Consider the following 57,089-nt stretch of genomic DNA (forward strand, 5'->3'; position numbering starts at 1 on the left):
CACGGGTGGCCTCCTGTCAGGAGGCCTCACCCCAGTAGTGTGGAGGTCGTGCGCGGCCTCCTTACTCCCCAGCGTGTGCTGATCGCGCTCGCCTGTCTGGCGGCGCTGATCGTCTGCTGCGGGCTCGCGTACTGGCAGTGGCAGCGCTTCGAGTCCTCCAGCGGCACGTTCCAGAACCTCGGGTACGTGCTCCAGTGGCCGCTCTTCGGCCTCTTCCCCCTCTTCATGGTGTGGCGTTTCCGCCGCCTGGCACGCCAGCGCCGTGACGAGGCTCTCTCCGCACCGGAGCCGGTTGCGGCCGCCGCCGAGCCGGTGACTACCGTTGACGCCGTCAAACCCGCGCCCGTCGAGCACTTCGACGACGAAGAAGACGCGGAGCTCGCGGCCTACAACCGCATGCTCGCGAACCTCAACGCGCGGGACGGTCGTTGAGCGAAGGCGGGCAGATGAAGGGTGCGTTGACCCGGTTCAGGGTCATGGCTTACGTGGTCGGTGTCTTCCTGCTGCTCCTGGTCGTGGCGATGGTGCTCAAGTACGCCGCGGACATGGACGGCGCGATGAAGGTCGTCGGCCCGGTCCACGGCTTCCTCTACGCCATCTACCTGGTGCTTTCCGTAGACCTGGCGCTGAAGCTGCGCTGGTCGATCAAGGGCACGGCGCTCGTGCTGATCGCCGGCACGATCCCGTTCCTGTCGTTCTGGGCGGAGCGCAAGGTGGTCGAGAAGACGGCGCAGGGCGTGCCGCTGTGACGTTCGGCCTGCTAGCGTCTGGGGCAACCAACTGAACACGGCCGTCGATGTCGCGCGGGAGAGCTCCACCGCTGCCGGTTTCCGGCGTGGGGAGCGCCGAAGGAGCAACTCCTCCCCGGAATCTCTCAGGTCCCCGTACCGCGCGACGAAGGCAACTCTGGAAAGCAGGCTCGTCAGCAGCCTCGCCCACGGTGCAAGCCACTCCGGTGGTGAAGCTCTCAGGCTCATGACAGAGGGGGAGGCTCTCTCAGACGAGGAGTCTCTGATGGACCGTGTCATTCTTCTGTTGCCTCAGCCGGCCTGCTCCGGCTCTTCGGCGCACCCTCAAGGAGCGTTCTGATGTCCCGCCTCACGCCTCTGAACGCCGAGCACGAGCAGCTCGGCGCGATGTTCACCGACTTCGCGGGCTGGCGGATGCCGCTGCGCTACTCGTCCGAGCTCGCCGAGCACCACGCGGTGCGCACCTCGGCGGGCCTGTTCGACCTCACGCACATGGGTGAGATCGTCCTGACCGGACCGCAGGCGGGCGAGGCGCTCGACTACGCGCTCGTCGGCCACATCTCCGCGCTGGCCGTCGGCAAGGCGCGCTACACGATGATCACCCAGGCCGATGGCGGCGTGATCGACGACCTGATCGTGTACCGCTTGGGCGACGAGGAGTTCATGGTCGTCGCGAACGCCTCCAACGCCGCGGTCGTGGCCGACGCGCTGGTGGAGCGCGCCGCCGGGTTCGACACCGCCGTCGCGGACAGGTCGACCGACTACGCGCTGATCGCGGTCCAGGGCCCGAAGTCCGTCGAGATCCTCGCCGGCCTGACCGACACCGACCTCTCGACGGTGAAGTACTACGCCTCGTACCCGTCGACCGTCGCGGGCGTCCCGGCGCTGCTCGCGCGCACCGGCTACACCGGCGAGGAGGGCTTCGAGCTGTTCGTCGCCCCGGCCGACGCCTCGGCCGTGTGGGCCGCGCTGCTGGAGGCGGGCCAGCCGCACGAGCTCAAGCCGTGCGGACTCGGCTGCCGCGACACGCTGCGCCTCGAAGCCGGGATGCCGTTGTACGGCAACGAGCTCACCACGTCGCTGACGCCCTACAACGCGAACCTCGGCCGCGTCGTGAAGCTCGACAAGCCGGGTGACTTCGTGGGCCGCGACGCCCTCGCGAAGGTGGCGGAGTCCGGTGTGGACTCGGTCCTGGTCGGACTGAAGACCCCCGAGCGGCGCGCCCCGCGCCACGGCTACGCGGTGCTGAACGGCGACGAGGTCGTCGGCGAGGTCACCTCGGGCGCCCTGTCCCCGACCCTCGGCTACTCGGTCGCGATGGCCTACGTGACCCGTGCGAGCTCCGAGCCGGGCACCTCACTGCTGGTGGACGTCCGCGGCAAGAAGCAGCCGGTCGAGGTCGTCGCACTTCCGTTCTACAAGCGCGCCAAGTAGGGAGATCCTCCAGATGTCCGACCAGTTCAACGCCTCCCTCGCGGAGTACGACCCCGAGGTTGCCGAGGCCGTCGCGGCCGAGCTGGCGCGCCAGCAGGGCACCCTCGAGATGATCGCCTCGGAGAACTTCACCCCGGTCTCCGTGCTGCAGGCCCAGGGCTCCGTGCTCACCAACAAGTACGCCGAGGGCTACCCCGGCCGCCGCTACTACGGCGGCTGCGAGCACGTCGACGTCGTCGAGCGCCTCGCCATCGAGCGCATCAAGTCGCTCTTCGGCGCCGGCTTCGCGAACGTCCAGCCGCACTCGGGCGCCCAGGCCAACGCGGCCGCCATGTTCGCGCTCCTGCAGCCCGGCGACACGATCCTCGGCCTGGACCTCGCGCACGGCGGCCACCTGACGCACGGCATGCGCATCAACTTCTCCGGCAAGCTCTACAACGTCGTGCCGTACCACGTCTCCGACGAAGACGGCCGCGTCGACATGGCCGAGGTCGAGCGCCTCGCGACCGAGCACCGCCCGAAGCTGATCGTGGCCGGCTGGTCCGCCTACCCGCGCCAGCTGGACTTCGCCGAGTTCCGCCGCATCGCGGACTCGGTCGAGGCGTACCTGATGGTCGACATGGCGCACTTCGCGGGCCTCGTGGCCGCGGGCCTGCACCCGTCGCCCGTGCCGCACGCGCACGTGACCACGACGACCACGCACAAGACCCTCGGCGGCCCCCGCGGCGGCGTGATCCTGTCGAACGACGCCGACATCGCCAAGAAGATCAACTCGGCGGTGTTCCCCGGCCAGCAGGGCGGTCCGCTGGAACACGTGATCGCGGCCAAGGCCGTGGCGTTCAAGCACGCCGCCTCGCCGGAGTTCGCCGACCGGCAGCGCCGCACGCTCGAGGGCGCCCGGATCCTGGCCGACCGGCTGTCGCAGGCCGACGTCGCGGCCGCCGGCGTGAAGGTGCTCACCGGGGGGACCGACGTCCACCTGGTCCTCGTCGACCTGGTCTCGTCCGAGTTGGACGGCAAGCAGGCCGAGGACGTGCTGCACCGGATCGGCATCACGGTGAACCGCAACGCCGTCCCGAACGACCCGCGTCCGCCGATGGTGACGTCCGGCCTGCGGATCGGAACGCCGGCGCTGGCCACCCGCGGGTTCGGTGAGGTGGACTTCGCCGAGGTGGCCGATGTGATCGCCGAGGCCTTGAAGCCCGGGGCGGCTGTGGAGGAGCTGCGGGCCCGGGTCGAGGTCCTGGCGGCCAAGCACCCGCTGTACTCGTCGCTCTGATTTCCTGGTCTTGTCGGACCCCCTGAGTAGCCTTTGGGCTCAGGGGGTCCTTCTTTTGGGGGGACCCTTGCGGTCGCCTGCGGCTCTGGGGTTGGCGTGGGTTTGTTGGCCGCCTTCGGCGTGCGCGTGGGTTGTGGGGCGTCCCCCTGTGCGGTTGGCGGCTGCCTGGTGGTTGTCCGCAGGTGGGTGCGGGTGGCTGCGCCTGTGCCGGTTTCGATTGCCGCCTGTTCCGGGGGTGCTCGGGTTGCCGGTGGCGGGATCGGCTTGCTGTTGAGCAGGTGCTTGCGGTTGCGAGGCGCTTCTTGGCTGGCTCGGCTTCGCCATCGCCACTGCTCGCCGTCGGCCTCGCGTGGCGACTGCTTCCCCTGCGCCCCCGCGGTGTACGACGAAGGGCGCCGCCTCTGTGGCGACGCCCTTCGCGACCCGGAGCGAGAACGACGGGAACCCCGGCCCCTTCCCCAGGGCCGGGGTGTCACCGTGTCAGGGTGTTGTGTGTCTCAGATGGACCGTCCTAACGGGAGTGTGTGGGTTACGCGGCGGGGGCCGTGACGCCGGGGGGCAGGCACTCCACGTTGCGCTTGCCGTCGGGCTGGATCACGAACCAGGTTCCGCCGACGCCCTGACCCTTCCAGGCGCCCGGCTTCGGGTCCTGGGAGTAGGCGTAGAGCGCCCAGCCGTCGATCGCGACCTGCTTCTTGCCGTCGGCGCGGGTGATCAGCGAGACGAGCTTCGGGTCGATGCCCTCGACCTGGGGAACCGTGTCCGAGAGGAGCGGCGGCCAGGTCACCGCGCACTGGTTGTTGCAGTTGGACTTGCCTTCCGGCTTCGGGGTGTCCTTGTCGAAGCGGTACATCGTGCGGCCGTCGCCGTCCTGGACCACGAGGCCCATCTTGTCGACGGGCTTGCCGACCAGCTTCAGCGAGCTGACCGGGGCGGCTGCAGGGGGCTGCGCCGCGGGCTGTGCGGCCGGGGTTTCCGGGGCCTGCTGCTGGACAGGGGTCTCGGGCGCCGCAGCGGGCTCCTGGAGTACCGGGGGCTGACCCACGTCGCCGTAGTCACCGAGGACGCCCAGGTCGGTTTCGGTCTGTGCCACCGGCTTGGAGTTGTTCGAGCCACTGCCCGTGGCGCTCCAGACACCCAGACCCAGCACAACTGCCAGTCCCGCGGCGAGCCCGATGGCAATGCGGTTACGTCGGATCACACTCATGTCCTCCTTGTCCATCCGTTCGCTCTATCGAGGCCATACGGGCGGGGTTGCGTCTCGGTTCAGAAACGAACCGAACCTCCTCGTCTCCCGAACGCCTGGCGGAGCCGGGTCGTGCAGGAGGTGCAGGGTGGTCGTCGCTGGTCAGCTGGCGGGAATGGCCGAACGGGTGCTGGGTGCGCCGTTGCCGATCGGAATTCGCGCCCGGGACGGGAGCGTGGCCGGGCCGCGGGACGGCACGGTGCTCGTGATCCGGTCGCGGGACGCGTTGCGGAGGCTCGTGTGGAGTCCGAACGAGCTCGGGCTCGCTCGCGCGTACGTGAGCGGGGAGCTCGACGTCGAGGGGATCTCGCGACCGGGCTCTCGCAGATCTGGGGGCTCGTGCGCCGGGGTGTGACCCGGCGGCCGCGGATCTCAGAGGTCGTGCGGCTCGCGGTGCGGCTGAAGGTGCTCGGGCCGAACCCCGACGCGCAGGAGGAGGCGCGGCTGCGGGGTGCGCTGCACACCAAGAGCCGCGACCGGGACGCGATCTCGCACCACTACGACCTGGGCAACGCGTTCTACCAGCTCGTGCTCGACCCGAGCATGGCCTGCTCGTGCGGGTACTTCACGTCCGAGGACGAGTCGCTCGAGCAGGCGCAGCACAACAAGCTCGACCTCGTGTGCCGCAAGCTCGGCCTGCGGCCGGGCATGCGCCTGCTCGACGTCGGGTGCGGGTGGGGTTCGATGATCATCCACGCGGCGAAGCACTACGGCGTGCACGCGACGGGTGTGACGATCGCCGCCCAGCAGCGCGCGCACGTCCTCGGGCGGATCGAGGCCGAGGGGCTGCGGGACCGCGTCGAGGTGCGGCTGCAGGACTACCGGTAGGTGCGCGACGAGCCGTTCGACGCGATCTCCACGATCGAGATGGGGGAGCACGTCGGCGAGCGCAACTACCCCGAGTACGCCGCGACGGTGCACCGGCTGCTGAAGCCGGAGGGTCGCCTGCTGCTGCAGCAGATGTCGCGCGGCCGGAACGCGCCGGGTGGCGGTGCGTTCATCGAGTCGTACGTCGCACCGGACATGCACATGCGGCCCGTCAGCCAGACAACCGGCTTCCTCGAAGGCGCCGGCCTGGAGATCCGCGACGTGCACGCGCTGCGCGAGCATTACGTGTGGACGGTGCGCGCGTGGGCGGAGACGCTCGATGAGCGGTGGGACGAGGTTGTCGCGCTGGTCGGTGAGGGGCAGGCGCGGGTCTGGCGGTCGTACCTGGCGGGCGGCGCGCTGACGTTCGAGGAGGGACGGATGGGCGTCGACCAGGTCCTCGCGGTGCGCCGGAGCGAGAGCGGACGCAGCGGCATGCCTCGCGTCCGCCGCGAGCTGGTCGCCCGATGAGCTTCCTGATCACGTTCGTAGCGGTCGTCCTGCTGCTGAGCGCCCTGTTCTTCTACGCGGACTCGCGCAAGCGCTACGACCTGATCGACTCCGTGTGGGGTCCCGGCTTCGCCGTGATCGCGGTGCTGACGCTGGTGTTCGCGCAGGGCGAACCGACTCGGCAGTGGATCGTCACCGCGCTCACCGCGGTGTGGGGTCTGCGCCTGGGAGCGCACATCCACTCGCGGAACCGCGGGAAGGGCGAGGACCCGCGCTACCAGGACATCCTGAGGCGCGCCAAGGGAAATCCGCGCCTGAAGATGTACCGGGTCTACCTCTTGCAGGCCGTGCTCATGTGGATCGTGTCGCTGCCCGTCCAGGCCGCGCAGCACCTTTCGGCCCCTTTCGGGGTGCTAGATTGGGTGGGCACTGGCGTGTGGTTGGTCGGCTTCGTCTTCGAGGCCGTGGGTGACTGGCAGCTCTCCCGGTTCCGCGCGGACCCGGCGAACGAAGATGCCGTGATGGACCGCGGTTTGTGGCGCTACACAAGGCATCCGAACTACTTCGGCGACTCCGTGGTGTGGTGGGGCCTGTACCTGTTCGCGTTGCACTCGTGTGTCGCCACGCTCACGATCATCGGTCCGGTGGTCATGACGTGGCTGCTCGCGAAGGGCAGCGGCAAACCGTTGCTGGAGAAGGACATCGTGTCCCGCCGTCCTGGTTATGCCGAGTACGTCCGGCGTACCAGCGGCTTCGTTCCGCTGCTCCCGAAGAAGAGCCGGGCGGGGTAGCCGGACGGGCCTGGTGACGGGTGCGAGCGCCTGCGGCCGTGTGCCGCAACCCCTCGGGGGACCTGGATCGCGCCAGGCAGCGCACGTCACAGCGCCCGTGCCGACGGCGTGTGCGGGTTAGGGTGGGTCGTGGGCAACGACATCTCCTTCCCGCGCCAACAGGCGCGCACCCAGCGGTTCACCGTCGGCGCACCGAGGACCTTCGCGGTGTCGGCGGACGGCGCACGCGTCTTCTTCCTGCGCCCGGCCACGGCCACGAGCCGTGCGAACGGGCTCTGGGAGCTCAACACCTCCACCGGCGCCGAGCGGCTGCTCGCCGATCCGGCGGCGCTGCTGACCGACCCGGAGGACCTGCCGGCCGAGGAGAAGGCGCGCCGGGAGCGCACGCGTGAGTCCGGCGCGGGCATCGTCGGGTACGCGCTGTCCCGGGACGCCTCGGTGGCCTCGTTCGCGCTGTCCGGGCGGCTGTTCGTGGCCGACCTGGTCAACGGCGCCGTCCGGCAGCTGCCCACCGAGGGTGGCGTCATCGACCCGCGGGTCGACCCGACCGGGGAGCGCGTGGCCTACGTCACGCGCGGCACGTTGCGGGTCGTCGAGCTGGCGTCGGGCGAGGACTACGCCGTCGCCGTGCCGGACGGCGAGGACGTGACGTTCGGGCTGGCGGAGTTCATCGCGGCCGAGGAGATGTCGCGCTACCGCGGCTACTGGTGGGAACCGGGAGGCAAGCGCCTCATCGCGGCGCGGGTGAACAACGCGCCCGTGCAGCGCTGGTACATCGCCGACCCGGCGAACCCCGGCACCGCCGCCACCGAGATCGCCTACCCGGCGGCGGGCACGGCCAACGCCACCGTGTCGCTGCAGGTGGTGTCGCTGGACGGCACGTTCGTGCCGGTGCTGCTGGAGTTCGACTACCTCAACGACGTGCACTGGTCGTCCGGTGGTGCTCCGCTGATCACGACGCAGACCCGTGACCAGCGCACTCGCCGGATCCACGCGCTGACGCCCGACACCGGCGCCGTCACCGAGCTCGCTGTCGAGACCGACCCGGTGTGGCTCGAGGTCACCGACGGCGCTCCCGCCTGGACTCCGGACGGCCGCCTCGTGCGGATCGTGGGGGAGGGCGACGAGTACGCGCTGAAGGTCGGCCACGCGGTCCTCACCTCCGGGCTGCAGGTGCGCCGGGTGCTCGACATCGCCGACGACTCGGTCCTGGTCGCCGCGTCCGCCGACGACCCGACGCAGGTGCACGTCTACTCGGTCGGCGAGACAGTCGAGAAGATGTCCACTGAGGACGGTGTGCACTCCGCCATCCGCGGCGGGGACACGGTTGTGCTTGTTTCGGCCACTTTGGACAGTTTCGGCGCGCGCGTCCGGGTGGGCGACCACGAGATCGAGTCGTGGGCGGACACGCCGGTGATCAAGGCGTCCCCGCGGATGCTGACGCTGGGCGAACGCGGGATCAGGGCAGCGCTGCTGCTGCCGTCCGGCCACGTGCCGGGCACGAAGCTGCCGGTGCTGATGGACCCGTACGGCGGCCCGCACGCGCAGCGCGTGCTGTCGTCGCAGAACGCCTTCCTGGCCTCGCAGTGGCTGGCGGACCAGGGGTTCGCGGTCATCGTCGCGGACGGCCGCGGCACGCCGGGGCGTGGCCTCGCCTGGGAGCGCGAGATCGCGTTCGACTTCGCCGGCGTCACGCTCGACGACCAGGTGGACGCGCTGCACGCGGCCGCGGAGGTCGAACCCGACCTCGACCTCACCCGTGTGGCGATCCGGGGCTGGTCCTACGGCGGCTACCTGAGCGCGCTGGCCGTCCTGCGCCGCCCGGACGTCTTCCACGCGGGCATCGCGGGCGCCCCGGTCACCGACTGGCGCCTCTACGACACCCACTACACCGAGCGCTACCTGGGCCACCCGGACGAGAAGCCCGAGGTCTACGACTCCAACTCGCTCATCGCCGACGCGGACAAGCTCTCCCGCCCGCTGATGATCATCCACGGCCTGGCCGACGACAACGTGGTGGCGGCCCACACGCTGCGCCTCTCCAGCGCGCTGCTGGCCGCCGGTCGCCCGCACACCGTGCTGCCGCTCTCGGGCGTCACGCACATGACCCCGCAGGAACAGGTGGCGGAGAACCTGCTGCTCCTGCAGGTCGACTTCCTCAAGCAGTCCCTGGCCTGAGCAAGCGGAAGGGGCGCTTCCCGCGAACGGGAAGCGCCCCTTCCGAAGAACCTGAACCGTCAGGCCAGCGACTGCCGCACCCGGTAGGGCGGGATGCTGTTGCCCACCAGCGCCAGGTCGTCGATCGTCTCCGGCTCGTACCCGGCCGTCTTCAGGCGCTCGACCATGAGAGCGGTCGGGTCCTCGACGACGTCCGCGCGACCGAACAGGTACGCCCACTCGTGCTCGTCCGAGCCGTAGTACGCGACCGTGTCGAACACCTCGTTGAACCGCTGCCAGGAGCGGATCAGCGTGGTGTTGCGCCACATAGTCTGGCAACCGGACTGGTTGACGACGACGCCGCCGGGACGCAGCAGGGCCTTGCACATGCGCAGGAAGTCGGCGCCGTACAAGCGGTTGTGCTGCGCCTCCTCCTCACGCTCGTCGGGCAGGTCCACCAGCACGATGTCGTACTTCTCCGACGTCGTGCGGATGTACTCGAACCCGTCGATGTACTGCACGCGGATCGGGCCGTCGCCCTTCTCCGCGGCGGCCAGCTCCTCGACCGTGTAGCCGTACGGGAGGTGCTCCGCGCACAGTTTCACGGCCTGCTCGTCGATGTCGATGTGGTCGACCACCGAAGCACCGTGCTGAACGGCCATCTGGCACACGACGCCCTCGGAGGAGCCGATGACCAGCACGCGCTCGACGGTGTCGGCCAGCAGCAGCGCCGGCACCATCAGGGCCTCGTGGTAGGTCAGCTGGCTGAACTCCGTCGACTGGCGGTCGTCGTCGCAGAACAGCGACAACCCCTGGGCCGTGCGGGCGATCACGAGGTGCTGGAAGTCGGTTTTGGTGTCGACCACCACCTCGTCCACGCGCCAGTGGCGGGTCATGCCCTCGGCGAGTGGTTCGTTGATGACGTTCACGCGGCGTGCTCCTTGATGCCACGAGTGACGAGATCCGTGCTCACGTGAGCGGCGCCCAGTGCGTCAGCGAGTAGCTGCACGGCGAGCGCGGGTTTCGCACGAGTACCGCAGGTGAACACGTCGACGAACACCGAACCCACTTCCGGGTAGGTGTGGATCGAGGCATGGGATTCCGACAGCAAAGCCAGCACGGTGACTCCTTGGGGATCGAACTTCTTGGAGATCACCTCCAGCACAGTTGCGTCGGCCTGCGTGAGAACCTCACCGAGGGCGTGTCGCAAGAACTGCTCGTCGTCGAGCAGATCGGCACTCACACCCGAAAGCTCTGCAAGTACGTGCTGTCCCGCGAACAAACCGACGGTCTCCTCGGTCTGACAGGGCGCTTCGGACATCAATCACTCCAAACTATGTGAATTGCGACGGACTCAGATGCAGTACGTGGCCAGCGGCGGGAAGCCGTTGAAGCACACGGACGAGTAGGAGGAGGTGTAGGCGCCCGCGTGGAGGATGTCCACGTGGTCGCCCGCCTGCAGGTCGAGCGGCAGGTCGTAGCGGGTGTGCTGGTAGATCACGTCGTCCGCGTCGCACGTCGGACCCGCCAGCACGATCGGGCCGGTCTCGCCGCCGTCGCGCGAGGTCCGCAACCGGTACGCGATCGCCTCGCCCTCGGTCTCGGCGAGGCCCTGGTAGCGGCCGATGTCGAGGTAGACCCAGCGGCGCTCGTCCGAATAGGACTTCCGCGACACGAGCACGACCGACGACCGGATCATCCCGGCCTCGGCGGAGATCGCCCGGCCGGGCTCGATCATCACGCGGGGACGTTCGGCACCGAAGTGCCGGGCGAGCGAAGCCTCGATGGCGGAGGCGAAGGACTCGAGCGACGGCGTGGAGGCCTGGTACACGGCCGGGAGACCGCCGCCCAGGTTGACCGTCGTCGTCTCGATGCCCTCGGCGCGCAGCTTAGCGGCGATCAGGGCGGCGTCGGCGATGCCGGAGTCCCAGCCCTCCACGGAGAGCTGCTGCGAGCCCGCGTGGAACGCGACGCCGAGAGGAACGAGTCCCAACTCGTGCGCCAGCCGCAAGAGATCCGTCGCCATCTCCGGATCGCAACCGAACTTGTTGCCGAACGGGTACGTGGAACCCTTGCTGTGGACGAGAATCCGCACCAGCACGGCCGAGCCCGGCGCGTGAGCTGCTACGAACCGGACGTCCTGCTCGCTGTCCGACACGAACATCCGCACGCCGCGCGAGTGGGCGTACGCGATGTCAGCGGCCTTTTTGATGGGGTTGCTGTACGAGATCGACGACGGCGCGGCGCCGCGCGCCAGGCACAGGTCGATCTCCGCGGGCGACGCCACGTCGAAGTGCGCACCCTCGGCGACCAGCGTGCCGACCACGTCGGACTCGGGGTTCGACTTGACCGCGTAGTAGATGTCGACGGACGGCAGTGCGGTGCGGATCGCCTGGTAGCGGCCGCGAATCGTCTCGAGGTCGATCACCAGACACGGTGTCGACGGGTTCTCCTGGTCCAGGAAACGCCGAATACGAGCCTCTGCCTCGGTGCGCCGATGAACGGCGAAGCTCTCGGTCATTTCCCCAGGGTTCCCCCTTCATCCGCCCGCGTTCCGTACGCGGGCACGGCCGACCACTCTACGGCCTTGACACCGCAATCGCGCAATCCCGTCGAGCCGAGTGTGATTTAGCCAGCAGAACGAAGTTCGATCATCGTGATGTCCGGCGGGGCCCCGACGCGCACCGGCGGACCCCAGAAACCCGCGCCACGACTGGTGTAGAGCCACGTGTCGTCCACCTTCGACAGCCCCGCCGTGCTGGGCTGCTGCAACGGCACAAGGAAGTTGAACGGCACCATCTGTCCGCCGTGTGTATGGCCGGACAACTGGAGATCGACGCCGTGTGAAGAGGCGTCGCCGACCAGCACGGGCTGGTGCGACAAGAGGACTACCGGGTTGTTGCGGTCCCGTCCCGCCAGTGCCCGGTCGAAGTCCGGCCCGTCGTCGTACGACTTGCCGGTGACGTCGTTCACACCTACGACCTCGATGCCGCCGGCGACCGTCAACCCCTCGTTGCGCAACGGGTTCACGCCGAGCCTCTCGAGCTCCGCGATCCACTGCTCGTGACCGGAGAAGTACTCGTGGTTGCCCGTCACGAAGAAGCTGCCGTGCTTCGAGACGAGGTCCCGCAACGGTGCGGCGGCCTCGCCCAGCTCGGCGACGGACCCGTCGACCAGGTCACCGACGATCGCGACGAGGTCGGCCTCCTGCTCGTTGATCATCCGCACGATCCGTTCGGTGTGCGAACGCCCGAGCAGCGGCCCGAGGTGGATGTCGCTCACGACCGCGATGCGGAAACCCGACAGCGACGACTTGAGCTTGCCGAGTGACACGGGGACGTTCAGCATCCTCGGGTCGCCCAGCGCCTCGGTCATGCCGTAGCCGACGATGCCGCCCGCGGCGAGGCCGGAGCCGATCGCGACCGAGCGCGAGATGAACAGCCGCCGCGACGGGTCCGGCACGACCTCGACCGGTTCGACGGCCTCGGCGCCGGTGCCGACGGCGACCGGCGCGGCGGTCGCCCGCCTGAGCAGGACCCGGCGCGGCACCTCGGCGATCCCGAGCACGATCACCAGGTAGAACAGCACCGCGAGCCAGACGAACCCCGGCCAGGCGAAGAACTTCCCGTACTCCGGCGGCACCCTCCGCGTCACGACCAGGGCGCTCATCAGCAGCAGGAACGCGCCGACGATGGCCAGCGCGCCGACGCGGCGCCCGAGCGTGCGCGGGAGCGTTGTGTCCACGACCAGCCGACGCCACAGGTAGAGGTGACCGAGCGCGGTCGGAACTCCGAGGAGCAACAGGAAAATCACGACATCAGTATGCTTTTCCCTCTCGCGTGGGCGACCTTCGGTGCTCCCTTCGGGGAAGCGCGCTCACGTTCGGCACGCGCACCGTCACAACCGGTGCGACCCCCTTCCCCGCTCCGGCGAAAATCGCCGGCGAACCCGTGCAACCCGCCAGGCCCCAGGTGGCGTGACTAACCCGGCACCGCAGAAGGGGGAACCTGATGAGTGACCGGGACGCCGCGTTCCAGGAGTACTTCGCGGCCCGTTCCGACGTCATGCGCGGCACGGCATACCTGCTGTGCGGTGACTGGCATCGCGCGGAAGACCTCGTGCAACAGGCGTTCACGAAGCTGTACCTGGCGTGGCGCCGGATCGAGCGGCACGAGGCGCTGGACGCCTACACCAGGCAGGTCCTGGTGCGGACGTTCCTGTCCGAGCGGCGGCGCGGGTGGTTCCGGTTCGAGTCGGCGAGTGACGACCTGACCGACTCGGCCGCTCCACCGGGGACCTACCCCGAGGAACGGATGGTGCTGCTGGAGGCGCTGGCGAAGGTGCCTCCGAAGCAGCGTGCGTGCCTCGTCCTGCGGTACTGGGAGGACATGTCCGTCGAACAGACGGCCGTGGTCCTCAAGTGTTCGGAAGGAACCGTGAAGAGCCAGGCCGCGCGGGGGCTGCAGACGCTGCGCGGCCTGCTCTCGGAGCAGGAGAGGGTTCGATGAACGAACAGGACCTCAAGCGAGCTTTCCAGGACGTGGTGGTGGCGAGCAGCCCGCCGCCGTCGATGGATCCCGGCGTCGCGCTCGGCAGGGCGCACAAGGCCCGGTCGAAGCGGCGGGCGTCGATCACGGGAGCCGTGGTCGCCGTGCTGGTGGTGGGCGTCGGCCTCGGGTCGGCGTTCGCGCTGAACCCGCAGGGGGCGCAGGAGTACCTGACGGGGGCCGGGCCGAGCAGCTCCAGCTCGGGCATGCCCGACACGCAGTGGGGCGAGCAGTGGCCGGTCGGGCAGAGCGACCGGACGGCCACCAACGGACCGCAGGCGGACCGCGGCAGGCAGCTGCTGGAACTGGCGAAGGCGTCCGTGCCCGCCGGGTACGACACACCCGACCTGCAGTACCAGGACTCCGGGCCACGCGGCGACATGCTCCGCGGCCAGGCGCAGGTCTCGTCGAACAAGGGCGAGACGCCGGAGGTCTGGGAGTACACGGCGTACGTGCCGGTGCGCAAGGGCGACAAGGTCGGCCGGCTGACGGTGCGCGTGTCCACGCCGAACCCGAAGGACCAGGCCGATCCGTGCACGGTGCTCAGGCGGCCGGAAGGCGGCTCCGGAAGCTGCAAGACCTACGAGGTCGACGGGAAGCAGGTGGCGACCCTGCCCTCGACGAACCCCGCCATGCCCGCCGGCACCTGGGCGTCCTACCGGGCGGCCAACGGCTGGACGGTGACGGTCGGGCAGGAGGAGGAGTACGCCTACAGCGGCTATCCGAAGCTGGACGCGCAGCCGTTCTTCACGCCGGACCTGGCGGCGCTGGCGGCTGATCCGAAGTTCCTGCTCGGCAGCTGAGTTCGCGTTCGAGTCCGGAGGGCGGTCACGATCTGTGGCCGCCCTCTCTCGTTGCTCCTTTCGAGTGTTTTGGCAGGTAGAGTGCCGTCCGCAATGCGGACTCTGCTCATCGACAACTACGACTCGTTCACGTTCAACCTCTTCCAGCACCTGGCCGAGGTGAACGGCACCGAGCCCGTGGTCGTCCACAACGACGACCCGCGGTTCCGGCTGTCCTCGTTGAGGTCGTTCGACCACGTGGTGATCTCGCCCGGACCAGGCCGGCCCGGCAACCCCGCCGACTTCGGCCTGTGCCGCGCGGTGATCGACCACGCCGAGATCCCGTTGCTCGGCGTGTGCCTGGGACATCAGGGCCTGTGCCTGTCGTACGGCGCTGTTGTGGGGCCCGCACCCGTGCCGCGACATGGAATCGTTTCGCCGATAACACACACGGGCGTTGATGTTTTCGCTGGATTGCCGTCGCCGATGGAAGTCGTGCGGTACCACTCGTTGGCGGTCACGGACCTGCCTCCTTCCCTGGAAGCGATCGCTTGGAGCGACGACTCCGTTCTCATGGGCGTGCGCGCGCTCGACAGGCCCGCGTGGGGCGTGCAGTTCCACCCCGAGTCGATCTGCACGGAGCTCGGCCGCGAGATGCTCGCGAACTTCGCCGCGCTGACCCCGACGCGGACCGCCGCCGTCGCGGAGCCGCCGCCGGTTCGCGCGGAGGCCCAGAAGCGTCCTGTGCAGGTGCGGAGGCTCGACGTTGCCGTTGACGCGGAGGAAGCCTTCGCGGCGCTGCACGGGGCGTCTGAGGCCGCGTTCTGGCTGGACAGCGGCACCCGCGGTCGCTTCTCCTTCATGGGGGACGCGTCAGGGCCGCTCGCCCGCGTCGCGCAGTACTCCGTGCAGGACCACGTGCTCACGCTCGACGGCGAACGGCAGCACTGCCCGTCCTTCTTCTCGTGGCTGGACGACGACCTGTCGGAGTGGGGTGTCGAGCAGCCCGACGTGCCCTTCGACTTCGCCCTGGGCTGGGTCGGCTACCTCGGCTACGAGCTGAAGGCCGAGTGCGGCGGCGACTTCGCGCACCGCGCCGAACAGCCGGACGCGTCGTTCGTGTTCGCGGACCGCGCCGTCGTCATCGACCACGAAGAAGATCGCGTCTATTTGCTGTCGCTGACCGAGGACAACTGGTTCGACGAGGTTTCGGCGGTTCTGGCCGGTCTGTCGCCATTGGCCGAACCATCCCGTCCCGTCGTGTCCGACGTGACGTTGCGACATCCGCGCGCGCACTACTTGAAGCTGATCGGCGCCTGCCAGGAAGCGATCACCGCGGGTGAGACGTACGAGGCGTGCCTGACGAACATGATGTCGTGGCGTGCCCCGCTCGACCCGTGGGACACATATCGGCTGCTTCGAGCCGCAAATCCCGTTCCGTTCGGCGCACTGCTGCGTTTCGGTGACCTCTCCGTGCTCAGCACGTCACCCGAACGATTTATCCGTGTGCAGCGGGATGGCGTCGTCGAGTCGTCGCCGATCAAGGGCACGCGACCTCGCGGCGTTGATGCGGCGGACGACGAGATGTTGCGCACGACGTTGGCGCGATCGGTCAAGGACCGCGCCGAGAACCTCATGATCGTGGACCTCGTCCGCAACGATCTCGGCACCTGCGCGGAAGTCGGTTCCGTCCAGGTGACGCGGTTGTTCGACGTCGAAACCTACTCGACCGTGCACCAATTGGTGAGCACCGTGCGGGCACGGCTCCGGCCGGACAGTTCTGCCGTCCGATGTGTTCGGGCCGCGTTTCCCGGCGGTTCCATGACCGGTGCGCCGAAGATCCGGACCATGCAGATCCTCGACGGCTTGGAAGCCGGTCCACGCGGGGTGTACTCGGGAGCGCTCGGTTACTTCTCGCTCAACGGAGCAGCCGACTTCAGCATCGTCATCCGAACGCTGGTCGCGAACGGCGACCGGGTGACATTCGGTGTCGGGGGAGCGGTGATCTCGCTGTCCGACCCCGCCGAGGAATTCGAGGAGACAGCTGTCAAGGCCACTGCGGTGTCGCGCCTGTTCGGCGTGGACTTTCCAGGGCGTTGATCCCGCGTTCCGGGGATAGTGTGAACGAGCCGGAACGCGGTTTAACACGTCGGCCGGCGGTCCGGCCGACGTGTGGAAACCTCGCTGGTTTCAGCAGGTCAGGAGGCGTGAGCTTCCTGGAACTGCACGACCAGGTTCTGCGGAATGCGACCGCGGTCCGAGATCTGGTGCCCCTGTGCGCGAGCCCAGTCGCGAATGCGCTGTGCCTCTGCCTTGTCGCTGGCCTTCACCGTCGACTTGCCGGTGCCCTTGCGCTGCTTGCGGCCCCCCGCACGGCGAGCCTTGGCGACGAAGTCCGCCAGCGACTCACGAAGCCGCTCCGCATTTCCCTTCGACAGGTCGATGGCGTACTCGACACCGTCAAGTGCGAAGGTCACGGTCTCGTCGGCTTCTCCGCCGTCGAGGTCGTCGATGAGTTGGACGACGGTCTGCTGTGCCACTGTTCCTCCGTTGGGTACTCACATAGCACGCGGATCCTCGACGTAACCACGTGCTTCGACAACACCATAGTGCACATCGTGAAAAACGGCGAACCTTTCGCCGCTAAAATGTGACCCCAACCGCCCGGTCGGGGCATTTCCCCCGGTAAACCACACGGGTGTTATGGGTCCAAAATGTGCAGCTAGTCGTCTCACTTCGGCCCGTTGCTGGGCTTGCCGGACGCTTCCCCATTCCCGCTGACGGAGCAGCGTTGCGCATAACGCACCCGCGTCGGGTGCGGGTATCCTCCACATACCCGCACGGGTAGGGAAGGTCGGGAGCCGATGCACGGGTACACCGCGGACAAGGACGCATACCTCAAGCGACTGCGCCGCATCGAGGGACAGATCCGCGGTCTCCAGCGCATGGTCGAGAACGACGATTACTGCATCGACGTCCTCACCCAGATCTCCGCCGCCACGAAGGCCCTGCAAGCGGTCTCGCTCGGGTTGCTCGACGAGCACCTGAAGCATTGTGTGGCCCAGGCCGCGGCCGAAGGCGGAGCGGTGGCCGAGGAGAAGATCGCGGAGGCGTCGGCGGCGATCAGCCGCTTGGTCAAGTCGTAGGGACCCACGAGAAACCCGCTTGGGTGATCCGCTACAGTTCACCCTGCTACGCCCCCGTAGCCCAATCGGCAGAGGCAGCGGACTCAAAATCCGTCCAGTGTGCGTTCGAGTCGCACCGGGGGCACGATCTTCGGGCGAGGTGTGTCTGCGGAATGCGCAGACCATGCCTCGCTCGTGGTGTTTTCCGGGGGCCGAGCCCCCAGACCCCAGCCGGGGCGCTGCGCCCCGGACCCCAGCCGCGGTCGTCGCTTCGCTCGACCGATCACGCGATTCCACAGTGGAATCGGATCTTTCGATTCCTTGGTGATCAAGGCCGAACGGTGGATGTGGTGACCGGTGCGGGCCGCTACGGTCGTGCAGGATTCAACGATCGTGTGCGGGAGTCTTCGGTGGTCCGGAAGTCCTTGTCGCTTCTTCTCGTGCTGCTGGTGTGCGGGTGCACTGTGGAGGGTCAGTCGCGACCCGTGACGGCGCCGGTGCAGCTGCAGGTGCCCACGTTGGTCAACGACTCGCGTGGCGACGTGGCCGCCGTCGTTCGCGCGGTGGTGGACGGGCGGACCATCGAGCTCGACAGCGGGGAGCGGGTGCGGATCTCGCTGCTGGCGGCGCCGGCGGGGTGCTGGGCCGCGCAGGCCCGCGCGTTCGCCGAGAAGACGTTGGTGGGCAAGCCCGTTCGCGTCAGCGCTGTCACGCCGGGCGAGGTGAACGTCCGGCTGGAGGACGACACCGACTACGCGGCGCTCGCCGTTCGCGAAGGTGTGCTGAGGGCGCAGGACGCGGCCGGCTCGCTCTCCGACGCCGAACTCGGTGCCGCTCGCGCCGACCGCGGCCTGTGGGGAGCGCCGTGCAACGGCATGGACGTCGCACCCACCACGACCACGGTTCCGCCGTCTTCTCAGCGTGCCGAGCCCTCGACGTCGGTTGCGACCACTTCCGCGGCCGCGCCTTCGGTTCCGGTGACGACGACCGCGCCTCCCGCACCGACCTGTTCGGTGGCCTACCGGGTCGACGAGCAGTGGCAGGGCGGGTTCCGCAGCAGGATCACGATCAGGAACACCGGCGCGGCGGCGATCGGCGGCTGGACGTTGCGGTGGTCGTTCGCCGACGGGCAGAGCGTGCGGGAGATGTGGGGCGCGACCGCGTCGCAGCGGGGAACGGCCGTCACCGCGACCAGCGTCGACCACACCAAGACCATTCCGGCGCCCGGTGAGGTGACCATCGGGTTCATCGGGGCCTTCCGCGACAGGAACACCGCGCCCTCGTCGTTCACGCTCAACGGGACGGCCTGCGCGACGAGCTGACCGCGCCTGCTGTGAGCTGATCTGCTCACGGCAGAGAAAGCGGCGCACCGGCGGGCGTGCCCGGCATCGTCGGTGCCATGACCAACAACGAGAAGATGTTCAGCCCAGGGCTGAGGGAGCGGTTCTTCGGTCAGCGCGTGCTGATTCTCGACGGCGCGCTCGACGACGACAACGGCACTGTGCTCGCGACCCAGATGCTGTCGCTGGCGAGCGAGGACCCGCGGCAGGACATCGCGCTGTGGATCAACTCGCCGGGTGGGTCGGTGCCCTCGATGCTGGCGATCCGCGACGTGATGCGGCTGGTGCCGTGCGACGTGGCGACGCTGGCGCTGGGCCTCGCGTGCAGTGCCGGCCAGTTCCTGCTCTCGGCGGGCACGCCGGGCAAGCGGTTCGCGTTGCCGCACGCGCGAATCCTGATGCACCAGGGAAGTGCGGGCATCGGCGGCTCGGCCGTCGAGGTCGAGGTGCAGGCCGACGACCTGCGCCACACCAGGGACACGGTGCTCGGCCTCATCGCGGAGGACACCGGCCAGCCGTTCGACCGCATCTTCACCGACTCGCTGCACGACCGCTGGTTCACCACGGAACAGGCGCGCGAGTACGGCTTCATCGACCACGTGGTCAGCGACCTCGGCCAGGTCGTGCCCGTCCGCATGCACAAGCTGGGACTTCACTCGGGAGCCGTCGCATGAGCAGCTACACCATCCCCAACGTCATCACGCGCGACGCCCGCGGCGAGCGGGTCATGGACGTCTACTCGCACCTGCTGTCCGAGCGGATCGTCTACCTCGGCACGGGAATCGACTCCGGTGTGGCCAACGCGCTGATCGCGCAGCTGTTCCACCTGGAGGCGGACAACCCGGACCTGGAGATCAACCTCTACATCAACTGCGAGGGCGGGGATCCCTCCGCGATGCTCGCCCTGTACGACACCATGCGGTACATCAAGGCGCCCGTGGCCACCACGTGCGTCGGGCAGGCGGTGGCGGTGGGAGCGGTGCTGCTGGCGGCGGGGGCCGAGGGACGGCGGTCGGTGCTGCCCCATTCGCGGGTGGTGTTGCACCAGCCCGCCGCACAGGGGCGGGGCACCATCCCGGACCTCATCCTCGCGGCGGACGAGGTGGTGCGGGTGCGGGCGCAGATGGAGAACATCCTGGCCCGGCACACCGGGCGAGGCGTGGAGGAGCTGCGGCACGACACCGACCGGGACCGGGTGTTCGACGCTGCCGGGGCGGTGGAGTACGGGCTGGCCGACCGGGTGCTGGACCAGCGGGGCTGAGAAGCGCCCGGCCATGCCCTGTGAGGGGGCATCCCGCCCCTCGAGGTAAAGCCCTGATCACTGCGTCGGCGCCGAGCGCTGCCCGGCGGCGTTGGGTTCTGATGGCTTGCTGAGCCAGGCTGTGTGCATGGCCGCGTTGCGGCTGGTCGCGCCGCGGGCCTTCCCGGTGCGGGGTGAGGAGGCCGGCGTCGGTCAGGCCGCCATCGCCACCGGGCCCGAGGGGCGGCCCGTCGGGCGCGAGGTCTGGAAGTGCCCGCCGGCCCGGAAGGAGCTGGCGGAGCGGAGGTTGCGGACCTGACCGGCGATCCCGATCAGCAGGTCGGCCAGGTCGACGCCCAGCGCCCCCGCCACGGCGGCGATCATCTCGCTCGAGGGTTCCTTGCGGCCCCGTTCGATCTCGGACAGGTACTGCACCGAGATCCCGGCCCGTTCGGCCACGTCGACCAGGCGGTCGCCCCGTTCTTCCCGGGTCTCGCGCAGCTTGCGGCCCAAGGCCTCGCGCCACAGCGGTTCGGGGCGCGGTGAAGGACCGGGCTTGCGGTTGAAGTCCAGGATCTCCGCCATGTCGTCATCGTGACAGCACCCCGGCCACCCCGAAGAGCGGTTCTGCTACCAGCAGAAGTAGCAGGAGAAGACAGGTTGGCAGTGACTGCCAGACTGGCGTACGGTGACATCATGGGAGTCGACTTCGGGAAGCAGACGGTGCTGGTCACCGGGGCCAGTTCGGGCATCGGCGCGGAGTTCGCGCGGCAGCTGGCGGCGCGCGGGTCGGGGCTGGTGCTGGTCGCGCGCAGGAAGGACCGGCTGGAGGAGCTGGCCGGGCAGTTGCGCGCGGCGCACGGCGTGGAGGTGCACGTGGTGGCGGCGGACCTGGCCCAGCCGGGGATCGGGCAGCGGCTGGCCGAGGAGGCCGCCGGGTTCGGTGTCACGAGCGTCGTCAACAACGCCGGGTTCGCGAACTTCGGGCCGTTCCACGAGGAGGACCCGGACCGGTTGCGGCAGGAGGTCGCGGTCGACGTCAACGCCGTCGTCGAGATCAGCCGGGCGTTCATCGGACCGTTGCGCGCCCACGGTCACGGCTTCCTCGTCAACGTCGCGAGCATGGCGGCCTACCAGGCGTCGCCGTGGGCTTCGGTCTACGGCGCGGCGAAGGCGTTCGTCGTGAGCTTCACCGAAGGGCTGTGGGTGGAGTCGCGGGGGACCGGGTTGCGGGTCGTGGTGCTGTCGCCCGGTGCGACGCGGACCGAGTTCTTCGACGTCGCGGGCAGCGAGGAGATGGCGGGCGGGACCAGGATGCAGACGGCCGGCGAGGTGGTCGCGAGCGCCATGCGCGCATTGGAGCGGAGGGTCACGCCCGTCGGAGTGATCTCGGGCAGGACGAACCGGTTCCTGGCGTTCGCGTCACGCCACCTGACCTCGCGCGCCTTCAACGCTCGGATGATCGGGCGCATGGTCCGGCGCGGTTAGAGTGGGCGCATGGAGAAGGCGGCGACGTTGTGGGACCGGTCGCGCCGGGCCGTGGTCGCCGAGATCGTCGAGACGGCACTGGCCCTGTTCGCGGAGCAGGGCTACGAGGCGACCACGATGGCGCAGGTCGCCGCGAGGGCCGGTGTGTCGCAGCGGTCGCTGTTCCGCTACTTCGGCACCAAGGAGGACCTGGTCTGCGGTGAGCAGGACGCGCTCGGCGAGCTGCTGGTCCGCACGGTCGAGGAGCAGGCGCCCGAGGTGTCCACCTGGGACGCGCTGCGGGCCGGGTTCACGGCGATCCTCACGGCCTCGAACCACCCGCAGGAGCGGGTGCTGGAGATCTCGACGCTGATCTTCGGCAACGCCTCGCTGCGCGCGAGGTACTTCGAGAAGCGGCTGAAGTGGCAGAAGGCGCTCGTGCCCGTCGTCGAGAAGCGGATGGGCATCGAGCACGGCGAGATCCCCGACCCCGCGGCGATGGGTGTCATCGCCACGGTGTTCGCGTGCGTCGACACGGCCTCGGAGCTGTGGGTCCGCCACGGCGGCAAGGCTGATCCGTTCGAGCTGTACGAACGAGCGCTTGCCGCCGTGCGCGGTTAGACCGTCACTTCGGACTTCTTGCGGCGCAACCGAAGCGTGAACGCCACGACGAGCAACACCACGAGAACGGTGTAGGCGACCGCCGCGAACGGGCTCGTCACCAGCGCGCTGAGCGAGCCCTCGCTGATCTGCAGCGTGCGCCGGACCTGCTCCTCCGCCATCGGGCCGAGGATGAGGCCGACGACGAGCGGCGCGACCGGATAACCGTGGCGCCGCATGAAGAACCCGACCACACCGATCACCAGCAGCACGATCAGGTCGTCCACGACGAAGTTCACCGCGTAGGTGCCCAGCGCCGCGAACAGCAGGATGCCCGCGTACAGGTACGGCCGCGGGATCTGCAGCACCTTCACCCAGATCTTCACGAGGGGCAGGTTCAGCACGAGCAGCATCACGTTGCCGATGTACAGCGACGCGATCAACGCCCACACCATCGCGGAGTTGTTGGTGAACAGCAACGGTCCCGGCTGGATGCCGTAGCTCTGGAACGCCGCCACGATCACCGCGGCCGTCGCGGTGGTGGGCAGGCCGAGGGTCAGCAACGGCACCAGAACACCCGCCGCGGCCGCGTTGTTGGCCGCCTCCGGACCCGCCACGCCCTCGATCGCGCCCTTGCCGAACTCCTCGGGCCGCTTCGAGAGCTTCTTCTCCGCCGCGTACGACAGGAACGTCGACACGTCGGCGCCACCGGCCGGCACCGTGCCGATCGGGAAGCCGATGAACGTGCCGCGCAGCCACGGCTTCCACGAACGCGACCAGAAGCCGCGCGTCATCCACTTCCCGCCGATCGGGATGACCTCGATCGGCCCGTGCCGCAGCCGCGACGCCACGTACAGCGCCTCGCCGACCGCGAACACGCCGACCGCCACCACGACCACGTCGATGCCGTCGGCCATCGTCGCGATGCCGAGCGTGAAGCGCTGCTGCCCGGTCAGCGTGTCGGTGCCCACGAGCCCGATGAACAGGCCGAGTCCCAGCGACGCCAGACCGCGCACCGGCGAGGAGCCGAGCAGTGCCGCCACGGTCGTGAACGCCACCACCATCAGCGCCACGTAGTCGGCGGGGCCCAGCTGGACGGCGACGTCCGCGATGGTGGGCGCCAGCAACGTGAGCAGCACCGTGGCGATCGTGCCCGCCACGAACGAGCCGATGGCCGCCGTCGCGAGCGCGGCCGCACCGCGCCCGGCCTTGGCCATCTTGTTGCCTTCCAAGGCGGTCACGACCGATGCCGACTCGCCCGGGGTGTTCAGCAGGATCGACGTCGTCGAACCGCCGTACATGCCGCCGTAGTAGATGCCCGCGAAGATGATCAACGCGGCCGTCGGTTCCAGCGTGTAGGTCAGCGGCAGCAGCAACGCCACCGTCATCGCCGGGCCGATGCCGGGGAGCACGCCGACGGCGGTGCCGAGCGTGACGCCCAGCAGCGCGTAGAGCAGGTACTCGGGCTGCGCGGCGGTCGCGAAGCCCTCCATGAGGGCGGTGATGCTATCCATCGAGGAGCGGCACCCCTTCGAAGATCCCGGCGGGCAGCGACAGGCCCAGGCCGGAGGCGAACACGATCTGCACGACGAGCGCCAGCACCACCGCGATCGGCAGCGCCCGCCACCAGGTCGCGCCCAGGCTCCAGGCGGCGCCGAAGAACAGCAGCGCCGCCGCGACCGGCCAGCCGACCAGGTCGATCAGCACCAGGTGCGCGACGAGGACGGCCACCAGCTTGCCCACGGTGACCCAGTCGGTGCGGACGGTCTCGTCGACGTCCTCGGCCTCCTCGGCCCGCCCGAGCTTCCCGCGCGCGGTCGCGATGATCGCCGCGATGCCCGTCACGACGAGCAGGATTCCCACCGCGTAGGGGAACGCGCGTGGTCCGACGGCGTTGTCGTCGCGCGCGGCGATCGTGGTCGCGTCGAGGAGGGTGAAGACCCCGATCGCCGCGACCAGACCGCCGAACGCGTACTCCTCCGCTCTTTCAGCGATCACTTGACGAGCCCGATGTCCTGCAGAGCGGGCTTCACGCGGCCGATCTCCTTGAACAGGAACGTGGAGAACTCGGTGCCGGTCAGGAAGGTGTCGGTCCAGCCCTTCTTCTGCAGCTCCGCCTTCCACGCGTCGCTCGCGTGCATGTCGGTGACGAGCTTGGTGAGACGGGTCTTGGCCTCGGCCGAGATCGACGCCGGCGCCACGACGCCGCGCCAGTTGATCAGCTCGACGTTGAGGTCCTTGAACGTCGGCGCGTTCAGGTCGGGGTGCGGGTTCGGGCCGGACGTGCCCAGCGCGCGCAGCTTGCCCGCCTTGATCTGCTCCTTGTACTCGCCGACGCCCGAGATGCCCGCGTCGACCTTCTTGCCGAGCAGCGCCGCCAGCGACTCGCCGCCACCGGAGTAGGGCACGTAGTTCAGCTTGGCCGTGTCGATGTTCTTCGCCTTGAGCAGCATGCCGGCGAGGATGTGGTCGGTGCCGCCGGCGGAGCCGCCGGTGATCGAGACGCCCTTGCCCTTCTCGTTGACCGCGTTGAGCAGGTCGTCGATCGTCTTGTGCGGCGAGTCGGCGGGCACCACGACGACCTCGTCCTCGGCCGTCAGCCGGGCGATCGGCGTGGTCTCCTCCAGCCGGGTCTGCGACGCGTTGGTCTCCACCGCGCCGACCATGACCAGGCCGGTGATCATCAGGAACGACTCGGAGCGCTCCGAGCTGAGCTTCTGCAGACCGACCGTGCCGCCGGCGCCACCGACGTTGCTGACCTGCACGGAGTTCACGAGCTTCGCGCCGGTCACCGCCGACTGCATCGCGCGGGCGGTCTGGTCCCAGCCGCCACCGGGGTCGGCGGGCGCCATGATCTCCAGCTTGGCGATGGAGTCACCGCCGCCCGCGCCCTTCGCCCCCTGACCGCATCCCGCGAGCACCAGTCCCGCGGCGGCCACCGCCACGGCTCGTCTCCACGCCGTACCCATCGAACACTCCTCGCATCGTCGCGAACGTCGGGCGGGGACGCTAGGTAACGGGTGAGTGCACACGTAAGTGTTAGGTCGTAAGTTCCGTATTGGTCGTTTAGTTCGTGACTTGTTTCACAGGGGATGCGTCAGAATTCCATCCATGTTCCGCCGATCTGTTTCGTTTGGGGCCTTGCTGCTGGCGTTGCAGGTGGTCATTGTCCTGATGACGACCTGTGCCGCCGGGCTGCTGGCCGCCAAGCTGCAGAGCGACCGCATCCGCGACTCGTACAAGGACCGGATGCTGTCGGTCGCGGAGAGCGTGGCGCGGCTACCGACAGTCATCGAGGCGTTTGGAACCGTTGACCCGTCCGCGTCCATCCAGCCGTTGGCCGAGGTGATCCGGAAGGCGTCCAACGTGACGTACGTCGTCGTCACCGACGGCAACGGCGTCCGCTACGCCCACCCCGACCCGAAGCGCATCGGCGAGCACGTGTCCACCGACCCGAGCACCGCGCTGTCCGGCGAGGTGTTCGTCGGCACGGAGACGGGCACTCTCGGCACGTCGTTGCGCGCGAAGGTGCCGATCCGCGCCTCCGAGGGCCGGATCATCGGCATGGCCTCGGTCGGCATCCTGGAGAGCCAGCTGTCCGACGACCTCGCCGAGGACCTGCCGGAGCTGATCGGCTGGCTGGCCGCGGCCGCCCTCATCGGCGTGCTGGGGGCCGCGCTGGTCACGCAGCACGTGCGGCGCCGGATGTTCCGCCTCGAACCCGCGGAGATCGCGCAGCTGCTGGAGACCAGGGACGCCATGCTGCACGGCATCCGCGAGGGCGTGGTCGCCGTGGACGACCAGGAGCGGCTGGCACTGGTCAACGACGAGGCGATGCGCCTGCTCGGCCTGGCGGAGGACCCCGGCGGGCAGCCGGCGGCGGAGGTCCTCGACGACGGCCTGCTCGCCTTGGCGCGCGGCGAGGACGACGTGGCGGACCGGCTGGTGCTCGCCGGTGAACGGGTCCTGGTCGCGAACCGGATGACCGCCAAGACGCACGACCGCGCGGTCGGCGTCGTGCTGACGTTGCGCGACCGGACGGAACTGCACGACGCGTTGAGGGAGCTCGACGGCCAGCGCACCGTCACGGAGGTGCTGCGGGCGCAGGCCCACGAGTTCTCCAACCACCTGCACGTCATCGGCGGTCTGCTGGAGCTCGACCGCGGCCCGGACGCGGTCGCGTACATCGAACGGGTCGGCGGAGCGGGGTCGCTCACCGCCGACATCATCGACGGGGCGAACACCGACCCCGCGCTGGCGGCCCTGTTGCTGGCAAAATCCTCCACCGCGCACGAACGAGGTGTGGAGCTGCGGCTCGATCCCGGCAGCTCCGTCGACATCCGTGCGGGCGACGACGCGTTGACCGTCCTGGGGAACCTGGTCGACAACGCGGTGGACGCCGTGGAGACCGGAGGAACCGTGCGGGTGCTGGTGCGATCGTCGGCGAGCGGGGTGCGGGTGGTCGTGGACGACGACGGGCCAGGGGTGGCCGAATCGCAACGAGGCCGGATCTTCGACCTCGGCGTGAGCTCGAAGGACGTCCAGGGCGCGCACGGCAGGGGAATAGGGCTGGCCTTGGTGTCGAGGGTGGTGACCCGGCGCAGGGGCCGGGTGGCGATCACCGACTCGGAGCTCGGCGGCGCGTCGTTCGACGTGTGGCTGCCGGAGACGGGGAACCGATGAGCGTGCGGACGCTCGTGGTCGATGACGACTTCGCCGTGGCCGCGATCCACCGCGGTTTCCTGGAGGCGATGCCCGAGTTCGAGGTGGTCGGCGAGGCGCACCGCGGCGGCGAGGCGTTGCGGGCCGTCGACGCGCTGCGGCCCGACCTGGTGCTGCTCGACATCCACCTGCCCGACATGTCGGGGCTCGAGGTGCTGTCACGGCTGCGCGCCCGCGGCGGGTCCCCGGTCGACGTCATCGCGGTCACCGCGGCGCGCGAGCGGGAGACCGTGCGGCAGGCCATGTCCCGCGGCGTCGACAACTACCTGGTGAAGCCGTTCACGCGCACGGCGTTCATCGATCGCATGCGCGAGTACCTCGCCCAGCGCATCGAGGTGCAGCGGCTCGGGCAGGTGCTCGACCAGGACGAGGTCGACTCGTTGATGCACCACCGGCCGCGGACCCCCGCGATGCCCAAGGGGTTGTCGGCGGTGACCCTGCGGCTGGTGACCGATGCGTTGCGGGACAGCGAGAACGACCTGTCGGCGCAGGAGGTCGGTGACCGGGCGGGACTGTCGCGGGTCAGCGCTCGCCGCTACCTGGAACACCTGGTGACGATCGGCAAGGCGGAGGTGCAGCCGCGCTACGGCATGGCGAACCGCCCGGCGCACGGGTACCGGCTGACCTGATCGATCACTCCACAATGGACGTTCCATCCTCGTGGAGGTCTTGTGAAGGTTTCACCGCAACCACCGCGGTCACTGGCATGCTCGGGTGCATGAGACATGGGGGCAAGGTTCTGACAGCAATCGCCGTTCTGGCCGGACTGGTCGCGAGCGGCCCCGTCGCGCAGGCGTCGGAGGATCCCGGCTGTGCGGCGGGAGTGCGGTTCACCTCGAACTACACCGAGGCGGCCTCGGGGCTGCGCGTGATGTCGGTCGAGGTGGCCAACTGCGGGACGGAGGCGTTGCAGCTCAACGGGTATCCGCAGGTGAGCCTGTTCGACGCGGAGCGCCTGCCGTTGGACGTCGCGATCCTCGAGGGCACCGGCGGGATCACCGTCCTCGACGGGTTCGACGACCCGCCGCAGCCGATCACCGTGCAACCGGGGGAGAGCGCCGCCAGCGCGTTCGTGTGGCGGAACACGAACACCTCGCTGGAGCCGCCGCAGGTCGCCGAGCACGTCGAACTGGCGACCGCTCCGGGTGCCGTGCAACAGCCGTTGATCGCGGTGGCACCGCAACAGAGCATCTACATCGACCTCGGCAGCACGGGACGGATGGGCGTTCGCGCCTGGTACCGCTAGCAAGGGGAGCTCAGGGGAGCGGGGTCGTGTCGGACGTGTTAACTCTTCCGGCGTCGCGGCGTTTCCGTGTTCTGATGGCCGCATGTCGGCCACCGCGCTCCTGAGCTTCACCTTCGTCGCGCTGCTCACCGTCATCACGCCCGGCCTGGAGACCCTCCTGGTGCTGCGGACGGCGCTGCTGGTGGGCCGCCGTGCCGCGATGGGCGTCGTCGTGGGCAGCACGCTGGGCTGCCTGGTGTGGGCGACCGCCGGACTGGTCGGGCTGACGGCGTTGCTGCAGGCGTCCGAACTGGCCTACGACATCGTGCGCTGGCTCGGTGCGGGCTACCTGGTCTACCTCGGGATCAAGGCGCTGTGGGCGTCCCGGCGGCCGGCCGAGCTCGACGAACCGGCGCCGGTGCCGTCCGTGCGGGCGGCGGTCCGGGTCGGGGTGCTGACGAACCTGCTCAACCCGAAGCCCGGCGTCTTCTACGTCTCGCTGCTGCCGCAGTTCCTCCCGGTCGGTCAGCCCGCGTGGGGTGCCGTGCTCGTGGCCATCCACCTCGGCATCGGCCTGCTGTGGTTCCCCGTCCTGATCACGGCGGCCGGGCGGGCGCGTGCTTTCCTGCTGCGGCAACGGGTTCTGCTGGACCGCCTGTCCGCGTCCGCGCTGATCGCCTTCGGCCTGAAAACCGCTGCTGACGCGAGGTAGCGTGTGATCTGATGTGCCCATGTCGACCGCCGCGCTCCTGAGCTTCTCGCTCATCGCACTGCTCACCGTCCTCACGCCCGGTCTCGACACGGTGATGGTGCTGCGCACGGCGCTGTTCAGCGGCAAGCGCGCTGCGATGGGGGTGGTGCTCGGCATCTCGCTCGGCTGCCTGGTGTGGGCAGTGGCGAGCCTCGCGGGCCTGACGGCGCTGCTGACGGCGTCGGAGCTGGCCTACGACGTCGTGCGGTGGCTCGGCGCGGCCTACCTGGTCTACCTGGGCGCCAAGGCGTTGTGGGACTCGCGCAACACCGTGTCGCTGGAAGACTCCCGTCCGGTGCCGACCGCGAAGGCCTCGTTGCGGGTGGGGTTGCTGACGAACCTGCTCAACCCCAAGGTCGGCGTCTTCTACCTGTCGCTGCTGCCGCAGTTCATGCCCGCGGGCCAGCCGGCGTGGGGCGCCGTCCTCGTCGCCGTGCACCTCGGCCTCGGTCTCGTGTGGTTGCCGTTCCTGGTCGTCGTGGCCGGTCGCGCTCGTGCTTTCCTGCTGCGGCAACGGGTTCTGCTGGACCGCCTGACCGCCTCGGTGCTCGTCGCGCTCGGGCTGAAGCTGGCCTTCGAGGCGCGCTAGCGGTCGGCCGCGGCCGAGCGGTGCCACGCCGCGAGGGCCGTCCTGCTGGGCAGGCCGAGCTTCACGCGGATGTTGACCACGTGCCGGTCCGCCGTCCGCGGCGAGATGAACAGCCTCGCCGCGATCTGCTTCGACGTGAACCCCTCCGCGACCAGGCCGGCGATCGTGAACTCCTGCCTGCTCAGACCACCGGGCAGGGCGGGCAGGACCGGCCTGCGCTCGGAGGCGGGCACCGGTTCGAGCGCGAACGCCATGGCCTGGTCGGGACGCAGGTCGGCCCCCAGGGTCGTGATCACCTGGTAGTCGTCGCCGAGCGCGCGGCGGGTGCCGCGGTCCGCCCGCTCCAGCACCCGGTGGAACGGGCTCATGCCGCCGAACGAGATCCGGGAGATCCGTTCCTGCGACCGCAGGGCGCCCAGCAGCCGGGCGGCGCGGTCGAACGCCCCCAGCTCCGCGCACGCGCAGGCGAGCAGCCAGAGGCTGAACGGCGCACCCCACGTGTCGCCGAGCGCGAGCTGGATCCGCAACGCCCCCAACGCCGGCCCATGCGCCTCCGCCGGGTCGCCGTGCAGCAGTTCGTGGAGCCCGCGCAGCCACAGCCCCCAGGCGTGCGACCAGTTCACGCCGTTGCTCTCCGCCTGCCTGATGAGCCCGGTCGTCGCCTTGTCCGCCGCTTCGGCGTCCAGCAGGAAGCACGTCGCCATCGCGTGCATGAGCTCGGTGATGTAGGTGTCACCCGGTGAGGCGTGCAGACGGCACAGTTCGACGACGTGCGCGTACAACGGCACGCAATCCGGCGACCCCTCCACGAAGAAGAGGTGCGTGGCCTCGGCCAGAACGAGGTGCACGTCGGTGACCGGCAGCCGTGGCAACGTGCGCGCCTCGTTCATCAGCGGGATCGCCGTCGCCATGTCGCCGCGTGCCTGCGCCATGTACGCGCAGTGCGCGAGCAGCGACGTCCGCAACGGCGCCTCGGTGATCACCTCGCGCGCCGCCGCCAGCAAGTCCCAGGCCTGGCCGAGCATGCCGGCGAACGACGTGAACCGCGCCCTCTGGCCGTTCATCGCCATCGTCGCCCCGATCGCGGCGAGGCTGGGGGTGCGTAGGGCGTGGCCGATCGCCGCGCGGACGTTCGGCCACTCCTCCCACAGCCTGCCCATCCACAGCGCCTCGCCGGGCGAGAACCACGAGCGCGCGACCTCGTCCACGAACTCGCTGTAGTGCAGCGCATGGCGGTGCAACGGTTCGTCCGCGTCCGTCAGCAGACGCGCACCGAACTGCGACACGGCGCTGAGCAACCGGTACCGCGTCTCGCCGGTGACAGGACTGGTCGTCGCCACCACGACCGACCTGCGGACCAACGCGGACAACGGTTCCTGCACGTCCGCGTCCGCCACCGCCTCGGCCGCGGCGAGGTCGAAGTCCGCGGGGAACACCGACAGCGCCGCCCACACCAGTCGTTCCTCGTCCGAGCACCGCCGCGCCGCCCACCCGAGCACCCGTTCCAGCGTGGCGGGCCCGAGTTCGTCGAGCACCTCGGTCAGCGGCGTCCCGGCGGGTCGTGCCGCCACCAGCTCGACGGAGAGCGGAAGCCCGTCCACCGCCTTGCACAACGCCGTGACGTCGGCCTGCTCGGCCACCACCTCGGCCCGGTCCTCGAACAGCCGCACCGCGTCGTCGACGCTCAACGGGGGAACCCGCAGCACGCGTTCGCCGTAGAGGCCGAGCGGTTCCCGCGAGGTCACCAGGATCGTCAGGCCCTCGCAGCCGCGCCGGAGGTGGTGCACGAGGTGCCGCACCGCGTCCAGCAGGTGCTCGCAGTCGTCGAGGACGAGCAGCAGGTGCTTGTCGTGCAACGACTCCACGAGACGGCCGAACCCGCCGTCCGGTGCGTTGTCGACGATCCGCAACTCGGCCGCGACCACGCGGGCGAGCAGCGCCGGATCCCCGAGGTCCCCGAGCCGCACCCGCCGGACGCCGTGCCGGAACGCCTCCGCCGCGGCGAGCGAGCGCCCCGCCTCCACGGCGAGCCGGGACTTGCCGGCACCTCCCGCACCCGTCAGCGTGACCAGCCCGGTCTCGCGCAGGAGCACCTCGGTCTCGGCGAGCACCGCACCGCGGCCGATGAACGTCGTGGTCTGGGCAGACAGGGTGCCCCGCACGGTCATCGGCGCATCTTCGCCCAACGCGGCAGAGGTGTGATGACGAGCATCACGTCACCACCCTTTCGGCCTAGCGAGTTCGACCATGCGTGGCGACCCGCCCACGCGGCCGGATGATCATCTTGCTGGCGAGCCGCAGCCCCTGGCGTGCGTTGAGGTGCGGCAGGTACGCGCGGCTCACCGCGTTCGCGATGCGCGGCAACGCCGCCGAGTCCGGGTACGCCATGAACATCGGCTGGTAGGCCGGTTGGAACTTCGCCTTGAACGCGAACAGCGACCGGAACCCGTACACCGGCTCGAGCACCTGCCCGGTGAAGTCGAGGACGCGCTGCAGCGCCCGAGGGCGCTCGCCCCGGTCCAGCCGCGCGAGCGGTGCCCCGGACAGGCTGAGGAACCGCGCCCCCTCCGCCTGGAGCTGTTGCGCCGCCGAGGCGATGAGGAACTCCATCGAGCCGCGGAAACCGTGCGTGCGGCGGCGCATGAAGTCGAGCGTCCACCCCACGACCTCACCGTCGGCGTACACCGGCAGCCAGCTCGTGATGCCGTGCACCGTGCGGTCGCCGTCCACCGCGAGCAGGCAGCGGACACCGTCACCGGCCAGCTGCTCCAGCCCGCCCAGCGTGAACCCCATCTCGGGCAGGCCCCTGTCCGCCACCCACTCCGCCGAGATCGACCGGATCTGGTCGGTGATCGCGTACGGCGCGTCGGCGTACGCGCACCACTCGGCGGTGATGCCGGCCTTGGCGGCCTTGTTCAACGCCGTGCGCACGTCCTGCCACTTCTTGCCGGTGAAGCTCAGCGCGTCCAGTTCGATCACGGTGTCCTCGGCGACCTGCACCGCCGACCACCCGAGACCCTCGACCACCTCCTTCGTCTCCGCGCCCACGCTGTAGAGGCACGGCGTCCACCCGTTGCGGGCGCAGAACTCCGCGAACCCGCGCACGGCCTCGGCCCGCGCCGGGCCGATCGGGTCGCCGACCGTCAGCGCGATCGTCGCCACCACCCGGTACGCGACCGCCGTCTCACCGTCGGGCGTGAACCAGTACTGGTTGCCCCGCCACGTCGTCATGTACGACAGCGACGAACCGCCGTAGCGCCGCATCAGCTCGCGTGCCTGTGCCGCCTCCTTCTCGCACGGCGAAGGCCACGTCCGCCACGACGCCATCAGCAGACCGGTCAGCACGATCAGCCAGAACACCACGCCCGTGTACTCGAACAGCAGCGTGCCGACGAAGCCCTCCGCCTGGAACCGCAACGGCACCAGGTCGAGGTAGCCCGGCGGCAGGAACCGCGTGGGCAGGTCCGCGAGCAGTGCCGTGAACCCCGGCTCCGGCGTGAACTGGTCGCGGACCAGGTACCCGCCGAAGACGTACAGCGCCGACAGCAACGCGACGCTGCCCGCCGTGAACCGCCAGAACCTCGTGACGGCACGCCGAGGCAGGCGCACGTCGAAATGCCTGCGCGTCAACAACAACACGCCGATGATCGCGAGCGGAGCCAGCATCGGCACACCGAACGAGACCGCGAGCTCCAACGCCGTGGCGTCCGGGAACTGCGCGACGTAGACGACGTACGAACCGATGAACGCCGCATACGCCACGTTGAACACGAGCGCCGACCGCCATGCGAACCGCCAGCCGCGTCGCAGTCCTTCCGCCAGTACGAGCAACAGCAACGCCGGCAGCAACGACATCACGAGCGCGGGGAACCGGCCGTACGACAGCTGGACCGCCATCGTCCGGCACAACTCGACCGCGTCCGCGCCGCACACCGCGTCGACGTCGTCCCGCGAGGGTTGCGCGACCGCCACGACGTCCGCGAACCACCACAGCGGGCCGTTCGGGTACGGCGACATCATCGACACCACCGGCCCGAGCGCCGAAGCCGCGAGCAGCAGCGCCACCAGCACCCGCGTTTCCTGCAGGGAACGCGCCCGGGACTCGGGACCGTTCCTGAGGAAGAGCACTCCGATCACCAGTCCGGCCACGCCACCGGACAGCCTGAACAGATCTTCGAGCCAACCCGAGTACAGGGTAAGGACCAGCACCGACAAGATCGTCAACAGCCGGACGCGACGCCTCCGGAGCGGCGGCATCCGGAACGTCAGGGCGAGCACCAGGCCCACGCCGCCGATCGACGGGCCGGTCGCGACCTCGCCCACGAGCGACTCGGGCCAGCCCCAGTGCACGTCCCGCCCGGCCAGCACCAGCCCGAGGCCCAGGAACGAACCCAGCACGTGCGAGGACAGGAAGATCGCCGCTGTCCGCAGGCCCCCGAACGCGCGCTCCGCCGCCACCCCGGCCGCCAGCAGCAGCACGGTGGTGCCCACGTACCCCAGCAGGTCCATCGACCACAGCGCCGAGGTCAAGGCGGTCCACGCCGGACTTCCGGTGCCGAACCCGGTCGCCGCGAGCAGGTCCTCGCCCGCGCCGCCGATCGCACCGGTCAGCGCCCCGACCGTCCAGAAGACGACCAGGAACGCGCACGTCAGCGGCGCCGTGCGGAGGAGCCGGGCGATCATCTGACGAGTCCCGTCCGCCGCGCGAGCCACGGCAGCGACCCGAAGAGACCGTCCCTGGCCATGTTCCAGTCGTGGTTGTTCGGCAGTTCTTTCCACTGCACGTCCATTCCGGCTTTGCGGCAGGCCTCGAACACCTCGGCGTCGGCCTGGCGGTAGGTGACGTCGTCGCGGCCGGCGACGACCACGCCCGCTGTCCTGGGAAACCGCTGACCGGCGAGGACGTCCATCGGGTTGACCTCGGCGAAAGCGGCCTCGTCGCCGTCGAACGCGGCCTTGACCGTCTCTTCTCGCGTGCCGAGCGAGGGCTCGCGCTGGGGAGCTAGGGCGATGAAGTTGCCGTAGACGTCCGGTGCGCGCACGGCCAGCTGCAGCGAGCATGTGGCGCCCTGCGAGAAGCCCGCGACGGTCCAGGCCTCACGGCGCTCGTCGACGGTGAGCCGTTGCCTGATCCACGCGGGCACGTCACGCGCCAGGTACGTCTCGGACCGGCCGAGCTTCGAGTCGAGGCACAGCGGGTTCGCCGTCGAGGTCCCCAGCTGGTCGACCACCACGACGATCGGTGCGAGCCCGTCGTGCTGCCGCGCGTGGGCGTCGAGGTTGTCGAGGATCCGGCCACCGTCGAACCAGTCGCGCGGGCTGCCCGGCTGGCCCGCCATCAGGACGATCACGGGCAGCCGCGGACGGGGGGTGGTGGTGTAGGCGGGCGGCAGGTAGACCCAGGCCGGTCGTGCCTTGAACGCGCCGGGGATCTCCGCCTCGGAGACGGTGCCCCTGTCCGGCAGCCCCTCCGGCCTCTTCCAGACGTCGCCGAGCGTCTTGCCCACGGGCACCTCGACCACGCCCGACGCCGGGGGAGCGGCCTCGTCGAGGTCGACGCGGTCGTTCCTGAACAGGTCCAGCACGGCGCGAGTGGTGGGGTACTGCCCGAAGTGCGCGTTCGTCGCGACCACCGCGCTCGCCACCACGCCCAGCGCCAGCAGCACGCCGAACGCACGGCCGTACCAGCGGCCGGAGCGCAACCGCACCACTGCGAGCGTCAGGGCGACGAGAACCGCACCGAGCCACACGACCAGCACAGCCGGCAGCGGCTCCGGCCACGGCTTCCACACGTGGTCGACGACGAGAGCCAGCCCGGTCACCGCGAGAGCGCACGCCAGCACGACGATCGGCAGGACGCGGACCCACCAGGTGCGGTCCTTCCGAACGGCCAGGTACGTGACGGCGAGCACGGCCGCGACCGTGGCGGCCTGGGGGATCGGTCCGTTCGTCAGCGACAGATCCAACGGGCTGAGCATGCCGTGGATGCTTCAGGAACTCTTCAGGTTCCACATCGGAGATTCGTCTGAGTTCGAAGGGAGGAACATCAGCCTGAAGAATGACAACCCGTCAGCCGGATGACGCGTCGCGCCACGCGTTCGTCAGCACCCGCAACGCTTCCGGGTGCTCGGCGATCTCCGCGGCACGGGGCAAATCGGACTCCGCCATCCCCAAGTCCCGCAACGACGTCGCAGCGCCGAACCGCGTGGCGGTGCCGTGGATGCGCCTGGCCAGATCGGCCGGTGCGGTGTGGGGGAGCAGCGCCGTGTGCGTCGCGGCGTGCGGCATCCCGAACGAACCGCCCAAAACGTGCGCGAGCTTGTGGTGCAGTCCCATCGGGACGGACGCCAGGCAGGTCCCCGCGAGCCACGCCGACGCCAGCAGTTCGGTTCGTGCCTCCACAGTGGACGGATTTTCGCTCAAAGCGTGCAAAACGCCCTCGATCGCCTTGGCGGCGATGGCGTCGACCAACGGGTTCTCGTTGCCCCTCGCGGCGACGGCGTGCGCGAGAGCGTTGAGCGCGCTTGTCACCGTGACGTCGAGGGGCAGGTCGAGCGTCAGGTCGACGTCGTAGATCACCGTGTCCGGCTGCACCGCCGCGTCGCGCCGCGTCTTCTTCCGCCCCGACGCCGTCTCGCCGAGCACCGGCGTGACCTCGGACCCGGCGTAGGTCGTCGGCAGGACGACCTGGGGCACGCCCGCGCGCACCGAGAGCGCCTTGGACAACCCCGTGCTGGACCCGCCGCCGACCGAGACGACGCAGTCCGCGCTGTGTTCGTGCAACAACGCGAGCGCGCGCTCCGTGACTTCGACCGGCGTGTGCATCGCCGCGCCCGTGAACCTGGTGACGAGCAGCGGGCCGAGTTCCGCGGCCACCCGGTCGCCGCCGTGCCGGGCAATCAGCAGCACCCGTGCCGCGCCGAGCCGCTCGACCTCGGCCCGCACGGTGGAGGCGGTACCGCGGCCGAAGACGACACGGGTGCGTCCGGGCTCGAAGGTGAAGCTCACGGAGGACGAATATTCGCGAGCGACGCCGCGGGCGCAACAGCACAGGGTCAAGCCTTTCGGCTCTGACGGGGCGACTTCGTCACTCCTTAGCGTGAATCTTCATGAAGCGTGTTCGTGTTGTAGTGGCGTTAGCAGGGGCCCTGACCCTGACGCCCATCCCTGCCACAGCGGCGACACCCGCGTTCACCCTGTCCGGTGGCGTGTCCGCGCCGATCCACTCGATGGCCGACGCCGTGCGCGAGACCGTCTACGTGGACTCCGGGCTCGACCTCGACGGCGACGGTACCCGCGACAGGGTGGCCGCCGACATCATCCGGCCGTCCACGACCGGGCGCGTGCCCGTGATCATGGACGCCAGCCCCTACTACCAGAGCGCCGGCCGGGGCAACGAGTCCGAGGTCAAGACCTACGACTCCGCCGGCGTGCCGGTGAAGTTCCCGCTCTTCTACGACAACTACTTCGTCCCTCGCGGCTACGCGGTCGTGCTGGTCGACTTCCTCGGCACGAACCGGTCGCGCGGCTGCGTCGACGTCGGCGGGCAGTCGGAGATCGCGTCCGGCACCGCCGTGATCGACTGGCTCAACGGCCGGCGCACCGGTTATTCGACCCCGACCGGTTCCACGACGAAGTCAGCCTCCTGGTCGACCGGTGCCGTCGGCATGATCGGCAAGTCGTGGGACGGCTCGATTGCGAACGGCGTCGCGGCGACCGGCATCGACGGGCTGAAGACCATCGTGCCGATCGCGGCCATCAGCTCCTGGTACGACTGGTTCCGCTCGGACGGCGTCGCGTACCCCGGCTACAGCTCGCCGACCGGGCTGGGCTCGCAGTTCGAGAACTCGAACGCGCGCTCACGGTGTGGTGCCGTGCGCACGCAGATGACGAACGGCTCTCCTGCCAACGGCGACTACACGTCGATGTGGCAAGCGCGTGACTTCGTGCGCAACGCCTCGCGCGTGAAGGCCTCCATCTTCGCGATCCACGGTCTGAACGACCTCAACGTGAAGACGCTGCAGTACGGGCAGTTCTGGGACGCCGTGCCCGCGACGGTGCCGAAGAAGCTGTGGTTCTCGCAGACCGCGCACGTCGACCCGTTCGACTTCCGGCGCGGCGAGTGGGTGCCGACGTTGCACCGGTGGTTCGACCGCTGGCTGCTGAACGTGCAGAACGGGATCGAGAACGAGCCGCAGGTGTCCGCCGAACGCGCGCCGGACCAGTGGGCCGACGACCAGACGTGGCCTCCTGCGGGGACCGTCAGCACCGTGCTGCGCCCCTCGGCCGCGGGGCTCGGCACCACGGCGGGAACCGGAACGGCGGCGTTCACCGACAACGGCAGCGCGACGCCCTCCACCTGGCTGTCGGGTTCGAACACCGGCCGGGTCATCTACTCGACCGCCCCGCTGACGTCGGACCTGCGCGTCGCGGGCACCTCGTCGATCACGGTCGGGGTGTCGTCGTCCACGCGCACCGCGCACCTCACGGCGTACCTGGTCGACTACGGCCCGGCTCGGGTGCGGACCGGTGAGGGCATCCGGACGCTGACCACGGAGTCGTGCTGGGGCGAGAGCCGCACTGGCGATGACGCCTGTTACCGCGACACGGAGGCAACGGCGGGCAACGTCGACGCGCAGATCATCGCGCGCGGGTGGGCGGACCTCGCGAACTACGAGTCGCTCTCGGTGCCGCGCACGATCACGCCGGGGACGAAGTACCGCATGACGTTCCGACTGTCCACAACGGACCACGTGATCCCGGCGGGGCACCGGCTGGGCCTGCTGATCGGCGGGACCGACTCGAGCGCGATCGTGCGGCCGAGCCAGCTGCCGAGGCTCACCGTCGACCTCGCGGACACCTCGGTGCGCGTCCCGTTGAAGGGCTCGGTGCCGGCCGCCTCGACGGCTCCGCTGGTGGCGAGCAGCGTTTCCGCTGGTACGAAGGGTGCGTTGGGCTAGCGGCCCGGGCTGTCGGTGCTGCTCGCTAGCATCGGCGACATGGGTTCAACCGACCACGGAGACGCGCTGCAGGTCCTGCAGCGCGTCTTCGGGTACCCCGAGTTCCGCGGCGACCAGGCCGCCATCGTCGAGCACGTGATCGCGGGTGGCGACGCGCTCGTGCTCATGCCGACGGGTGGCGGCAAGTCCCTGTGCTACCAGGTGCCGGCGCTGGTCCGGCCGGGCACGGGCGTGGTGATCTCCCCGCTCATCGCGCTGATGCAGGACCAGGTGGACGCGTTGCGGGCGCTGGGCGTGCGCGCGGGCTTCCTGAACTCCTCGCTGTCGTGGGACGAGCGCAGGATGGTCGAGGCCGAGTTCGTCAACGGCGAGCTGGACCTGCTCTACCTGGCGCCGGAGCGGCTGACGTCCGAGGCCACCCTGAAGCTGCTCGACCAGGGCGAGATCGCGCTGTTCGCGATCGACGAGGCGCACTGCGTCTCCCAGTGGGGCCACGACTTCCGGCCCGACTACCTCTCGCTGACGCACCTGCACGAGCGCTGGCCGAAGGTCCCGCGCATCGCGCTCACCGCCACGGCGACGGAGGCGACGCGCAAGGAGATCCTGACGCGTCTCGACCTGGGCGACGGCCGCCAGTTCGTCTCGAGCTTCGACCGGCCGAACATCCAGTACCGCATCGTCGGCAAGAAGGAGCCGAAGAAGCAGCTGCTGGACCTCCTGCGCGGTGAGCACCAGGGCGACGCCGGCATCGTGTACTGCCTGTCGCGCGCGTCGGTGGAGAAGACGGCGGAGTTCCTGGTGGCCAACGGCATCCCCGCGCTGCCGTACCACGCGGGCCTCGACGCGTCGGTCCGCCAGCGCAACCAGGCCAGGTTCCTGCGCGAGGACGGCCTGGTCATGGTCGCCACCATCGCGTTCGGCATGGGCATCGACAAGCCGGACGTCCGCTTCGTCGCCCACCTCGACCTGCCGAAGTCGGTGGAGGGCTACTACCAGGAGACGGGCAGGGCGGGCCGCGACGGCCTGCCGTCCACCGCGTGGCTCGCCTACGGCCTGCAGGACGTGGTGCAGCAGCGCAAGATGATCGAGTCGTCCGAAGGCGACCTGGCCTTCCGGCGCCGCTCGCAGGCGCACCTCGACGCGATGCTCGCCCTCTGCGAGACGATCACGTGCCGCCGCACGATGCTCCTCGAGTACCTCGGCGAGTCCGGCGTCCCCTGCGGCAACTGCGACACGTGCCTGGCGCCGCCGGAGTCGTGGGACGGCACCGTGGCGGCGCAGAAGATCCTCTCCACGGTCTACCGGCTGCGCAAGGAGCGGAACCAGAAGTTCGGCGCCGGCCAGACCATCGACATCCTGCTGGGGCGCAAGACCGCCAAGGTGATCCAGTTCGACCACGACCAGCTCAGCACGTTCGGCATCGGCGAGGACCTGAACGAGAGCGAGTGGCGCGGCGTCGTCCGCCAGCTCCTGGCGCAGGGGCTGCTCGCCGTGGAAGGCGAGTACTCGACCCTGGTGCTGACGGAGGCGAGCTCCGAGGTCCTGGGCCGCAAGCGCGAAGTGAAGCTGCGCAAGGACCCGACGCCCACCCGCTCGACGACGCGCACGGCTTCCGCCCCCGCCGCCAAGCCGAAGGTCGACCTCCCCGCCGACGCGGGCCCGCTGTTCGAGCAGTTGCGCGAGTGGCGTGCCGGCCAGGCCCGCGAGCAGGGCGTCCCGGCGTACGTGATCTTCCACGACGCCACCCTCAAGGCCATCGCGGCCTCCCGGCCCGGCTCGCTGGCCGCGCTGGGCGAGGTGAGCGGCGTGGGCCAGGCCAAGCTGGCGAAGTACGGCGAGCAGATCCTGGAGGTGGTGGCGGGCGCCGGTTCCGCCGCACCCGCCCCGGCCACACCTTCGCCCGCCAAGTCCAAGCCGCGCACCAGCAGCACCGGCGGCGCGGCGTGGGGGTCGGGCGACGGCGCGGCGGACGAATGGCCGGAGCCGGAGGAGCCCGACGAGCCGATGGACTGGTGACAGGGCCGCTCAGCGACCACAGGACGATGCGCCGATCCCGGCACGGCCGCGCGGCAGTGCCGGGGTGAGCCGGGCCTCCAGCCGTGCCGAGGCCCTGTGCCGCACCGCCGCCACGTCGGGCACCGGCTCCGCTGCCAACCGGCCACGCCGGCTCGCCGGCCATCGCGCCGGAAGCCTGCGCCCGTGCTGGTCCGCTGGGCAGCTCACGTGACCGGCGACCCGCCGGTCCTCGGCCCCTCTGCCGCCGGGACCGACCTCAGGTCACCTTCTCGATCTGAACGCGCTTGATCACGCTCTTGCCGGACTCCCCGACGAGCGCGAACGCCTCGCTGTTCAGCACGACGCAGGCAGGCCCGACGCCGACGATCCGCACCGTCGACTGCTTCCCGTTGTCGAGGTTGGTGACCCGCACCGAAGTCCCCACGGGGAGCTGTGACGAGAACGCACCGGGCGCACCGCCGACGGGTGACAACCCGACGGTCGCACCGTCGCACACGACCTGCCCGACCACTCCGGAAGCACGCACTCGTGACACCGGGGTTCTGGTCGCCGGAATCGGTGCGGGCGCGTTCCCGACGATTTCCACGCGCACCCGGCGAAGGACGTCCTCCGAACCGCCCCGATCGGAATCGGCTGACCGCACGGCATCGAATGCCGCGGTGTTCAGCACCGCGCAGCCGCCGGACTCCGCGACGACCGGAAGGGTGACCGCGCGGCCGTTCGCGAGATTGGTGACGCGCAACGACGTGCCGACGGGAAAGCGGTCCGACAGCACGCCCGCCGGTCCGGTGGAGGCGACGGCGCGCACCGGGTGCCCGCCGCACACCTCCTTGCCCGCCACGTCCGGCTGCGACGCCGGCGCGGCGGATCCGGAGAGCGCGAAGGCCGTCCCCCCGATGGCCGCCACGACGAAGAACACCCCGGCGCCCGCGATCCAGCCCCGTGACCAGCGCATGTGCACCACCCCACCTCTCCTGCGAGGCGTACGGCCCGCGGATCAAGAAGGTTCAACGGCGCGTGGCCCGGACCAGCGCGGTCGGGTCGCACGACGCGAGGTGGTCGCGCAGAGCGCTGTGCATGAAGCGGTACTCGCCGTCGACTCGCGTGAGCAGCAGCCTGTCCTGCGCGAGGTGGAGCAAAGCCTTGCGGCGGAACGACAACTCGCCCAGGGACAGGGGCCTGGTGACGCCCTCGGCGGCGACTTCCGCCAGCGCGTCGAACGGCCAGACGTAGTCACGAGCGGCGGTCGGCGTCACCAGCAAACCCAGTGCCACGCCCAGCGCGGTGCCCCATGATCCCGTCGTGCCGATCCCGCCCAGCAGACCGGCCGCGCCGAAAACCGGGATGGCCGGCTGGACCCACCACGGCCGCCCGAGCCGCATCCGCTGGTGCTGCGCCGGACGCACCGTGCGCCACACGCGCCCCACGGCGGCCGCGAAAACACCACCCGCCACGCCGGCGGAGAAACCGAGCCCCATGCCCGACAGCACCGCGTAGGGGCCGGTCCAGATCATCGCGACGCCGGGCGCGGCAGCGATCAGCACCGCCCACGGCACGGGCGCGTCACCCGGTATGAACCCCAACGCCAAGAAGAATGACGCCACCACCACGAACACGTACGTCACGAAATACGGCCACGACGTTCCGATCTCGCCCAGCCACAATCCGACGAGCCCGACCAGCAATCCCGCGAGCACGCCGGCGAGGAATGCCAACGCGGCCGTGATGATGCCGTGCGCGCGTCCGGGTGGGTGGAAGACGTGCGGCAGTTTGTTCACCATCACGAGCAACGCGGACGCCGTGACCACGAACACCAGAGCGGACCACAGCCCGAGGCGCAGTCCGGTCATGAACGCCACGGCACACACACCACCGGCGTACGCGGCAGGGACTGCGCGGATGAACAACAGCCACAACGGACGCGTCGGTAGCAGTGGAAGCCACGCTCGGCGGTGAGGCATGTGCACAGGTGCACCGAGGTCTGGTCTGCCCAATCGTGCGAGGAACTTCAACGCGCGAATGGTGGGTCCCGCACCGCGTTGACCGGAGAGCCGTTCCACCACGAAGGACCCCACGAAGTCGGTGCCGATCGTGTCGACCTGCTTGTCCAGGTGCGTGAGAGCCAGCAGGTTCAGCGCCAGTGGTGAGTCCAGCAGGTCCCAGATCTCCGGGGTGAGAGCGGACTCCAGGCTGTCGAGACGGGGGCTGACCGAGGCGATGTACTCGAGCACCTGGCCGCGCGACAACGGCTCGACGAACACTGACGGCAGGTTCTCGATCGGACCTGTCGAGCACACGACCGAGGCGAAGGGCGCGAGTTCGGACTCGCAGTGCGCCCGGTCGACGCGCGGCACCTCGTCCAGGCCGTCGACGAGGACCGCGACGCGTTCCCGGCGCAGCCAGATCGTGCCCGCCGAGCGGCTGATGCCGTAACGCCGGTTCATCTCCCGCAGCAGCCAGGCGGTGAACTCAGTCGGCTTGCGCGTGCCGTACGCACGCCAGGTCGCCAAGTCCACGACGACGGGAATCGGTGCCTCGGGGTCGTTGCGCGCCCGCTCGACCAGCGCGAGGCACAGTTCGCGCAACAACGTCGACCGCCCGCTGCCCACCGGCCCGACGAGGACCATGGTGTGACCGAGGCGGTCGTAGACGGCTTCGAGATCAGAAGAGGACATTCCCTCGCCCTCGACCCGCACGGCGAGCCGGGGCTGCTTCAGCACTCCGAGCTTGATCTGCGTCTGAGCGGCCAGCGAGGACGCGAGCAGTGCCTTCACCCGCGACTCGACCCGGCTGAGCGCGGCGGTCCGGCTGCTGGTCTCGTGCCCGCGGACCCGCTCCCAGAGCGCGAGGCCGATCGCGACGAGCACCATCGCGCCGACCGCGGGCCACAGCCACCGGCCGAACTCGCCGATGAACCCCGGTACCGCCCCGCCGGTGCTCACACTGATGGCTGCGGGAAGCAACAGAACGACGGTGACCAGGCACAACGCGGCCAACGCGGTCAGCCGTGCAGCCCTCGTCACACCGCTCGGATCCACTTCCACCTCCGCGATCCCGGCGAACGACGGTAACCGTGCTGCCGGGATCGCGGAAGTGGCTCAGACGCGTGTGCACGCACGCAGGCGCGGATCGTCAGATCAGGCGTAACTCACATGCGCAACAACCCGCATGCGCAGCCTGCGGAGACCCACGCTGAGTAGACCTGTCCTACTGCTGTTGGCCGCCGAAGTTCCGGAGGCCTTCCTTGAGCTTGTTCTCGCCCTGGTCGATGTGCTCGGTGTGCTTGCCGCCGGTCTTGTCGTCGGCGAACTGCCCAGCGCGTTCCACACCCTGGTCGACCTTGTCGCCGTGCTGGCCGATGAGGTCCTTGGCCTTGTTCTTCATTTCCTCGAAGCCCATGACTGCATCACCTCCCTATGGAGCGCGGGTACCCGGTCTCGGATCCGGAACACCTCGCTGGATCGAGTGAAGTGCCGCCACCGGGCTCACCCGCGCCGCGCGGCGAGCAGACAGCAGCTACCTGCGACAGCCACTCGATGCCGAGCCCGGCAACGCACCGATGAGGCCGTGCGGACCGGCCTAGGCTGGTGACCAGGAAGCCGAGTTCCTTGCGAGTCAACCCGATCGCACGCAGCAGACCGAACTCACGAGTCCGTTCGAGCACCGACAACCTACTGGCGCTCACGGCGTGCGGTCAGAAGAGCTACACCTGCAGGCCTTCTACGACACTGAGGGCACCGGCCGGGCCGAGGCCTCGCTCAAGGCGAAGCCACAGCAAGGGCAGGTGAAGTGCAAACTGCATACGAGATCACCGCGGACACGGACAGCTGAGTGATCCGTTAACCCTTGCCCGGCCGCCTCCGGCTCCACTAGGAAACGCGCATGAGGCGAATCGCAGCTGGTCTGGCAGTGGCGGCACTGGCCGTTGGGTTCATCACCACGGGCACCGCGTCCGCCGAGGAGCAGGTGGCCAGGCCGGACTGCGGCTACACCGCGACCCCGGAGGAGCCGGCCGCTCGCCCCGTTTCGATCCCGCGCGACCCGTGGTTCACCAAGGGCAAGGTCCTCGTCAAGGTGAGGACCAACCAGGGCGACGTGCCACTGCTGCTCGACCGCACCAAGGCGCCGTGCACCGCGCACAGCTTCATCCACCTGGCGCTCCGCGGTTTCTACAACCAGACCGAGTGCCACCGCCTCACCGCGTACCCGACGTTGAAGGTGCTGCAGTGCGGCGACCCGTCCAACACCGGTGAGGGCGGCCCCGGCTACAGGTACAGGGACGAGTTGCCGACGGACCTCGAGCCCGCGCCGAACGACCCCACCGGCCAGCGCCGCATCTACCCGCGCGGCACTCTCGCGATGGCCAACGCCGGTCCGGACACGAACGGCTCGCAGTTCTTCCTCGTGCAGTCGGACTCGATCCTGCGCCCGAACTACACGGTGTTCGGCCAGATCCTGCCCGAGGGCCTGAAGACCCTGGACAAGATCGCGGCCGGTGGCATCGCGGGGGAGAACCCCCTCGACGGCCGCCCGAACGTCAAGTCCGAGCTCAAGTGGGTGCTCCCGCTCGGCATCTAGTTCGAGGCCCAGCCCTTCAAGGCACCGTAGAACGCGTCAGAGAGCCGCCGGACCACCTGCTCGTCGGGTAGTCCGGCGGTTTTCGTGAGGTCGAGGATCTCCCGCGGGTCGAACAGGGCGTTGTGCAGGAAGCGCGCCACGTTCAGCAAAGAATCGGGCAGCGAGAGGTCGATCAGCACGCCGCGCAACGCCTGGTCCCACGCGTTGCATGACAACGCGGTCATTCCGTCGCCGCCGTGGAGGCGTTCCAAGAAGCCTTTCTGGGACCAAAACCGCACTATCACCGGACCGTGCACGCTCTGCAGCTTCACCCAGCGCGTGGCCTGGTGCTCGAACAGTTCTTTGCCGGTCTTGCGAGACCGTTCGCCGTGCTCGACCAACGACGCTATGACGTCCTCGTGGTACGCGACTACCAGCGCCTCCACGGAAGGGAAGTGCCGGTAGGCCGTCGCTTGCGAAAGCGCCGCTTCACGCGCGATGGACTGCATCGTCGCGGTTGCTGGTGCAGCCCGCAGGACGTGCGTCGCGGCTTCCAGCAATCGCTTGCGGTTGCGGCGTGCGTCGCTGCGGCTGTTTGTCTCTTCCGGCAGAACGCCCTCCTACCCCGCGAACCGATGGCGAGATGCAGGATAGGGCGAACGATCAGCGGAATGATGCGATTCCGGTCAACGCGTGGCCGATGGATAGCAGGTGGATGTCGGAGGTCCCCTCGTAAGTAAGGACCGATTCCAGGTTGTTGGCGTGGCGCAAAGGCGAGTACTCGAGCGAGATGCCGTTCGCGCCGAGGATGGTGCGGCTTTCCCGGGCGACGGCGATGGCCGACTCGACGTTGTTGTACTTGCCGACGCTGATCTGCTCGGGCTTCAGCGTGCCGGCCTCCTTGAGCCTCGCGAGGTGCAGCGCGAGCAGCATCGAGTTGCCGACCTGCACCGTCATGCTCGCGAGCTTGCGCTGGGTCAGCTGGAAAGCGGCGATCGGCTTGTCGAACTGGACGCGCGTGCCGGAGTACTCGAGCGCGGCCTGCAGCGAGTCCCGCGCCGCGCCGACGGCTCCGAACACGATCCCGAACCGCGCCTCGTTCAGACAGGAAAGCGGAGCGCGCAAGGAGGTCGCGAGCGGAAGCCGAGCACTTTCCGGCAGCCGCACGTCCTGCAGCACCAACTCGGAAGTGACGGATGCTCGCATCGACAGCTTCTGCTTGATGTCCCGAGTGGAGAATCCCGGTGTGCCCCGAGGAACGAGGAATCCTCGAACGCCCTCCTCCGTCCGCGCCCAGACGGTCGCCACGTCCGCCAGCCCGCCGTTGGTGATCCACGTCTTGGTGCCGTTCAGCACCCAGTCCCCGCCGTCCCGCACGGCCCGCGTGCGCATGCCGGACGGGTTGGAGCCGAAGTCCGGCTCGGTGAGCCCGAAGCACCCGATGGCCTCACCGGCGGCCAGCCGCGGCAGCCATTCCTGCTTCTGCTCCTCCGACCCGTACTTCCAGATCGAGTACATCGACAGCGAGCCCTGCACGGACACGAAGCTGCGGATGCCGCTGTCGACGGCCTCCAACTCCAGGCAGGCGAGCCCGTACGCCAGCGCCGACGTCCCGGCGCACCCGTACCCCTCCAGGTGCATGCCCAGCACGCCCAGCTTGCCCAGTTCCCGCGCGAGCTCGCGCGGGAGGACGCCCTCCTCGAACCACGAGGCGATGTGCGGCCGCACGTGGTCGGACAGGAACGCCGCCACGGTGGCCTGGATGTCGCGCTCCTCGTCGCTCAGCAGCGACGGGATGTCCAGCAGCTCCAACGGGTCCTGCACGTCACGGCTCCAGCTTCGGCGGGCGCAGCCGGTAGGTGACCGGCGTGCGCGACAGGCGGATGGGGTTCGCGACGAGCGTCATGTCGCCGATCGTCGCGGTGGGGTTGAGGTCCAGCGACTCCGCCAGCGCGAACGCGCGCGCGACGTCGTTCACCGGCCCGCACGGAACGCCCAGCGGCGGCAGCGTCTCGAACCAGTGCTGGGCCGGCCGCGACCGCAGCCGGGCGGAGAGGACCTCGAACAACGCGTCCACGTTCTGCACGCGGTCGGAGTTCGTGGCGAAGCGCCCGTCCGTGGCGAGCTCCGGCACGTCCAGCACCGAGCACAACCGGCGGAACTGCCGGTCGTTGCCCACCGCGAGCACGATCGGCTGGTCGGCCGTGGGGAACACCTCGTACGGCGCGATCGACGGGTGCCGGTTGCCCATCGGCTGTGGCACCGAACCGGCCAGCGTGAAGCCCGCGCTCTGGTTCACCATGCTCGACAACAACACCGTGAGCAGGTCCAGCTCGACGAGCTGCCCCAGCCCGGTCGCCTCCCTGTGCCGCAGCGCCGCCAGGATCCCGACGCACGCGTGCAGACCGGTCAGCACGTCGACCAGCGCCACACCGGTCTTCACCGGCGCGTGCGGGCCGGGCCCGGTGACGCTCATCAACCCGCCCACGGCCTGCACGAGCAGGTCGTAACCGGGCAGGTCCGCACCCTTGCCCGAACCGAACCCCGAGATCGAGCAGTACACGAGGTCGTCACGCCCCAGCGACTCGTAGTCCAGCCCGAACTTCTTCATCGTGCCCGGCTTGAAGTTCTCGACCACGACGTCCGCCCGCGCGATCAGCTCGCGCGCCCGCTCCCGGCCCGCCCCGGTGGACAGGTCGATCTGCACCGACGTCTTGTTCCTGTTGACGGACAGGAAGTACGTCGCCTCGTCCTCGTAGTGCGGCGGACCCCACGTCCGGGTCTCGTCGCCCCTGCCGGGCTGCTCGACCTTGACGACCTCGGCACCGAGGTCGCCCAGCACCATCGTCGCGTACGGCGCCGCCAGCACGCGGCTGAAGTCCGCGATCACCACGCCTTCGAGTGAGCTCATGCGATCGTCTCCCGCCGATCGGTCCCGGTTGCCCGTCCGCCTGCCACCACGCCTGCGGGCACGGTCATGCCACCCGCCCGCGCAGCTTCATCGCGGCCAGCACGCGTTCCTGCGCCAGCTCGCGCGCCGCGACATGCGTCGTGGTGCCACGGCTTCTCGCTTCGGCGATGACCTTCGCCGCGTTCGCCCTCAGCTTCGAGGACACGGCGTCGAGCACCGTCGCGGGGTCCACCGGGAACGGGGAGTACCGCGCGTCCATCCCGAACGCCGCCGCGACCACGCCGCCGGCGTTCGCGATGAAGTCCGGCACGACGGTGATTCCGCGTCCCGCGAGAACCTCCTGCGCCACAACGGATGTCGGCAGGTTCGCGCCCTCGACCACCAGTGCGGTGTCGAGCTCGCCCGCGAGATCCGCGTCGATCACGTCCTGCAGCGCGGCCGGCACCAGCACGTCGCACGGCACGCGCAGCTCGGCACCGAGCGGACGGACGCCGCCGTACTCCTCGACCGCGAGATCGCCGAACTCCGCTCGCAGCTTCAGCAGCCGGGCGACGTCGAGCCCGTTGGGATCCACCAACGCGCCGTGCACCGACGACACGGCGACGACGACGGCGCCCAGTTCGGCGAACCGCTTCGCCGCCGCGGCGCCCACCGCGCCGAAACCCTGCAGGGCCACGCGTCTGCCGCGCAACTCCACCAGTTCGTCCGCCACCTCGGCCACGCCGTACCCGGTGACGCCCAGCTCGTCGTACGGGAGACCGCCGAGTTGAGCCGGTGCGCCCATCATAGCGCCGCGGTCCGACAGTTCGTCCTGGACGATCGCGGCGTCCCGTTCGGTGAGGCCCATGTCGAGGCCGAAGACGTACTCCCGCGGCACCTCGTTGGACAGCTTGCGCGCGAACGCCCGCAGCGCCGCTTCCTTGTCGGGGGAGGCGGGGTCGAACCTGATCCCCGCCTTCGCGCCGCCGAAGAAGAGGTCGACCCCGGCCCACTTCCACGTCATCACACGCGCGAGGCGGGCGATCTCGGCGACCGTCACGTGCGGGCTCATCCGCGTGCCGCCCTTGCCCATACCGCGCGCGGTGTTGTCGATGACGAGCACGCCCTTCACGCCGGTACGGCGATCGGACACGCAGACGACCTTCTCCGGACCCCACTCGTCCATGAGCTCGAGAACGTCCATCACATCCCTCACACGCAGTTGAGTTCCGGCCGTGCCCTGTCGGCGGCGAACCTGGAGGCGTCCAGACCGGACACGTCGACGAAGGGCTCGCGGTCCAGCACGAGGTCGCGCACGACCTCGCCGACCGCGGGACCCTGCAGGAAGCCGTGCCCGGAAAAGCCGGTGGCGTAGTAGAAGCCGCCGACGGAGCCGATCAGGGCGTTGTGGTCCGGCGTCACCTCGTACAGCCCGGCCCACCCGCCGCGCACGCCCACGTCCAACAGCTTGGGCGCACGCCGTCCGATCGCCTCGGTGAGGCGTGGCAGCCACGCGTCGGAGACGTCGAGCTTGAAGCCCGGCGTCTCGTCTGGGTCGGACATGCCGAAAAGCAGTCCGCGGCCCTCGCGGTGGAAGTAGAAGGTGCTGCCGAAGTCGATGGTGAACGGTGTCACCCGATCGTGTAGTTCCGGCATGGGTTCGGTGAACAGGACCTGCCGCCGCAGGGGAGAAACCGGCAGGTCAACGCCCACCATCTCGCCGATCTCCCGCGACCAGGCACCGGCCGCGCAGACCACTTTCCACGCCGAGACGGTCCCGCGGTCGGTCTCGACGCGAAAAGTGTCGGACCCCGTCCCTACGATCGATCTCACGGTTGTCCTGGTGCTGAAGCGGGCACCGAACCGGCGGGCCGCGGTGGCATAGCCGAGGACCACGGACTCCGGAGTGCAGTGTCCGTCGTCCGGCGAGAAGGTCGCCGCGAGCAGGCCGTCCGCTTCGATCAACGGCGACATCCGCCGTGCTTCCTCGACCGTCACCATGCGGCTGGGTACCCCGAGGGAGTTCTGGAGGTCGACGTTGCGCTCGAACGCCGTGACGTGTTCGTCGGAAGAGAGGAGGAACAGGTAGCCGACCTGGTGCAGATCGATCTCCTGCCCGGGCCGCTGCGGAAAGCGCTGGAACAGTTCGATGGATCGAGCTCCGAGCCTGATGTTCAGCTCGTCGGAGAACTGGGCGCGCACCCCACCCGCCGCTGTGCAGGTGGAGCCGGAGCCCAGCTCGTCCTTCTCGACGACCAACACATCTCGGACGCCTGCCTCGGCGAGGTGAAAGGCGATGGACGTCCCCATCACCCCGCCGCCGATGACGACGACTTCGGCCTGACCGGGCAGCTCAGGCCAGCCGGAAGTCAAGGTCCGCCTCGATCGCGAGAGTGTCCATCTGCGCCTTCTGCAGCTTCCCGGAGTAGTCCCAGTTCATGGACTGCCAGCGGGTGAACTGGTCGAGCACCCACACGCCCGACTGCCGGGAGCCGTTGCCGCTCTTGCCGTTGCCGCCGAACGGCAGGTGCGCCTCGGCCCCGGACGTCGAGTTGTTGACGCTCACCATGCCGGCGGAGATGCCGGCGCGGAACCGAAAGGCCTTGTTCGGGTCCGTGGTGTAGATCGAGCACGACAGGCCGTAGCCCGGCTTGTTGCCGAGCTCGATCGCCTCGTCCAGGTCCGAGTACGTCATGACGCCGACGATCGGTCCGAACGTCTCCTGGAGGAACAGTTCGTCGTCGTCGCGCACACCGGAAACGATTGCGGGGTGGTAGAAGAAGCCGTTCCCACCAGTGAAACCGTTGCGCGGGCTGGAGTCCGTGATGCGGCCGGTCGGACCGTGCACCGTGTGGTGCTCGCCGATCCAGCCGAGGTACTTCTCGTACGCCAGCGCGAACTTCTCGTCGAGCAGCGGTCCATAGAGGACATCGCCGGTCGGGTCGCCCACGGTGGCACCGGCCACGGCGTCGACGAAGCGGGACAGGAACTCGTCGTACACCGACTCGTGCACGATCGCCGTGCCGAGCGAGGTGCAGCGCTGCCCCGCGGACCCGAAGCCGGCGAACAGCGCGCCCTGCACGGCCAGGTCGAGGTCGGCGTCCTCAGTGACGACCATCGGGTTCTTGCCGCCCAGTTCCAGGCACGGTGTCTGGAGGTGGCGCCCGCACAGCTCGCCGATCCGCACACCGACCTCGCTGGAGCCGGTGAAGCCGACCTTGTCGACCAGGCCCTGCCGCAGCGACTGCTCCAGCCCGGTGAACGTCTCCGAGCCCTCGGCGAAGACGATCTCGAACACGCCGGCCGGGATGCCGGCGGCCTGGAACACGTCGTAGAAGGCCTGCGCCGACGCGGCGGAGTACTCGGCGGGCTTCCACACGACCGAGTTGCCGCACAGCAGCGCGGGCACGATGTACCAGGACGGCACGGCGACGGGGAAGTTGCCGGCGGTGATGATCGCCGCGACGCCGACCGGGTTGCGGAACGTGAACAGCTGCTTGTCCGGCATCTCCGACGGCACCGTCTGCCCGTACAGGCGCCTGCCCTCGCCGACGAAGAAGTCGCAGGTGTCCACGATCTCCTGCACCTCGCCGCGGGCCTCCGCGATCGGCTTGCCGATCTCGCGGGTCACGAGCTGGGAGAGGGCCTCGGAGTTCGCCTCGACCAGCCGGCCGATGTTGCCGATCACCTGCCCGCGCACAGGTGCGGGCACACGTGCCCACGCGCGTTGTGCGGCTTTGGCCCGCTGGGCGGCGTCGACGAAGGTGCGACTGGTCCCGAGTTCGATCTCGGCGACCACGTCGGAGGTGTTCGACGGGTTCGTGGAGACGTAGGGCATGCATCCACCCTGGTGGCTGCGGGGTGGATGCGCCAGAGGCCGCAGAACGAGATCTCCCGACGTCGAGCATAAGCTGCCCTGGTGCTCAACCCGGTCCATCTCCGCACGCTCGTCGAGGTCGTGAAGACGGGTTCCTTCGCCGAGGCGGCCCGCCGGCTCGGCTACACGTCGTCGGCCGTGTCGCAGCAGATCTCGGCGTTCGAGCGGGCGGTCGGCGTGACGCTCTTCGAACGCGAGGCGCACTCGATCCGCCCCGCCAGCGCCGCCCTGCTGATCGCCGACCGCGGCGGCGAGCTGCTCGCCGCGCTGGACGGGTTCGAGCACGAGGTGAAGGCGATGGTGCAGGGCCTGCGCGGCCGCCTGCGGATCGGCACCTTCCCCACGGCGAGCTCGCGCATCGTGCCGAAGGCGCTGGCGAGGCTGCAGGCCGACCTGCCGGACGCCGAGATCCGCCTGGACGAGGCCGAACCGGACGACGTGCTGCCGCTCGTCCTGACCGGCGAGCTCGACCTGGCGCTCGTCTACGCCTACGACCTGGTGCCGCGGACGTGGCCGGAGGAGCTGACCGTGTCACCGGTGCTGGACGAGTCCCTGCTCGTGATGGTCCCCGCTGACCACCCGGCCGCGAAGAACAACGTCAAACTCGAGGATCTCAAAGACGAACGCTGGATCGCCTCACGCGACGGGACATCAGGCGCCACCTGTCTGACCCGCCTGTGCGCGGCAGCGGGATTCGCGCCCAGGATTGCTTTCCGAAGCAACGATTACGAGGTCGTCCAGTCACTCGTGGCAGCCAGCGTCGGCGTGGCCCTGATACCCGCGCTCGGCTACAGGACGCTGCCGGGCACCCACGCGATGCCGTTGCGCCACAAGCCTTTGCGCAGACACGTCCACGTCGTCCACCGCACGGCGAACACCAACCCACTGCTCCGCGACGCGGTGAAAGCACTTCACGAAGTCTGCCAAAACGCCGTGGGCGGCTACATCACCCGGCCATGATGGAGAAATGGGGGAATTCAGCAGCGACAGGGCGCTGCCTGAGATCCGGAACTGGGATGCACCGGATCTGAGCGCACACGCCAGACAATTGATCGACAGCAACGAACCGGACGTCGAGGAATTGATCCTCGACACCCTCGACGACGCGGGTCCGCTACGCCCGCTGCTCTGCCGCGTCCTGGCGGAACGCAATCCGGACCGCGACCCGGACTACGCCCTGAGGCACTTCTACGCCGAAACCGACGGCCCAGTCCGCAGATGGCTCGGCCAAGAGGTCTACCGCAGCCCGTGGGTGTGGCTCTACGGAATCACCAGGCTCCGCGGCGCGAACCCGGTAGCCCGCATCACCCCGGACGCCACCCACTGGCTGGCCTCCCGCCGCCGCACAGCCGTCATCGCCCTCGGCGACACCGCGGACCCAGCCGCCCTCCCACCGGTGATCGGCCGCCTCCGCGACCAGAAGTGGTGGGTCCGATCCCAAGCGGCAGCGGCACTCCGCCGCCTGGCCCGCAGTGGCGTCCAAGTGGGACAGGCAGTCGACGCACTGGTCCGCTGCCTCGACCACGACCGCCAAGAGGTCGTTGAGCAAGCCGCAGCCGCACTCGCAACACCAGCCCTGCGCACAGACCTCCTCTACGCGAGGGCAACCCTCATGCCACTGGCCGGCGCCATCGTCGACAACGCCCTCGACGGCGTGGTCGCCCCGCTGATCCCGCTCTGGCCGGGCGATGCGTGATGCCCTGCGTGTGACGTTGCGCTCTCTCACCGTGAGTTGAGCCGATCGGCGCATTGCTTTCCGATGTCCGCTTTCGGCATGCTCAGCGCCGATCAACACGCTGGGGGCGTGCGGGCAGCGGAAGCCTGCACCTTCCATTGAATTCTGGGGGATAGACCAATATGACGCGTCGCTCAGCGACGCGGCACACTCGTGCGCGAAGATTCGCACGCGTGCTTGCCGCTGCGCTCGCAACCTCTCTGACGATCAGTCTGGCGTCCGCACCCGCGTTCGCCGCGCCTCCCGCGAAGTCACCGGCCGTCGACACGACGAAGCTGCCGGTGCTCAAGGGACGGGAGGTGCCCGCCCCGCCGACGGCCGCGGCGGACCCGAAGGCGGACTTCGGCCCACTGGCCGCGCGGGAGGCGAAGTCGAGCTTCGACCCCGAGAAGTCCAAGGTGACCTCGCGGTCGATGTTCGTCGACGAGTACACCAACCCTGACGGCACCAAAACGATCAAGCAGTCCACGGAACCGCTGAACGTCCAGGATGCCAAGGGTTCCTGGCAGCCGGTCGACACGACGCTGGTCGCGGACACGCCGACCCGGCGGGTCAAGGCCAGGCAACACCCGCTGAAGCCGACGCTCGCGGCCAAGGCGGACGACCCGGCGCTGATCACCGTCGAGTACGACGGCAACAAGGTCTCGCTGGCGCCCGAGACGCCCGCGAAGGACAAGCAGGTCAAGGTCTCGGCGGACAAGGCCGAGTACGCCGACGTCGCCGCGGACACCGACCTCACCTACGAGGTGACGCCGGGTTCGGTCAAGGAGACCATCCTGCTGAAGAAGGTGCCCACCACCAACAAGTGGCGGTTCACCCTCAAGGCCGGCGCGTTGACGCCGACCGTGACGGAGCAGGGCACGGTCGAGCTGCGGGACGCCCAGGGCACACCGAAGATCGTCATGCCGCCCATCGTCACCTGGGACTCCTCCGGCAAGGCCGAGGAGGCGCCGCCCGCGCAGACCGGCGGCACCTACACGGTCGAGAAGGCCGGCCAGGACTGGATGCTCACGGTCGCCGTCGACGAGGCGTGGCTCAAGGACCCGAAGCGCGTCTACCCCGTCAGCGTCGACCCGACGTTCAGCTTCGGCGTGGTCTTCGCCGAGTCGTACAAGTCGGACGGCTACTGGTGCCAGATGTGCGGCGTCCAGTTCGGCAACTCGCAGGACCGCGGTGACAAGTACTGGCGCAGTGCGATCCGGTTCGACTACCAGTCCCTGTACGGCCAGCGCATCGTCGGCGCCAAGCTCGACGTGACGAAGAAGACCGGCCCGCTCAGCCCGGACAAGACGTGGCCGGCGCAGCTCTACCACGCCTCGGCGATGGACTTCAACGGCCTCGGCGGTCTGCTGGCCAACGGTCTCGTCGGCCAGGTCGGCACGCTCACCGGTGACAGCCTGGTGAGCTTCCTCCAGCACATCGCGGACATCCGCCACATGGCCACGTTCATGATCGTGGGCGCGGAACAGCCGGGAGCCTGGACCTACAAGGACACGGTCGTCTCGCTGACCGTGGACACGGGCTCGGCCCCGCCCGCGCCCACCCTGGTCGGTCCCGCCGACCACAGCGTCATCACGAACACGACCCCGACCCTCGAGGTCAGCCCCGTCAGCGACCCGGACGGCGAACAGGTGAAGTACTGCTTCACCGTCGCGACCGGCGCGGACGCGAAGACCGGCGTGGTGGTCGACTCCGGCTGCCTCGACACCCCGAAGTGGACGATCCCGACGGGTGTCCTCCAGGACGGCGTCTCCTACACGTGGCAGGCCAAGGCCGTCAGCGGCGCCACCTCGCGGATCCCGAGCGCGGTCTTCCACCTGAAGGTCGACCAGCGCATCGGCAACCGCGGCCCGGCACCCGAGGACACCATGGGGCCGATCTCGGTGAACCTCGCCAACGGCAACGTGACCACGTCGATCAAGTCGCCGACGTTCAACACGGTCGGCGGCGAGGCCGGTCTCTCGATGACCTACAACTCGCAGCAGCAGGAGCAGAAGGGTCTGCGAGCGTCGTACTTCCCGGACCTGTCGCACAACGGCGAGATCAGCTCCCAGCAAGAGCCGGTGCTCGTGCGCACCGAGCCCCAGGTGAACGTCGACTGGGGCGACACTTCCCCGTTCGCGCCAGCGCTGCCGAAGGATTGGTTCGTGGCGCGCTGGGAAGGCTTCTTCCAGGCCCCGTCCACGGGCGACTACCAGTTCGCCGGCGTGCACGACGACCGCCTGCGGGTGTGGGTCAACGGCAACTCGGTCTACGACCAGGGTTGCTGCAGCGACGTGAACTGGGGTGTCGCGACCAGCGTCAAGCTGACCGCCGGCCAGCGCGTGCCGATCAAGATCGAGCTCGCCGAGGCCACAGGCTGGGCGTACCTGCGCCTGTTCACGCGGACGACCGACGGCACCACGGTGCCGTCCCAGATCATCCCCGCGGACTGGCTGCACTCGTCCGACCTGCCCGCGCTGCCCAAGGGCTGGACGCTGTCGGCTGACCTCGACGGCACCGGCTCGACGTACACCGAGGCCAAGGTCACCGACCAGAACGTCGTGCTGACCGACGGATCCGGTGCCAAGCACACGTGGACGAAGAAGACGACCGGTGGCTACACCCCGCCGGACGGTGAGGTCGGCAACCTGGCTCTGGACACCGCTGGGCGCATCACGCTGACCTACGGCACCGACGTGTACGTGTTCAACTCCGCGGGCAAGCTCGAGTCGCAGTCGAGTGCTGTGGACACCCGCAAGCCTGCCGCGCTGCAGTACGTCTACGACGGTTTCCCCTCGCGCCTGAAGGAGATCAGGGACCCGGTCTCCGGCCGTGCCCACAGGCTGCACTACAACCGCCCCGGTGACGACTGCTACGCGGGCGCCACTCCGCCGCCGGACGCGGAGAAGCTGCCCCCGTCACAGATGCTCTGCCGCATCGAGTACTGGGACTCCACCCAGACGAAGTTGTTCTACCACCGCGGAAACCTCGTGGCGGCGGAGGACCCGGGTCGTGAGATGACCCAGTTCAGCTTCACCACCAACGGTCTGCTCGACGGAATGCGGGAAAGCCGCGCCGCCGACTGGGTTTCGCAAGACCACGTGAACCGGAACACCGACGCGGCGAACTACATCGTCCACTACTACGACCACACCGCGGCGAAGCCGATTGCGCGGACGATCTACCAGCCGTACACCACGCACGGCGAAGAGCGCGGCTTCCACTCGTACCGGTACGACACGAGTGCAAAGACGTCCTATGTGGACATCGCCGGGATCACCCCGATCATCGGTTTCTCGCGCAAGGTGGTCTACGACGACGCCTTCCGGTTGCTGTCGAGCACGGACGCGACCGGCAGGACGACGTCGCAGACGTGGAACGTCAAGGACCAGCTGCTGACTTCCACGGACGCGGCCGGCCGGGTGTCGACCACGGTGTACGACGCCCAAGACCGCCCGACCGACAACTACGGTCCGGGTCCGGCGTCGTGCTTCACCGGTCAGACGCTCAAGCCGGAGTGCGTGACCACCGTTCCGCACACGAAGACCGCCTTCGACGAGGGGCTCAACGGCCTCGCGGTGTCGTTCTACGACAACAAGGACATGATCGGGGCGCCGAAGGTGTTCCAGACCGGTCTGGCCGCTGACGGAACGTTCGTCCGCAACTGGGGCGAGGCCGTGCCTGTCGCGGGCATCCCCGCGGACGGCTACT

Annotated in this window: 49 protein-coding genes, 1 tRNA gene, 1 pseudogene and 2 riboswitches (1 of these 53 only partly in view); of the genes and pseudogenes, 28 read left to right on the forward strand and 23 right to left on the reverse strand. The window is 69.4% G+C overall.

The features are described from left to right. The first annotated feature begins 48 nt into the window (after window positions 1–48). The 4 genes from V1227_RS37085 (at window position 49) to glyA (ending at window position 3,462) form a co-directional block, all read left to right on the forward strand. A complete protein-coding gene (locus V1227_RS37085; protein WP_329789789.1) occupies window positions 49–432 on the forward strand; it encodes a hypothetical protein in 384 nt (127 codons plus the stop codon). A gap of 14 nt (window positions 433–446) precedes the next feature. Then, entirely contained in the window at window positions 447–749 is a 303-nt protein-coding gene (locus V1227_RS37090) for a DUF3817 domain-containing protein (protein WP_090095721.1), read from the forward strand. 45 nt (window positions 750–794) lie between these two features. Next, window positions 795–900, forward strand: a riboswitch (glycine riboswitch). Window position 901: 1 nt separating this feature from the next. Next, window positions 902–989, forward strand: a riboswitch (glycine riboswitch). A 99-nt stretch (window positions 990–1,088) separates the two neighbouring features. After that, on the forward strand, window positions 1,089–2,183 hold the full coding sequence (gene gcvT / locus V1227_RS37095; protein ID WP_329789790.1) for a glycine cleavage system aminomethyltransferase GcvT: 1,095 nt from the start codon (window positions 1,089–1,091) through the stop codon (window positions 2,181–2,183). Window positions 2,184–2,196: 13 nt separating this feature from the next. Further along, entirely contained in the window at window positions 2,197–3,462 is a 1,266-nt protein-coding gene (gene glyA, locus V1227_RS37100) for a serine hydroxymethyltransferase (RefSeq protein WP_236218178.1), read from the forward strand. 529 nt (window positions 3,463–3,991) lie between these two features. On the opposite strand, the gene V1227_RS37105 is transcribed toward glyA, so the two are convergent. Beyond that, window positions 3,992–4,663, reverse strand: coding sequence for a COG4315 family predicted lipoprotein (locus V1227_RS37105; protein WP_090096057.1), 672 nt, complete (start codon window positions 4,661–4,663; stop codon window positions 3,992–3,994). Between the two features lie 160 nt (window positions 4,664–4,823). On the opposite strand from V1227_RS37105, the pseudogene V1227_RS37110 reads away from it, so the two are divergent. The 3 genes and pseudogenes from V1227_RS37110 to V1227_RS37120 all read left to right on the forward strand — a co-directional run bounded on the left by V1227_RS37110 (window position 4,824) and on the right by V1227_RS37120 (window position 8,994). Next, a pseudogene (locus tag V1227_RS37110) lies at window positions 4,824–6,046 on the forward strand (class I SAM-dependent methyltransferase). After that, a complete protein-coding gene (locus V1227_RS37115) occupies window positions 6,043–6,816 on the forward strand; it encodes a DUF1295 domain-containing protein (protein WP_329789791.1) in 774 nt (257 codons plus the stop codon). Before V1227_RS37110 ends, V1227_RS37115 begins: the two are co-directional and overlap by 4 nt. A gap of 129 nt (window positions 6,817–6,945) precedes the next feature. Then, window positions 6,946–8,994 carry a S9 family peptidase gene (locus tag V1227_RS37120; protein ID WP_329789792.1) on the forward strand — a complete coding sequence of 683 codons (2,049 nt, stop codon included), beginning with the start codon at window positions 6,946–6,948 and terminating at the stop codon, window positions 8,992–8,994. Between the two features lie 59 nt (window positions 8,995–9,053). Here V1227_RS37120 and V1227_RS37125 read toward each other — a convergent pair whose 3' ends face one another. The 4 genes from V1227_RS37125 to V1227_RS37140 form a co-directional block, all read right to left on the reverse strand. Further along, the gene (locus V1227_RS37125) at window positions 9,054–9,869 is read right to left on the reverse strand and encodes a spermidine synthase (RefSeq protein WP_090096058.1); all 816 of its coding nucleotides are present in this window, start codon (window positions 9,867–9,869) and stop codon (window positions 9,054–9,056) included. A 29-nt stretch (window positions 9,870–9,898) separates the two neighbouring features. Continuing rightward, window positions 9,899–10,294: an adenosylmethionine decarboxylase gene (gene speD / locus V1227_RS37130; RefSeq protein WP_030466682.1), complete on the reverse strand. Its 396-nt coding sequence runs from the start codon at window positions 10,292–10,294 to the stop codon at window positions 9,899–9,901. Window positions 10,295–10,327: 33 nt separating this feature from the next. Continuing rightward, window positions 10,328–11,494: a type III PLP-dependent enzyme gene (locus tag V1227_RS37135; RefSeq protein WP_329789793.1), complete on the reverse strand. Its 1,167-nt coding sequence runs from the start codon at window positions 11,492–11,494 to the stop codon at window positions 10,328–10,330. Window positions 11,495–11,601: 107 nt separating this feature from the next. Continuing rightward, a complete protein-coding gene (locus V1227_RS37140; RefSeq protein ID WP_329789794.1) occupies window positions 11,602–12,786 on the reverse strand; it encodes a metallophosphoesterase in 1,185 nt (394 codons plus the stop codon). Between the two features lie 197 nt (window positions 12,787–12,983). Here V1227_RS37140 and V1227_RS37145 point away from each other — a divergent pair, with 197 nt between their 5' ends. The 3 genes from V1227_RS37145 (at window position 12,984) to pabB (ending at window position 16,402) form a co-directional block, all read left to right on the forward strand. Then, window positions 12,984–13,481 carry a SigE family RNA polymerase sigma factor gene (locus V1227_RS37145; RefSeq protein WP_329789795.1) on the forward strand — a complete coding sequence of 166 codons (498 nt, stop codon included), beginning with the start codon at window positions 12,984–12,986 and terminating at the stop codon, window positions 13,479–13,481. Next, window positions 13,478–14,323 (forward strand): hypothetical protein, encoded by an 846-nt coding sequence (locus V1227_RS37150; RefSeq protein ID WP_329789796.1) that lies wholly within the window; start codon window positions 13,478–13,480, stop codon window positions 14,321–14,323. The genes V1227_RS37145 and V1227_RS37150 overlap by 4 nt, the downstream gene beginning before the upstream one ends. Window positions 14,324–14,416: 93 nt before the next feature. Then, on the forward strand, window positions 14,417–16,402 hold the full coding sequence (gene pabB, locus V1227_RS37155) for an aminodeoxychorismate synthase component I (protein ID WP_329789797.1): 1,986 nt from the start codon (window positions 14,417–14,419) through the stop codon (window positions 16,400–16,402). Between the two features lie 98 nt (window positions 16,403–16,500). On the opposite strand, the gene V1227_RS37160 is transcribed toward pabB, so the two are convergent. Then, window positions 16,501–16,842: a histone-like nucleoid-structuring protein Lsr2 gene (locus V1227_RS37160; RefSeq protein ID WP_030466676.1), complete on the reverse strand. Its 342-nt coding sequence runs from the start codon at window positions 16,840–16,842 to the stop codon at window positions 16,501–16,503. 324 nt (window positions 16,843–17,166) lie between these two features. Here V1227_RS37160 and V1227_RS37165 point away from each other — a divergent pair, with 324 nt between their 5' ends. The 5 genes from V1227_RS37165 to V1227_RS37185 all read left to right on the forward strand — a co-directional run bounded on the left by V1227_RS37165 (window position 17,167) and on the right by V1227_RS37185 (window position 20,028). Then, window positions 17,167–17,448: a metal-sensitive transcriptional regulator gene (locus tag V1227_RS37165; protein ID WP_090095729.1), complete on the forward strand. Its 282-nt coding sequence runs from the start codon at window positions 17,167–17,169 to the stop codon at window positions 17,446–17,448. Between the two features lie 50 nt (window positions 17,449–17,498). After that, window positions 17,499–17,572 (forward strand) — tRNA-Leu (locus V1227_RS37170). A gap of 265 nt (window positions 17,573–17,837) precedes the next feature. Further along, a complete protein-coding gene (locus tag V1227_RS37175) occupies window positions 17,838–18,749 on the forward strand; it encodes a cellulose binding domain-containing protein (protein ID WP_329789798.1) in 912 nt (303 codons plus the stop codon). Window positions 18,750–18,826: 77 nt separating this feature from the next. After that, window positions 18,827–19,441: a ClpP family protease gene (locus V1227_RS37180; RefSeq protein ID WP_236218160.1), complete on the forward strand. Its 615-nt coding sequence runs from the start codon at window positions 18,827–18,829 to the stop codon at window positions 19,439–19,441. After that, window positions 19,438–20,028: a ClpP family protease gene (locus tag V1227_RS37185; RefSeq protein ID WP_329789799.1), complete on the forward strand. Its 591-nt coding sequence runs from the start codon at window positions 19,438–19,440 to the stop codon at window positions 20,026–20,028. Before V1227_RS37180 ends, V1227_RS37185 begins: the two co-directional genes overlap by 4 nt. Window positions 20,029–20,220: 192 nt before the next feature. Here the strand turns inward: V1227_RS37185 and V1227_RS37190 are convergent, their stop codons facing one another. Then, window positions 20,221–20,592 (reverse strand): helix-turn-helix domain-containing protein, encoded by a 372-nt coding sequence (locus V1227_RS37190; RefSeq protein ID WP_329789800.1) that lies wholly within the window; start codon window positions 20,590–20,592, stop codon window positions 20,221–20,223. A 111-nt stretch (window positions 20,593–20,703) separates the two neighbouring features. Here V1227_RS37190 and V1227_RS37195 point away from each other — a divergent pair, with 111 nt between their 5' ends. Both V1227_RS37195 and V1227_RS37200 read left to right on the forward strand, forming a co-directional pair. Beyond that, on the forward strand, window positions 20,704–21,495 hold the full coding sequence (locus V1227_RS37195; RefSeq protein WP_329789801.1) for an SDR family NAD(P)-dependent oxidoreductase: 792 nt from the start codon (window positions 20,704–20,706) through the stop codon (window positions 21,493–21,495). A 9-nt stretch (window positions 21,496–21,504) separates the two neighbouring features. Next, window positions 21,505–22,095 carry a TetR/AcrR family transcriptional regulator gene (locus V1227_RS37200; RefSeq protein WP_329789802.1) on the forward strand — a complete coding sequence of 197 codons (591 nt, stop codon included), beginning with the start codon at window positions 21,505–21,507 and terminating at the stop codon, window positions 22,093–22,095. Here the strand turns inward: V1227_RS37200 and V1227_RS37205 are convergent. Genes V1227_RS37205 through V1227_RS37215 form a run of 3 tightly spaced genes read right to left on the reverse strand, consistent with a single transcriptional unit; the run spans window position 22,092 to window position 25,043 of the window. Beyond that, window positions 22,092–23,588, reverse strand: a complete 1,497-nt coding sequence (locus V1227_RS37205; protein WP_329789803.1) for a tripartite tricarboxylate transporter permease — start codon at window positions 23,586–23,588, stop codon at window positions 22,092–22,094. The two genes, V1227_RS37200 and V1227_RS37205, sit on opposite strands and share 4 nt — an antisense overlap. Continuing rightward, window positions 23,581–24,072 (reverse strand): tripartite tricarboxylate transporter TctB family protein, encoded by a 492-nt coding sequence (locus V1227_RS37210; protein ID WP_329789804.1) that lies wholly within the window; start codon window positions 24,070–24,072, stop codon window positions 23,581–23,583. The genes V1227_RS37205 and V1227_RS37210 overlap by 8 nt, the downstream gene beginning before the upstream one ends. Further along, window positions 24,069–25,043, reverse strand: coding sequence for a Bug family tripartite tricarboxylate transporter substrate binding protein (locus V1227_RS37215; protein WP_329789805.1), 975 nt, complete (start codon window positions 25,041–25,043; stop codon window positions 24,069–24,071). The genes V1227_RS37210 and V1227_RS37215 overlap by 4 nt, the downstream gene beginning before the upstream one ends. Before the next feature lie 205 nt (window positions 25,044–25,248). On the opposite strand from V1227_RS37215, the gene V1227_RS37220 reads away from it, so the two are divergent. From V1227_RS37220 to V1227_RS37240, 5 genes are all read left to right on the forward strand, one after another. Further along, complete coding sequence (locus V1227_RS37220; RefSeq protein WP_329789806.1) at window positions 25,249–26,757, forward strand: sensor histidine kinase; 1,509 nt, start codon at window positions 25,249–25,251, stop codon at window positions 26,755–26,757. Further along, the gene (locus V1227_RS37225; RefSeq protein ID WP_329789807.1) at window positions 26,754–27,425 is read left to right on the forward strand and encodes a response regulator; all 672 of its coding nucleotides are present in this window, start codon (window positions 26,754–26,756) and stop codon (window positions 27,423–27,425) included. The genes V1227_RS37220 and V1227_RS37225 overlap by 4 nt, the downstream gene beginning before the upstream one ends. 89 nt (window positions 27,426–27,514) lie before the next feature. Continuing rightward, on the forward strand, window positions 27,515–28,042 hold the full coding sequence (locus V1227_RS37230) for a DUF4232 domain-containing protein (protein WP_329789808.1): 528 nt from the start codon (window positions 27,515–27,517) through the stop codon (window positions 28,040–28,042). A gap of 82 nt (window positions 28,043–28,124) precedes the next feature. Beyond that, a complete protein-coding gene (locus tag V1227_RS37235) occupies window positions 28,125–28,733 on the forward strand; it encodes a LysE family translocator (protein WP_329789809.1) in 609 nt (202 codons plus the stop codon). Between the two features lie 19 nt (window positions 28,734–28,752). Beyond that, entirely contained in the window at window positions 28,753–29,361 is a 609-nt protein-coding gene (locus V1227_RS37240) for a LysE family translocator (protein WP_329789810.1), read from the forward strand. Here V1227_RS37240 and V1227_RS37245 read toward each other — a convergent pair. The 4 genes from V1227_RS37245 to V1227_RS37260 form a co-directional block, all read right to left on the reverse strand. Beyond that, window positions 29,358–31,529 (reverse strand): ATP-binding protein, encoded by a 2,172-nt coding sequence (locus V1227_RS37245; RefSeq protein ID WP_329789811.1) that lies wholly within the window; start codon window positions 31,527–31,529, stop codon window positions 29,358–29,360. The genes V1227_RS37240 and V1227_RS37245 overlap by 4 nt on opposite strands. Window positions 31,530–31,593: 64 nt before the next feature. Further along, the gene (locus V1227_RS37250) at window positions 31,594–34,044 is read right to left on the reverse strand and encodes a bifunctional lysylphosphatidylglycerol flippase/synthetase MprF (RefSeq protein ID WP_329789812.1); all 2,451 of its coding nucleotides are present in this window, start codon (window positions 34,042–34,044) and stop codon (window positions 31,594–31,596) included. Continuing rightward, window positions 34,041–35,339 (reverse strand): alpha/beta hydrolase, encoded by a 1,299-nt coding sequence (locus V1227_RS37255; protein WP_329789813.1) that lies wholly within the window; start codon window positions 35,337–35,339, stop codon window positions 34,041–34,043. The genes V1227_RS37250 and V1227_RS37255 overlap by 4 nt, the downstream gene beginning before the upstream one ends. Before the next feature lie 91 nt (window positions 35,340–35,430). Continuing rightward, window positions 35,431–36,369, reverse strand: coding sequence for a maleylacetate reductase (locus tag V1227_RS37260; protein ID WP_329789814.1), 939 nt, complete (start codon window positions 36,367–36,369; stop codon window positions 35,431–35,433). Window positions 36,370–36,470: 101 nt separating this feature from the next. Between V1227_RS37260 and V1227_RS37265 the strand changes: the two genes are divergently transcribed. Together V1227_RS37265 and recQ are read left to right on the forward strand one after the other, a co-directional pair. Further along, complete coding sequence (locus tag V1227_RS37265; RefSeq protein ID WP_329789815.1) at window positions 36,471–38,321, forward strand: Xaa-Pro dipeptidyl-peptidase; 1,851 nt, start codon at window positions 36,471–36,473, stop codon at window positions 38,319–38,321. A gap of 39 nt (window positions 38,322–38,360) precedes the next feature. Then, window positions 38,361–40,337 carry a DNA helicase RecQ gene (recQ, locus tag V1227_RS37270; protein WP_329789816.1) on the forward strand — a complete coding sequence of 659 codons (1,977 nt, stop codon included), beginning with the start codon at window positions 38,361–38,363 and terminating at the stop codon, window positions 40,335–40,337. A gap of 256 nt (window positions 40,338–40,593) precedes the next feature. Here recQ and V1227_RS37275 read toward each other — a convergent pair whose 3' ends face one another. From V1227_RS37275 to V1227_RS37285, 3 genes are all read right to left on the reverse strand, one after another. Beyond that, the gene (locus V1227_RS37275) at window positions 40,594–41,292 is read right to left on the reverse strand and encodes a hypothetical protein (RefSeq protein ID WP_329789817.1); all 699 of its coding nucleotides are present in this window, start codon (window positions 41,290–41,292) and stop codon (window positions 40,594–40,596) included. Between the two features lie 52 nt (window positions 41,293–41,344). Beyond that, entirely contained in the window at window positions 41,345–43,360 is a 2,016-nt protein-coding gene (locus V1227_RS37280) for an NACHT domain-containing protein (RefSeq protein ID WP_329789818.1), read from the reverse strand. 184 nt (window positions 43,361–43,544) lie between these two features. Then, window positions 43,545–43,736 (reverse strand): antitoxin, encoded by a 192-nt coding sequence (locus V1227_RS37285; protein WP_329789819.1) that lies wholly within the window; start codon window positions 43,734–43,736, stop codon window positions 43,545–43,547. Window positions 43,737–44,219: 483 nt separating this feature from the next. Here V1227_RS37285 and V1227_RS37290 point away from each other — a divergent pair, with 483 nt between their 5' ends. After that, window positions 44,220–44,915, forward strand: a complete 696-nt coding sequence (locus tag V1227_RS37290; protein WP_329789820.1) for a peptidylprolyl isomerase — start codon at window positions 44,220–44,222, stop codon at window positions 44,913–44,915. Here the strand turns inward: V1227_RS37290 and V1227_RS37295 are convergent. The 6 genes from V1227_RS37295 to V1227_RS37320 form a co-directional block, all read right to left on the reverse strand. Then, the gene (locus V1227_RS37295; protein WP_329789821.1) at window positions 44,912–45,454 is read right to left on the reverse strand and encodes a TetR/AcrR family transcriptional regulator; all 543 of its coding nucleotides are present in this window, start codon (window positions 45,452–45,454) and stop codon (window positions 44,912–44,914) included. The genes V1227_RS37290 and V1227_RS37295 overlap by 4 nt on opposite strands. 103 nt (window positions 45,455–45,557) lie before the next feature. After that, on the reverse strand, window positions 45,558–46,718 hold the full coding sequence (locus V1227_RS37300) for an acyl-CoA dehydrogenase family protein (protein WP_329789822.1): 1,161 nt from the start codon (window positions 46,716–46,718) through the stop codon (window positions 45,558–45,560). 1 nt (window position 46,719) lies between these two features. Further along, window positions 46,720–47,805 (reverse strand): CaiB/BaiF CoA transferase family protein, encoded by a 1,086-nt coding sequence (locus V1227_RS37305; RefSeq protein ID WP_329789823.1) that lies wholly within the window; start codon window positions 47,803–47,805, stop codon window positions 46,720–46,722. Window positions 47,806–47,869: 64 nt separating this feature from the next. Next, window positions 47,870–48,988: a Glu/Leu/Phe/Val family dehydrogenase gene (locus V1227_RS37310; protein WP_329789824.1), complete on the reverse strand. Its 1,119-nt coding sequence runs from the start codon at window positions 48,986–48,988 to the stop codon at window positions 47,870–47,872. An 8-nt stretch (window positions 48,989–48,996) separates the two neighbouring features. Continuing rightward, entirely contained in the window at window positions 48,997–50,094 is a 1,098-nt protein-coding gene (locus tag V1227_RS37315; RefSeq protein ID WP_442916564.1) for an NAD(P)/FAD-dependent oxidoreductase, read from the reverse strand. A 43-nt stretch (window positions 50,095–50,137) separates the two neighbouring features. Further along, window positions 50,138–51,622, reverse strand: a complete 1,485-nt coding sequence (locus tag V1227_RS37320; protein WP_329789826.1) for an aldehyde dehydrogenase family protein — start codon at window positions 51,620–51,622, stop codon at window positions 50,138–50,140. A gap of 81 nt (window positions 51,623–51,703) precedes the next feature. On the opposite strand from V1227_RS37320, the gene V1227_RS37325 reads away from it, so the two are divergent. From V1227_RS37325 to V1227_RS37335, 3 genes are all read left to right on the forward strand, one after another. Beyond that, the gene (locus V1227_RS37325) at window positions 51,704–52,621 is read left to right on the forward strand and encodes a LysR family transcriptional regulator (protein ID WP_329789827.1); all 918 of its coding nucleotides are present in this window, start codon (window positions 51,704–51,706) and stop codon (window positions 52,619–52,621) included. A gap of 7 nt (window positions 52,622–52,628) precedes the next feature. Further along, window positions 52,629–53,357, forward strand: a complete 729-nt coding sequence (locus V1227_RS37330; protein ID WP_329789828.1) for a HEAT repeat domain-containing protein — start codon at window positions 52,629–52,631, stop codon at window positions 53,355–53,357. 212 nt (window positions 53,358–53,569) lie between these two features. Further along, on the forward strand, window positions 53,570–57,089 hold the 5' portion of the coding sequence (locus V1227_RS37335) for a PA14 domain-containing protein (protein WP_329789829.1). Its footprint extends 2,615 nt past the window's final position; 3,520 of the gene's 6,135 nt are visible here — the first part of the coding sequence; the start codon lies at window positions 53,570–53,572; the stop codon falls past the right edge of the window.

Origin of the sequence: Lentzea sp. DG1S-22 (assembly GCF_036321065.1) — a bacterium.
GTDB classification, from domain to species: Bacteria; Actinomycetota; Actinomycetes; order Mycobacteriales; family Pseudonocardiaceae; genus Lentzea; species Lentzea jiangxiensis.

What these genes read in the sequence shown, in the direction of transcription:
- V1227_RS37090 (WP_090095721.1), top strand. Translation starts at nt 447, where the DNA reads ATGAAGGGTGCGTTGACCCGGTTCAGGGTCATGGCTTACGTGGTCGGT.
- gcvT (WP_329789790.1), top strand. Translation starts at nt 1,089, where the DNA reads ATGTCCCGCCTCACGCCTCTGAACGCCGAGCACGAGCAGCTCGGCGCG.
- glyA (WP_236218178.1), top strand. Translation starts at nt 2,197, where the DNA reads ATGTCCGACCAGTTCAACGCCTCCCTCGCGGAGTACGACCCCGAGGTT.
- V1227_RS37115 (WP_329789791.1), top strand. Translation starts at nt 6,043, where the DNA reads ATGAGCTTCCTGATCACGTTCGTAGCGGTCGTCCTGCTGCTGAGCGCC.
- V1227_RS37125 (WP_090096058.1), bottom strand. Translation starts at nt 9,869, where the DNA reads ATGACCCGCCACTGGCGCGTGGACGAGGTGGTGGTCGACACCAAAACC.
- speD (WP_030466682.1), bottom strand. Translation starts at nt 10,294, where the DNA reads ATGTCCGAAGCGCCCTGTCAGACCGAGGAGACCGTCGGTTTGTTCGCG.
- V1227_RS37135 (WP_329789793.1), bottom strand. Translation starts at nt 11,494, where the DNA reads ATGACCGAGAGCTTCGCCGTTCATCGGCGCACCGAGGCAGAGGCTCGT.
- V1227_RS37145 (WP_329789795.1), top strand. Translation starts at nt 12,984, where the DNA reads ATGAGTGACCGGGACGCCGCGTTCCAGGAGTACTTCGCGGCCCGTTCC.
- V1227_RS37150 (WP_329789796.1), top strand. Translation starts at nt 13,478, where the DNA reads ATGAACGAACAGGACCTCAAGCGAGCTTTCCAGGACGTGGTGGTGGCG.
- pabB (WP_329789797.1), top strand. Translation starts at nt 14,417, where the DNA reads ATGCGGACTCTGCTCATCGACAACTACGACTCGTTCACGTTCAACCTC.
- V1227_RS37165 (WP_090095729.1), top strand. Translation starts at nt 17,167, where the DNA reads ATGCACGGGTACACCGCGGACAAGGACGCATACCTCAAGCGACTGCGC.
- V1227_RS37180 (WP_236218160.1), top strand. Translation starts at nt 18,827, where the DNA reads ATGACCAACAACGAGAAGATGTTCAGCCCAGGGCTGAGGGAGCGGTTC.
- V1227_RS37185 (WP_329789799.1), top strand. Translation starts at nt 19,438, where the DNA reads ATGAGCAGCTACACCATCCCCAACGTCATCACGCGCGACGCCCGCGGC.
- V1227_RS37190 (WP_329789800.1), bottom strand. Translation starts at nt 20,592, where the DNA reads ATGGCGGAGATCCTGGACTTCAACCGCAAGCCCGGTCCTTCACCGCGC.
- V1227_RS37195 (WP_329789801.1), top strand. Translation starts at nt 20,704, where the DNA reads ATGGGAGTCGACTTCGGGAAGCAGACGGTGCTGGTCACCGGGGCCAGT.
- V1227_RS37200 (WP_329789802.1), top strand. Translation starts at nt 21,505, where the DNA reads ATGGAGAAGGCGGCGACGTTGTGGGACCGGTCGCGCCGGGCCGTGGTC.
- V1227_RS37205 (WP_329789803.1), bottom strand. Translation starts at nt 23,588, where the DNA reads ATGGATAGCATCACCGCCCTCATGGAGGGCTTCGCGACCGCCGCGCAG.
- V1227_RS37215 (WP_329789805.1), bottom strand. Translation starts at nt 25,043, where the DNA reads ATGGGTACGGCGTGGAGACGAGCCGTGGCGGTGGCCGCCGCGGGACTG.
- V1227_RS37220 (WP_329789806.1), top strand. Translation starts at nt 25,249, where the DNA reads ATGACGACCTGTGCCGCCGGGCTGCTGGCCGCCAAGCTGCAGAGCGAC.
- V1227_RS37225 (WP_329789807.1), top strand. Translation starts at nt 26,754, where the DNA reads ATGAGCGTGCGGACGCTCGTGGTCGATGACGACTTCGCCGTGGCCGCG.
- V1227_RS37230 (WP_329789808.1), top strand. Translation starts at nt 27,515, where the DNA reads ATGAGACATGGGGGCAAGGTTCTGACAGCAATCGCCGTTCTGGCCGGA.
- V1227_RS37235 (WP_329789809.1), top strand. Translation starts at nt 28,125, where the DNA reads ATGTCGGCCACCGCGCTCCTGAGCTTCACCTTCGTCGCGCTGCTCACC.
- V1227_RS37240 (WP_329789810.1), top strand. Translation starts at nt 28,753, where the DNA reads ATGTCGACCGCCGCGCTCCTGAGCTTCTCGCTCATCGCACTGCTCACC.
- V1227_RS37245 (WP_329789811.1), bottom strand. Translation starts at nt 31,529, where the DNA reads ATGACCGTGCGGGGCACCCTGTCTGCCCAGACCACGACGTTCATCGGC.
- V1227_RS37250 (WP_329789812.1), bottom strand. Translation starts at nt 34,044, where the DNA reads ATGATCGCCCGGCTCCTCCGCACGGCGCCGCTGACGTGCGCGTTCCTG.
- V1227_RS37255 (WP_329789813.1), bottom strand. Translation starts at nt 35,339, where the DNA reads ATGCTCAGCCCGTTGGATCTGTCGCTGACGAACGGACCGATCCCCCAG.
- V1227_RS37265 (WP_329789815.1), top strand. Translation starts at nt 36,471, where the DNA reads ATGAAGCGTGTTCGTGTTGTAGTGGCGTTAGCAGGGGCCCTGACCCTG.
- recQ (WP_329789816.1), top strand. Translation starts at nt 38,361, where the DNA reads ATGGGTTCAACCGACCACGGAGACGCGCTGCAGGTCCTGCAGCGCGTC.
- V1227_RS37275 (WP_329789817.1), bottom strand. Translation starts at nt 41,292, where the DNA reads ATGCGCTGGTCACGGGGCTGGATCGCGGGCGCCGGGGTGTTCTTCGTC.
- V1227_RS37285 (WP_329789819.1), bottom strand. Translation starts at nt 43,736, where the DNA reads ATGGGCTTCGAGGAAATGAAGAACAAGGCCAAGGACCTCATCGGCCAG.
- V1227_RS37290 (WP_329789820.1), top strand. Translation starts at nt 44,220, where the DNA reads ATGAGGCGAATCGCAGCTGGTCTGGCAGTGGCGGCACTGGCCGTTGGG.
- V1227_RS37305 (WP_329789823.1), bottom strand. Translation starts at nt 47,805, where the DNA reads ATGAGCTCACTCGAAGGCGTGGTGATCGCGGACTTCAGCCGCGTGCTG.
- V1227_RS37310 (WP_329789824.1), bottom strand. Translation starts at nt 48,988, where the DNA reads ATGGACGTTCTCGAGCTCATGGACGAGTGGGGTCCGGAGAAGGTCGTC.
- V1227_RS37315 (WP_442916564.1), bottom strand. Translation starts at nt 50,094, where the DNA reads ATGGGGACGTCCATCGCCTTTCACCTCGCCGAGGCAGGCGTCCGAGAT.
- V1227_RS37320 (WP_329789826.1), bottom strand. Translation starts at nt 51,622, where the DNA reads ATGCCCTACGTCTCCACGAACCCGTCGAACACCTCCGACGTGGTCGCC.
- V1227_RS37330 (WP_329789828.1), top strand. Translation starts at nt 52,629, where the DNA reads ATGGGGGAATTCAGCAGCGACAGGGCGCTGCCTGAGATCCGGAACTGG.